This window comes from Lysobacter sp. Root690, from assembly GCF_001427785.1.
Classification (GTDB): Bacteria; Pseudomonadota; Gammaproteobacteria; order Xanthomonadales; family Xanthomonadaceae; genus Lysobacter.
The window spans coordinates 136049-193719 of the sequence record NZ_LMHM01000012.1 but is presented as its reverse complement, the minus strand read 5'-3'; the positions used below and the strand labels follow the sequence as shown (position 1 = coordinate 193719).

Genomic DNA, 57671 nt, shown 5'->3' with positions numbered 1-57671 from the left:
GGTCACGCCGATGCCGATGGCATCGCGCGCGTGCAGGCCGATCCGCGTTGGCGCGCGCTGCTCGCCGACGCCTTGCTCGGCGATCTCAAGCAGGCGCCGCAATGGCTGCGTCTGTCGCCGACCGCGCGTTCGGAGTTGCGCGGATGAGCGCGCGGCGGGTGTTGCGACGCTCCGCGCGCCGTAACGGGGCCGCGATGGACTGGGACGAGCGCACGACAGCGCTTGAGCCGGCGCGCGCGGCGCGGGATCATGCCGCATGCGCCGCGCCGACCGACTGTTCCTGCTGATCCATGCCTTGCGCGGCCGCCGCCATGCGATCACCGCCCAGCAGTTGGCGCAGACCCTGGAAGTGTCGCTGCGCACGATCTACCGCGACGTCGCCGACCTGCAACGCTCCGGCGTGCCGATCGAAGGCGAGGCCGGGGTCGGTTATCTGCTGCGCAAGGGCGCGGACATCCCGCCGCTGATGTTCAGTCCCGACGAGCTCGAAGCCCTGGTGGTCGGCAGCCGTTTCGTGCGCGCCTTCGGCGGCGAGCGCCTGGGCCGCGGCGCGACCGCGGCCCTGCTGAAGATCGAAGCGGTGCTGCCGCCGGAGCTGCGCGCGCGCAGCGAACGCACGCGGATCTTCGCGCCGCAACTGGACAACCGGATCGAATCCAGCGGTCTGATCGATGCGTTGCACGGCGCGGTGCTGGAGCAACGCGTACTGCGATTGCTGTACCGCGACGGCGAAGCGCGAGCGAGCGAACGCGACATCGAACCGCTGTGCCTGTCGTTCTGGGGCGGCAGCTGGACCCTGGGCGCATGGTGCCGACTGCGCGATGACTTCCGCAGCTTCCGTCCCGATCGCATCGTCGAGTACGCCGCGACCGGCGAGGCGTTCGTCGAAACCCGCGAGCGCGGTTTACACGGGTATTTGCGTTCGGTGGGGGCACAGGGGTTGGACGCGGGGTAAGTCGAGGTGTGCGGCAGGGTGCGATCCACGATGTCGTTACCAGCCAGCAATCGATGCGGTCGCCTTTATCGCCATCGCCAACCGCCCACACTCACCGAATCGCCACCGCCTCCAGCCGCGCCAGCTTATCGGGATTGCGCATGATGAAGATGTCGCGCAAGCGGTCGTCCTCGTCATAACCGAAGCTCACCGCCGCCTCGATGCGGCCGGCGCGTTCCAGGATCACCCCGCGCGAGCCGTTGAGGTCGACGAAGGTCCAGCGGTCGTCGCGGCAAGCCGGATGCAGCACCTGCTCGATGAAACCCAGCACCGCGTCGCGGCCGTGCAGCGCCTGCGCCACCGCGGTGACCTTGCCGCCGCCGTCGGCGCGCAGGCTGATCTGTTCCGACAGCAGCGCCGCCAACGGCGCGGTGCGGCCCTCGCTGAGCGCGGTTTCGAACGCGGCCAGCAATTGATCCTGCTGCTCGGCCGGAGTGACGTGGCGGACCTTGGCCTGTTCGACATGGCCGCGCGCGCGTTGCACCAGCTTGCGGCAGGCCGCTTCCTCGATGTCGAGGATGCGCGCCACGTCCGGATAAGGCTGATCGAAGATCTCGTGCAGCAGATAGGCCGCGCGTTCCTTCGGGGTGAGCCGTTCGAGCAGCAACAGGAACGCGGTCGACAGCGAGGAGGCGAGCGACAGTTGCTGCTCGGGTTGGCCGGTGGCCTCGGTGTGGATCGGCTCGGGCAGCCACGAGCCGACGTAGTCGACACGGGTGCGGTGCGACGAGCGCAGCAGGTCGATGCAGCGGCGGGTGCAGGCGGTGGTCAGCCAGGCGCCGGGGTTGTCGATGCTGCCGCGCTCAGTGGCCTGCCACTTCAGGAACGTGTCCTGCACCGCGTCCTCGGCGTCGGCGCGCGAGCCGAGGATGCGATAGGCCAGGCCGGTCAGCATCGGCGCGGATTGGGCGAACAGGCGGGCGTCGTCGGAGGCGGTCATGGTCGCTGCGGTGAAGAAGGCGGGGGAATGATAGGGCTTGCGGTGGTGCGGCTTTTGCGCGCGTGGTCGGTGTTGTGGCCGTTCGACGGGTTGATCGGATCGCTGCGTGCTGGATAGGGGATGAAGTCGCGCGGTGAGGTCGGGCCCTCACCCCGGCCCTCTCAGCTCTGCACTTCCTTCGGTCGCCGCGAGCGGGAGAGGGAGAGGAGCGATCAGTGTTTGGAGACCTGCAGGCGATTCCACAGGTTGATCATCATCACCACCGAGGTGATCGTGCCGATTTGTTTTTCGTCGTAATGCGCGCGCAGCTCGCCGCGCAGGTCGGCGTAATCGGCGGCCGCATCGATCGTGGTCAGCGCCTCGGCCCAGGCCAGGGCGGCGCGTTCGGCGGCGCTGAAATCCTCGACGTGGCGCCACACGATCAGGCGGTCCAGGCGGTCGTTGCTCTCGCCGTCGGCGCGCGCCTCGCGCAGGTGCATCTTGATGCAGTACGCGCAGCCGTTGATCTGCGAGGCGCGCAGCTGGATCAGGTGATAGATCGCGCGCGGCAGGTTGTTGGCCTCGATCGCGCCCTGGATCGCGGTATGGACCTTGCCCAGCTGGGTCAGGATCTCGGGGATTTCGCGTTCGTACTTGACCGCTTCGGTGTTGCTCATGGTGATGTCCTCTCGGGGTTGGGATTGCCTATACCCTGAGTGACGATCCAGCCCGCCGGCCCGTGACATGGCCGGCGAAAAAATTTGGCGGCGGCCCGATCCGGGCCCTCATGCGCCCCGGGCCATGCACCGGACCGGGCGGCCCGATCCTCAGATCACCCGCAAGGTGATCGCCTTCAACACCGCGCGCGTGCGATCGCGGGTATCGAGCTTTTCCAGGATCACCGACACGTAATTCTTGACCGTGCCCTCGGCCAGGAACATCGCCCGGGCGATTTCCTTGTTCGAATAGCCGCCGGCCATCAGCCGTAGCACCGACACTTCGCGCTCGGTGAACAGCGCGCGCGGCGCGTCGTCGGCGTGGTAGCGGTAGCGCGCGCGCACCGGTTCGGTGCTGACCGGCTGCAGCAGGGTTTCGCCGGCGGCGACCCGCGCGATCGCGTCGCGCAGGTCTTCGGGCGCGGCGTCCTTGAGCAGGAAACCCTGCGCGCCGGCCTCGGTCGCGCGCAGCAGCAAGTCGCTGTCATCGAAGGTGGTCAGCAGCAGCACCGGGGTGCGATCACCGCGGTCGCGCAGCTTCACCAGCGCCTCGATGCCGTCGAGGCCGGGCATGCGGATATCGCTGAGCACCACGTCGACCGGGGTGTCGATCAATTGATCGAGCAAGGCCTGGCCGTCGTCGGCTTCGAACGCGATGGTCAAGCCCAGGCGTTCGAGCAATGCGCGCAGGCCGGCGCGCACCAGCATCTGGTCGTCGGCCAGGGCCAGACGGATCGGGGCGGCAACCGTCATGCGGGGCTCGTGGCGGTGCGGGCGGTCAAGGGAAAACTCGCATCGATGCGCAGCCCGCCGCGCGGGCCGACCTCGATATCGGCGCGGCCGCCGGCTTCGGCGATGCGTTCGCGCAGGCCCGACAGACCGTTGCCTTCGCATAGTGCGCCACGCACCCGGCCGTCGTCTTCGATCCGCAGATGCAGCGCGGATGCATCGCGATCGATCCGCACCGTGACCCGCTCGGCCTCGGCGTGGCGCGCGCTGTTGGTCAGCGCCTCCTGCACCACCCGCAGCAGGGTTTCGGCCAGGGCCGGATCGGTCACCTGCACGTCGTCGGCGATCTCCAACTGCAACGTCGGCTTGGGAATCGGCGCGGCCAGCGCGCGCAGCGCGGTCGCCAGGTCCAGCCCGCGGGTGTCGCGCAGCGCCTGGACCACGCCGCGGATGTCGCCGAGCAGTTCGCCGGCCAGTTGCTGCGCGAGCAGCACCTCGCGGCGTTGCGCGAAGTCGTCTTCAGCGGCGAGCACGCGCAGGTTCAACATCATCGCGGTGAGCTTGTGCCCGGCCACGTCGTGCAGCTCGCGCGCCATGCGCAGGCGCTCGGCGTCGCGCGCGCTGTCGGCCAGCAGGGCGCGGGTCGCGAGCAGGTCGGCGTTGACCAGGGCGAGGCGATCGCGCGCCTGTTCGGCGCTGAGCGCGTAATGCGCGATCAGCGCGGAAAAGGATTGGAAGCCGGCGAAGATCAGGGTGATCACCACCGGCGCGGGGCTGCCGGCTTTCAGCAGTATCAGGTACAGCGCCAGATTGATCGCGATCGCCAGCGCGATCAGCACGCGCGGCGGATAGACCATGGCCAACTGCGCGATCAGGATCACCAGCAGCGCCGGCGCGGCGCCGCCGCGCGAGGCGAACAGGCACACGGTCAAGGCGCCGGCCGTTTCCAGCGCGAACAGCAAGGCCCGCCAGTGCGCCTTGCGTGCCTTGAACGCATCGTGGGCGAGAAAGCAGATCGCGAACACGACCATCGCCGTCCACAGCAGCGGCGAACCCTTGTCCTCGTTGAAACGCAGCGACAACGCCACCGCCAGCCAGGTCAGCACCGCGGGCAGGTTCATGGGTTGCAGCAGGGTCTGGCGCAGCAGCGAGGTCATGCCGGGCATGCTGCGGCGTGGCCATCGCGCTGGCAATGGTTCGCGCGCCGAAAGTGACTTCCGGCAGGTGCAGGTGGTGACCGCCGGGACCTGTCGCGGCGCTGCGTCCGGCCGAGCATGACCCCGCCCCGGCCCGATCCGCCGGGAACGGAGGGGACGAGATGGAATCGGCTTACGCAATCGTCAAATACCTGCACATCGCGATCGGCGCGGCGGCGCTGATCGGCTACTGGACGGCCGGTCTGGCGCGCAAGGGCAGTGTGTTGCATCGCCGCGCGGGGCAAGTGTTCCTGCTGGCGATGACCGGCATCGTGATCACCGCGGTGCCGATGACCTTGTATGCGCTGCACCGCGGCAATGCGAACACCGCCGCGTTCCTGGGTTATCTGATCGTGATCACCGCGACCGGCACCTGGACCAGTTGGCGCGCGATCGTCGACAAGCGCGACGTGCGCCGCTACACCGGCGCGGTGTTCACCGCGCTGGCCGCGCTGTCGATCGCATCGGGCGCGGCGATGCTGGCGCTGGGCACGAAGATCGGCGCGCCGCTGTTGATCGGTTTCTCCGCGGTCGGCCTGTATATCGGCTTCGACATGCTGCGCAAGCGGCGCCGGCGCGAGCAACTGGCGGCGCGTCCGCGCTGGTGGTTGGTCGAGCATTACACCGCGATGATCGGCAACGGCATCGCCGTGCATATCGCCTTCCTCGGCATCGGCCTGCCGCGTCTGCTGCCGATGGTCGACGGCGCGATGCTGCATTACCTGGCGTGGTTCGGCCCGCTGGTCACCGCGATCGGCGCCAAGCTGTGGGCCGATCGCCGCTGGGGCCGTGCGGCGACCGCCAAGCCGGCGCCCGACAACACCGTGCCGCGTCCGGAGGCGGCGCGCGTAAACACCGAGGTGGCGTAGACCCCGCACGCCCGGTGAAGCACATCCTGTGCGAAAGCGACAGTGGCGACGGTTGTGCCGATTACCGGGTCGAAGCTGCAACCGTTGCGGCGAAGATCGCATCACAAACGGCAATCCTCCCGTCACGGCCCACGACATGAACCGAATCATCGTTCGTCCCGCCTCATGGCTGACCGCGCCGCTGCTGGCCGGCGCGCTGTTCTGCGCGCACGCGGCCGAACCCGCCGCGACTACCGCCGCCAATGCGGCGACCGATCAGCGTTGCCATGTCGGCGCCTACCGGCTCGACGACGGCAGCGTGGTCGCGGTCACCCAGATGGAAAAACCCACGCAACTGCGCTGGCGCGCGTTCGACGGTCGCGTCGGCAAGCTGAGCTGGGAAAACGGCCGCTGGGTCGGCACCCGCGGCTGGACCGATCAACCCGATCCAGTCGCGGTCTCGTTCGGCGATTGCGCCGACCAAGGCATCCGTTACGACGGTCATGCCGGCACCAAGCTCAAGTACGACATCGTCGACACCAAGTTCGAAGGCAAGGGCGTGAGCCTACGCGGCCGCTTGGTACTGCCGCAGGGCAAGACCCAGGTGCCGGTGGTGGTGCTGGTGCATGGCTCGGAAAGCTATTCCGGCGTGGATTCGTATTTCCAGCAGTACATGTTCCCGGCCGAAGGCGTGGGCGTGTTCGTCTACGACAAGCGCGGCACTGGCGGTTCCACCGGCAAGTACTCGCAGAATTTCCACGACCTGGCCGATGACGCGTCTGCGGCCTTGCGTGAGGCGCAGCGCCTGGGCCGCAAGCGGATCGGCCGGATTGGCTTCCATGGCGGCAGTCAGGGCGGCTGGGTCGCGCCGCTGGCGGCGAGCAAGACGCCGCAGGCGAGCTTCGTGTTCGTCGGCTTCGGCCTGACCGACGGCGTGCTGGCCGAGGACCGCGATCAGGTAGTTCTGGATCTGCGCGCGGCCGGTTTCGGCGACGCCGAGACCTTGCGCAAGGCGCGCGAGGTCAGCGACGTCACCGGCCTGATCGCCTCGACCAGCGGCAAGCGCGGCTACGATCAACTCGATGCATTGCGCGCGAAGTACCAGGGCGAGCCGTGGTGGAAGGCGCTCAAGGGCGAGTACAGCGGCTTGATCGCGTCGCATACGCGCGAGGAAGCGCTGGCCGAGCTGGCCAAGTTCGATTTCGAAGTGAGCTGGGATTACGACCCGATGCCGGTGTTGCGCAGTTTGAAGACGCCGCAGCTGTGGATCGTCGGCGGCGACGATGTCGAGGCGCCGTCGGCGGATACGCAGAAGCGTTTGACCGCGCTGGGCGAAGCCGGCCGTCCGATCACTTCGGTGGTGTTTCCGCAGGCCGATCACGGCATCCTGGAATTCGTGAAGGACGCCAAGGGCGAGCGTCAGCACACCCGCATCGCGGAGGGGTATATCCGCATGCAGCTGGATTGGATCAAGCATGGGACGTTGAAGGGTTGGCCGTATGGGCAAGCCAGGCAGTTGGCGGGCCCGAAGTAAGTTTTGTTCGAGCGCTCGCCGGCTTTGCTCCCTCTCCCGCTTGCGGGAGAGGGCCGGGGTGAGGGCAAGCGCGAAGGCGCGATCGCAACGTTGCGCCCATGACACCCCTCACCCTAACCCTCTCCCGCCAGCGGGAGAGGGAACCGTTTGCGGCGATTGGATAAGGCGACGCGCTGCGTGATAAGCCATTCGCATGCGATGACCAATCACACGGAACCATCCAAACTCCAACCCCCGTTACAGTTTCACGTCATCCATCATGCCGATTGGTAATGACGAAGTTCCGCTTCGTTGGCGTCGCTTTACGAAGCGGTAACCCCGCCTTTACGCATGCACTCACGCGATCCACTAGAACGGTGACTCCCAATCGCGTCGCGGAGCCCAGTCATGCGGATCACCATCGTCGGAGCGGGTTTCAGCGGCAGCGCGCTCGCCAGCGAACTGGCGCGGCAAGCGGGGCCGGGCGTGGAGTTGTGTCTGGTCGGCGTGCCCGACAGTTACGGTCGCGGCGTCGCTTACGGCGAAGCGCGGCCCGAGCATCTGCTCAACGTGCGCGCCAGCGATCTCGGCGCGACGCCCGACCAGCCCGGCGGTTTCGCCGATTGGCTCAATCTGACCGATCGCGCGCGCGGCAGTTATCTGCCGCGTTTGTTGTACGGCGAATATCTGCATGCGCAGTTGCAGACCGCGGTCGCCGGCAGCACCGCGGGCTTCAGTCAGATCCGCCACGAAGCGATCGCGGTGGAACGCGCGTCGGCCGGGTTCCGCGTGCATCTGGCCGACGGCAGCGATTTCGTCAGCGACCGGGTGGTGCTCGCGGTCGGCGCGCTGCCGCCGCAGCCGCTGCCCGGGGTCGGGCCGCGGCTAGCGATTCATCCCAGTTACCTCGGCTGGCCGTGGCAGGACGGCGCGATCGATGCGATCGCGCCGGATGCGCGGCTACTGATCGTCGGCACCGGCCTGACCATGGCCGACGTGGTGGTGACCTTGCAGCGGCGCGGCCATCGCGGGCCGATCGTCGCGCTGTCGCGGCACGGCCTGTTGCCGCGCGCGCACGGCGAGTACCCGCCCGAAGCGATCGCGTTGCCGCCGGCGGTGCTGCAGGCGCTGGAGACGCACGCGCCGCGCGAACTGCTGCGCGCCTTGCGCACCCTGTCGCCGGTGGTCGCCGACTGGCGCAGCCTGATCGACGCGCTGCGGCCGCACCTGCAATCGTTCTGGCACGGCATGCCCACGCCGCAGCGCGCGAGTTTCCTGCGCCATCTGCGTTCGTACTGGGAGGTGGCGAGGCATCGGATCGCGCCGCAGCTGGCGCAGGAGTTGCAGGCGCTGCAAGACAGCGGCCAGTTGCAGATCCGCGCCGGCCGTCTGTTGCGCGCGCGCCGCGGCGACGACGCGGTCGAGGCGCTGATCCGCGAACGCGGCGGTAACACCCTGCGCAACGAGCGCTACGACTTGCTGATCCGCGCCACCGGGCTGGACACCGATGTCGAACGCAGCACCCATCCGCTGATCGCGCATCTGCGCGAATCGGGTCTGGTCGCGGCCGATCCGCTGGGCCTGGGCCTGAAGACCTCCGACCGCTTCGAAATCCTCGACGCCAAGGGCGGCGCGGTGCGCGGGCTGTTCGCGATCGGGCCGTTGCTGCGCGCGCAATTGTGGGAAATCACCGCGGTGCCCGAGCTGCGCAAGGCGGCGCGGGACCTGGCCACGCAGTTGCTGGCGACTTCGTCGGCGGCGCGCGCCGCGCCGCGGGAGCAGGTGGCGATCGCCTGATGCGACGGTTTGGATGCGGCGCGATCGGACGATAAGGCACCGATCGCGTCGTCTCGCGCGCTCGCACACACGGGCCGGCGCCCACTCGCGCCGGCCGCGAGTGACTTCCGGCAGGTCGAATCGGTGACCGCCGGGACTGGGGCGCGAACGACGCGCGAACGAGGATGGTCGACATACCGCAGCAGTCCTCGTCCACCGCGCCAGCGCCGGACGCGGACTTGCCGCCACCGTCGCCACGCTCCGCCGCCGAGATCCCGCCATGAACGCCATCCTGCAAGGAACCCCGATCTGGGTGTTTGCCCTGTTCTTCGTCCTGGTCTGGCTCGGCGCCAAGCGATTGCGGCCGCACACCACGCCGCTGGCGCGGGTGTGGACGGTGCCGGCGATCTTCATCGTCTGGGGCTTGTCGGGATTGGCCGCGCACGGCGGCGCGCCGATGCAGATCGCCGCGCATTGGCTGCTCGGCGCCCTCGTCGGCGCGGCGTTGGGCGCGTGGTCGCTGTCGCCCGAACGTCTACAGTTCGATCATCGCAACCGCCTGGTGCGTCAGCCCGGCAGCGCGCTGCCGTTGCTGCGCAACCTGGCGATCTTCTTCGGTCACTACGCCTTGCAGGTATTCGCCGCGACCCACCCGCACATGCGCGACAGCGCGATGGGCTGGGATCTATATGTGTCGGGGTTCAGCGCCGGCTTCTTCATCGGCTGGGCGCTGCGGTTTGTGATCGGGCTGCGGCGGGCGCCGCAGACGGATCTGGTGATTGGGGCCGCTTGAGGTTGCGTTATCGCTGGCCCGCCATGTGGGGTTCGCCCGTGTCGCAACGAACCGCGCCGACGATGACGTCGCCCCACCAGGTCTGCGGCTGCGCGACAGCGCAAACGTCAGCCCTGGAGTCGTTGCTCGGCAAAGACTTCAATGCGACGCATGTTCTGTTGAGAGGCGCGTGGGACCCCGACACGCGTAGCTCAGATCGCCGCGGTACTCACGATCAGACCCGCAATCGCGCCATCAAACCTCGACCGTCGCCGTATACGGCCGCTCCACCGGCAGCAGCGCCTTGGCTTCGTCCAGACGATCGGCCTCGACCAGCGCATGAATCCGATGCGCCAGCGGCGTCACCTCTTCGATCCGGCGAGTCCACTGGTCGGCATACAACGGCACCGCTTCGCCGCTGAGGCCGATCTGGATCGCGCGGTGTTGCAGCGCGCCCAGCCGCAAGCTGCGTTCGGGATCCCACTGGATGCGCACCGGTGTGGCGTCCTTGAAGCGCTTCCATTCCTGTGCGCTCATCGACGGATCCGGATGCGAGGGGCAGCTGTGGGCCAGCGCCCATTCGAAACCGGCGCGATCGAGGTCAATGGCGAGGATACGGCGCTGGTTGTCGTCTTTATAGCCCCAGCCGGCGCGGTACATCATCCACAGGAACGAGGGCTTGATCCAGGTCATGCGCGAGCGCGAGAACGGCGCGACGAAGCGGCCGTGGGCGAGCGCGGCATCGGCGATCTGATCGCAATACGCCTGGTAGACGCGGATCGTGGTGTCGTCGTGGACGGCGCGGATCTGGTGGTAGGGGATCTGCTGTTGGGGAGCCGCGGTGTCGCCGCGGGTGGAGGAGGCCGCACCCATGTGCGGGGTCTTGCTCGGGTTGTCGTCGTTCATTGCGCGGGAGTCTAGCGCGCACAAGCCGACTGTAGGAGCGGCGTCCTGCAGGATTTCCTTCGGTCACGAGCCGCGACCGCGAAACCGCAACTACGATGGCACTAACGGCGCAAGCGCGATGCCGCGGTCGCGGCTCGCGCCGCTCCTACAGTTTGGAACCGATCTGTTGGAACGAGGCTTAGACGTCGCCGTCCTGCAGCCAGCCTTCGCCGTTGCCGCGCTGGAAAACGGGGTCGGTCGCCAGCACGTCGCCGGCCGGGATCGAATCCTGGGTCGCCAAGCGCTGGTAGATCGGAGTGAAATCCGGCTCGGTCGCGCGCATCAGCTGTTCGAAGCTGTCGATGACGAAGTAGGTCTTCTGGAAGGTGTCGATGCGGTAGCGGGTGCGCATGACCCGCTCCAGATCGAAGCCGATCCGGTTCGGCGCCGGCGACTCCAGGCTGTGGATCGATTCGCTCTTGGACGAAACGATGCCGCTGCCGTAGATGCGCAGCCCGTCGGCCTGCTTGATCAGGCCGAATTCGACCGTGTACCAGTACAGCCGGGTCAGATGCACCAACGCTTCGGGGTCGATGGCGTGCGCCTTCACTCCGCCGCGGCCGTAGGCTTCCATGTAGTCGGCGAAGACCGGGTTCATCAGCAGCGGCACGTGGCCGAACAGGTCGTGGAACAAGTCCGGTTCGCTGAGGTAATCGATCTGCTCGGGCTTGCGGATCCACCAGGTCACCGGGAAACGGCGATTGGCCAGATGATCGAAGAAGGTCAGTTCGGGCAGCAGGCCCTCGACGCCGATCAGCTCCCAGCCGGTGTGCGCGCGCAGCACCCGGTTGAGGTCGTCGAACTTCGGAATGCGGTCGGGCGTCATCCGCATCGCGCGCTGCGCGGTCAGGAACTCGTCGCTGGCGCGGCCGACCAGCACCTGCTGCTGGCGCTCGAACAACTGCGCCCACACCGCATGGTCCGCGCTCGAATACGACGCCCACGGCTGTTCGACCACGGCGGTCGTATAGACCGGCACATAGCCCTTGTCGGTGAGTTGGTGTTCGACGCGTTGCGGGGTGGCGGGGTTCATGGCGGTGTCGCTCCTGGGCCCGGGCAGTGAATGGCCGGGGTCCATCGACTTTAACCGCGCTCAGGCGCAATTAGCTTGCGTTGTTGCGTGTCCTGGCCGGTCTGGCGCAAGATTGTTGCGTCAAATGCCGAAAGGGCGCTGCGAATGGCCACCGTCGAACTGGACCGTACCGATATCGTCGTGCTGGCCGAATTGCAGCGCAACGGCCGCCTGACCAACGCCGAGCTGGCCGAGCGCGTGCACCTGTCGGCCTCGGCCTGCCTGCGCCGGGTGCAGCGGCTGGAACGCGAGGGAGTGATCTCGGGCTACCGCGCCGAGGTCGACCCGGTGCGGCTGGACCTGGGCCTGCAGGCGTTCGTGCGGGTGCGCCTGGGCCGCCACGACAGCGAGGCGGTCGGCGCCTTCGCCGAGTTCGTCGAGACCTGGGACGAGGTGGTCGCGTGCTACGCGCTGACCGGCGACATGGACTATCTGCTGCAGATCGTGGTGCGCGACCTGGAGCATCTGTCGCGCTTCCTGCTCGACCGCCTGCTCAACCAGGCCGGCGGCGCCGATATCAATTCCAGCCTGGTGCTGCGCACGGTCAAGGCCTTCAAGGGCCTGCCGCTGCCGTCGCGCTGACGGCAGCGGCGGCGCCGGCTCAGCCTGCGTGGGCGCTGCGCTCGGGCACGGTTTCCGAGGGTTGTTCGTGCTCGGGCTTGGGCGCGTCGGCGGGTTCGGACTGTTCGACCGGCGGCTGGTCGATGTCGGGCGGAACTTCCAGGCGGTCTTGCGCGTTCTCGTCCGACTCGCCGGCACCGTCGAGCAGATCGATGCGATCGCCGCTGGCGTCGATCGCCAACTCGATCAGCGAATAGGTCCAGCGATCGGCCTCGCGTTCGCCCTTGATGTAGACGCGGGCGCTGCCTTTCGGGCCCTTGAGCGGTATCGACAAGTCGGCGTGGCCGCTGGAATTGTCGGTCTGCAGGGTGCCGTTGATCATCGCGCCCGGTTCCAGCGGCGTGCCGAGCGCGGCGACCGCGGCCGGATTGGCCTGCGCCAGCGAGATCGCGTGGCGGACCGGTTCGCTGGAGCCCATCAGGCTCGACACGCCCTTGATGCCGAGACCGATCAGGCCGAACAGCAACAGCCCGGCGAGCAGGATCAGGGTCAGGCAGCCGGTGGGCACGAACCATTTCCAGTTGCGACTCCACCAGCCGGGGTTGGGACGGTCGTTCATCGCGGACTCCTTGCGTTCGATAGGCGGGCAGTGTCGCTGCATGTGGGGTTGGATGCCACCCGGGGGCGCGGGGCGCGGATTTGAATGCGGGTGGGTTGGCTTTTGTGGCGCGGTGGAATACGTCTTTGCGGCCACGCGCGGCAGCGGTGGTCGGCGCGTCGATACGTCCAAGCGCGACATCACCGCACATGCCAAAAAATCCGCCCCGAAGGATTCCCCCCTTTGAAAAAGGGGGGGGCAGGGGGGATTTGCTTTTGCTTGCAGATCGCGGCTAACCATCGAGGAAACGGAAACGGAAACGGAAACAGCAACAGCAACAGCAACAGCAAATCCCCCGCGCTACCAACACCATCGATCCTTCGACTTGCGCCGGGCGCTGGCCCCCTTTGTCAAAGGGGGCAGAAGATCGTGGCTTCGTTGCGCTAGAAAGCACGCCGATCAGTAATAACGGATGGACGGATCCCAGCGTGTGGTGTCGCAGAAGTTGTCAGCCTTCGGAGCGAGGATGAAGGACACACTGTCGCCCGCCGCAACGTTCACGCTTTGATTGATGCTCTTTCCGACGGTGTCGGCATTGTCGATGGCGGCGGCATAGATTTCGGTGCCGTTATGCACGACCGACACGTTCACACCGTCGCCGCACTGGATGTCGGCGTCGCGCACCGTCGCCTCGACGCGCACCGTGCCGTTCTTCGGCGCGATCCAGTGCAGCACCGGCATCTGGGTATTCGCGGTATGCATGGAATCGCGATAGATCCTCGCCCAGGCATCGGTGCCGTTCCAGTAACTGCTTTGCCAGGCCATGTTGGACAACGTGCTGCCGTTTCCGAACAGATAGCGCCAATAGCCCGATTGCGAACTGGAAAAATCGTCGGACTGCCGAAATGAATCCACCGAGGGCCCCAGGTTGATCTGCCAGCGATATATCCCGAACTGGGTCGCCAGCATGGTCGGGTCCTTCATGCAGTACAGATAGAAGTACTGCCCCACGTCGGCGTTGGTCGCGCCATCGCGATCGGCCACGGAGCAGTACTGATAGCCGGCGTCGGGCTTGAGCGTGCTGGGGCTTTCGTCGGCCACCACCATCGCCGGTTGTGCGCTCCAATGGATCGCATCGGTGGATTCGTAGAGCTTGATGCTGGAATTGACGCGCCCGCCCTGGCCATCCGACCAGGTCATGAAGGTCAGCGGCAGATAGAACTTGCCGTTGTAGCTGCTATGCACGGCTTGCGTGTGGGTGATGCCCCAAGGGGCGATGGCGCTGGGTTGCCCGCCGAGCCCGGCCTGAGTGAAACCGCTGCCGTCGTATTTCTTCCACAGATTGCTGCCCAGACTGCCGGCCGCGGCTGCCGCGATCACATCGGCCACCGGCGCGCGCGCGACCGCAATGCCGATGTGCTCCGGCGTGCCGTCGGTGGAGTCGATGAAGTAGATGTAGAAGTAACCATCCTTCACCAAATAGGGGACGCCCTGGATGTTCAACGGCTGCGCATCGCCGTTGGGGCTGATGATGCGGCCGAGGTAGTTCCAGGTATTGCCGTGATCCGACGACCACGCCAGTCCGATGCGGGTACGGCCCTGTACGTTGGTGGGGGTATTGCCGGAGTGGCCGACATTCTCTTCATGCACGAACGCCAGCAGGTTGCCGGCGTTGGGATTGGGCTGATACAGATTGACGAACCACAGGTTGGCCACGTCGCTCGGACCGATCTGGGTGAAGGCGGTATTGACGCCGTTGATGCAGTAGTTGGCGCTGTTGCGGTTGCAGGTCTCCTTGGTCCACAACGTGGCGCCGTAGGGATTGTCGAGCCCGCCCTGGTTGAAGGAGTGGGTGATCCCGCCCGAGTGCCGCCATTGCGAGGAGATCCAATAACGGCTGGTGCTGGTGACGAAGGTGGACAGTGGCCCATCCAACTGGGTGCCGGACAACGCGCCTTGGGTCATCTGCGCGGGTGTGGCGACGATCACCGGCGAGGTGATGCGCGAAGTTGTCGCGATCTGCGCCGCGGCGTCGACGGGAACCGAAAGCGCAGTTGCCATTCCCAGCAGGCCGACAGCGGTGACCCACGAGCGGCGATTCGAAAGTCGATAAAGCCAGTTCATTCGTATTCTCCCTGAAGACCCGCATGCGACACGCATGCGCCGGTCACCATGCGGCAACAGTATGGGCGCTCGTTGTCGCTACTTTTGCGACCACAGGACCGCTGTCGGCAAGAGCCATCCCGGCGAGAACGTCGAAGGTTCGAGCTAACCTTGCTCAACCACCGGCTACGGGGTTCTGCACAAGGAGTACAAGGCCATGGCCGGGTGGGCAGGACTTGGGCGTGGTCATATGAGATTGATCACATAGGCATTGCCCGCCGCGGCCGACGCGTGGCGCATTCGACCGCGTTCGACTCAACCCTCTCCGATCGACGCCAACGCCGCCGCGCGCGCATGCAGCGCCGTGGTATCGAACAGCGGAACGTCCACATCCGCCGGACCAATCAGCAAGCCGATCTCGGTACATCCCAGGATCACACCCTGCGCGCCACGCGCAGCCAGTTCGGCGATGATCCGCCGATAGCCCTCGCGCGATTCGTCGCGAATCCGGCCCAGGCACAGTTCTTCGTAGATCACTTTATGCACAAGATCGCGCCCATCGTGGTCGGGCACAATCACATCCAGCCCGTGCCGTTCGATCAGCCGCTGCCGATAGAAATCCTGTTCCATGGTGAAGCGCGTGCCGAGCAGGCCGATCTTGCTCAGACCCGCCGCGCGGATCGCCGAGCCGGTCGGGTCGGCGATGTGCAGCAGCGGCAGGCCGCTCGCGGCTTCGACCGCGTCGGCGACCTTGTGCATGGTGTTGGTGCAGATCACCAGCAATTCCGCGCCGCCGTCGCGCAGGCTGCGCGCGGCGCGGCCGAGCAGGGCGCCGGCCGCGTCCCAGTCGCCGGCGTGCTGCAGGCGTTCGACTTCGGCGAAATCCACGCTGTACAGCAGCAGCCGGGCCGAATGCAGACCGCCGAGGCGTTCGCGCACGGTTTCGTTGATCACGCGGTAATACGGCAGGGTCGATTCCCAGCTCATGCCGCCGAGCAGGCCGAGGGTTTTGGTGGTGGTCGCAGTCATGGTTCGAGTATAGCCATGCGTTGCGAACGCCCACGCGCGGTTCGGTTTCGGCGATGCGGCCTCATCGCGACGGCGATGCCGCCGATGTCGCATCCGCGTCCGGCTTGCCCGCATCCAAGCCGCCGAACCGCTGGCCGAAGAAATCGCCGGCGTTCCAGCGAGGCCGCCGCGGCGCGTCGGCGATCAATTGACCGATGCGCGCGTTGAGCTGGGCCAGGCGCGCGGCGTCGGCGTACTGGATCGGTTGTTCGGCGTCGTCGTCGGGCTGGTGATAGTGATCGGCGAGGAAGGCGCGGAACTGTTGGCGCGCATCGACGCCGGCATCGCGCGCGACCATGCCGCCGGTCAGATACACCGCCGGCACGCCGGTGCGGATGAAGGCGTATTGGTCGCTGCGGATGAAGATGCTTTCCTCCGGCGACGGGTCCGGTGTCAGCTCGACTCCGACTTCGGCCGCGGCCTGATCGAGCACCGCCTTCAGGCTGGAATGCTCGACTCCGATCGGCACCACGTCGCGGGTCGGCACGCGCATCACCGGCATGTCCATGTTGATGTTGGCGACCAGCGAATCGCGCGGCACGCTCGGGTTCTGCGCGAACCATTCCGCGCCGAGCAGGCCTTTTTCCTCGGCGGTGACCGCGACGAACAGCAGCGAGCGCTTGGGCGACGTTTTCGCCAATGCGATCTGCTGCGCGGTCTCGAGCATGATCGCCACGCCCAGCGCGTTGTCGAGCGCGCCGTTGTAGATCGCATCGCCCTTGACCGGCGCGCCGATCCCCAGGTGATCGAGATGCGCGCTGAACACCACGTGCTCGCGCTTGAGCGCGGCGTCGGTGCCGGGCAGCAAGGCGACCACGTTGCGCGACTGGGTCTGCTCGATCCGGTTGCGCGCCGACAAGGCGATGGTGCCGGGCAGATCGAAGCCGCGCAGGGTGCCTTCGCGCGCGTCGCGGAACAGCTCGGCCGCGGTGTGGCCGCCGGCGGTGAGCACGGCGTCGGCGCTGCCCGCGCTGACGTTGGCGATCACCGCCAATTGCGGAAACGTGTCGATCGCGCGGCCGTCGCTGCCGCGCAGGCGCATGCCCGGCCGCGCCCAGTTCTGCGCGCCGCGCGCCCACGGCTGGCGTTTTTCTTCGTCTTGCGTGGCCACGATCACCGCGCCGACCGCGCCGCGTTCGACCAGGGCGCGGAATTTTTCGCGGAACGAACTGTAGAACGCGCGCCGGTCGGTATCGAAGCGTTTGGGCGCGCCATGCATCAGCACCGCGATCTTGCCGCGCAGGTCCAGGCCGATGAAATCGTCGTGATCGAGCTCGGGCGCATGCACCGCCTGGCCGACGAACACCGCCGGCGCGGTCACTTGCGATTGCGCGCGGTCGAAATCGAGTTGCGGCAGGAACTGCTCGCGAAATTTCAATTCGACCGTGCCGGTGTCGCGCTGCACGATCAGGCTGCCGCCGCCGTCTTCGCGGCTGGCGCGCAGCAGCGGCACGCGCTGGAAATAACCGCCGTCGTCGCCGGCCGGGCGCAGGCCGATCGCGCGCAGGCGCTGGGCGACGTACAGCGAGGCCAGGTCGAAGCCGCGCGTGCCGGCTTCGCGGCCTTCGAGCAGGTCGTCGGCGAGAAAGCGCACGTCGGCCTCGATCCGGCGCGCATGCGCGCTGGCGGTTTCATCGAATCCGTCGGCCGCGGGCAGCGGCGCCGGGCGTTGACAGGCCGCGAGCAGCAGCGCGAAAACCGTGGCGACGGTGCGATACGAACGGCGGTGCAGACAACGGTACTGGAACGGCGTGCGCGGCATGCGGCGGCTCCCGGCGGTGGCTGGACGCCCGTGGCGCGGGCGCGCAGCGACGCTAGCACGCGGCGCGGGCAGTGTGCCTGGGCGTGGCCGATTCTTCGACGGACGGCGCCGACTCCGGGCGCCGTGGACCACCGTGCCGGCGCAGTTCGCCGCAAACGGGTGCGTCGTGGACAGCTAAACGCGCGGTTTGAGCCCGGCGTTACATTCGCTTACACCGCGTTACAAAACTTTGTCGCGGGACAACGGGGGTGACCGCGAAACTTGCGCATGTGGTGTGGTTTTTTCGACATTACGTTGCGTAGCGAAATGAATGCCGATTCACGATCGCCCAGAAAATGACGGAATAAATATGTAAATAAGCCACCACGATCGGCCCTGAATTCCGTGGCTTATCTGTTCCTTAACTTGCAATGTTTCGCGCCTGCCTAGTGTCCGCGATCAATCGACACCTGGCCCGCGACAGCATGCGTACTCCACCGTCCGATACTCCGCTTGCCACGCCATCGCGCACCGGTCCGGGATGGCGCGTGGCGATGCTGGTATTGGTCAGCGCGGCGACCACGGCGCTGTTGCTGCTCGACGATCGCCTGCAGCAGGCGGTCAGTTCCAATAATCGCGCGGTGCTGCAGCCCGGCTGGGTCGCGGGCCTGATGACGATCGTGATGTGCCTGTGGCTGGGCGCTAGCCGCTGGGCCGCGAATGCGGTGATCGCCGCGTTCGCGGGCATGCAGTTGTTCCAGCTGTGCCATATCGCCGCGATCGGCCGCGCGCTGACGCCGCTGGACGTGGCGATGATTCCGCATGAGTTGAGCGACATCGCGCAGGCGGTGCGGGCCGGCGCGGCGAGCCATTGGCCGACCTTGTTCGCCGGCGGCGTGCCGTATGCGCTGGCGTTCGCGATGTTCAACCTCGGCCTGCCGCGGCTGCGGCTGCCGCGCTTGCGCTGGGCCTTGTTGATCGTGGTGTTGGTATTCGCCACCCAGTTCTACAACGCCAGCCGCTACACCATGAAGCGGTTCATGCCGCGGCCGGAGCGCAGCTCGCTGCACAACTCGCTGTTGGCCTTCAGTTACTGCGCGGTCAATCTGGTCGGCAAGTCGGTGCGGCGCAATGTGCTGAGTTATCGGGCTTACACCGTCGTCGCCCGCGACGATCCCGACGCGGCCCGCGAGCGGCCGCGCGATCTGTGGCTGGTGATCTTCGATTCGACCCGCACCGATCACTGGGGCCTGGCCGGTTATGCGCGAGCGACCACCCCGAATATGTCGCGCTGGGTCGCCCAGGGCCAGGCGCGCTGGCATCGCGGCCTCGCCGGGGCGGTCTCGACCCGCGCCTCGCTGGGCCTGTTGTTCAACGGCGTGCGCGAGCCGGGCAACATAGCGCAATTGCGTTCGCACGAGGCCAATCTGCTGCGTCTGGCCAAGCGCGCCGGTTATCGCACCTACTGGCTGTCGACCCAGCACGCCGATCTGCTCGACGAGATCGATGCGCCCAGCATCGACGTGATCCGCACCCGCGCCAGCGACGAAGCGCGGATCGCCGCGGTCGGCGACGATGCGGTGCTGGACATGCTCGATGCGGTCGCGCCGGAGCGGCCGCGGCTGGTGGTGATGATGCTGCGCACCGCGCATATTCCCTACGACGACGCCTATCGCCGCCACGGCGGCGCGTATCGACGCTGGCCCGACGGCAAGGGGCTGACCGACGGCGCACGTCTGGTCAACGCCTACGACAACGCGATCGTCTATCAGGACGCGTTGGTCGAGAAGTTGTACCGGAGGTTCGAGCGCGGCGATGGCGACGGCCTGTTCGTGGTCACTTCCGATCACGGCCAGATGCTTGGCGAGGACGGGGTGTGGGGGCATAACGTGCTGACCCCGCAGATCGCCCAGGTGCCGATGTTGGTGCGCACCCGCGGCGCGGCGCAGATGCCGCTGGCCGGCAACGGCGACTGGCTGAGCCATCACGATCTGGCGCGCGCGCTGGCATGGCGGATGGGGTTTTCGATCCACAATCCCAACGCGCGCGCCGGAGTGGACTATCTGCAGGGTTCGGATCTGTTCGGCGACAACCTGTTCCGCGAGATGCGCATCGTCGACGGGCACCTTCGGCTGGGCGAGTTGTCCGGACTCGGGCATGCGCATGACGGGCATGCGCACACGGCGAGCGATCACGAGAGCGAGTGAGTCGCGACGGCTTCAGCCGAGGCTGACATTCACGACGAGGCTTCGCGCAGTTTCTTCTCGGCCTCGATCAACGGCGGCGCATCGGCTTTCAGATTCAGCCGCATCAGCGCTATCGCCTGTTGCAGCAGTTTGCGCGCGTCCGCACGCCGGTCCTGGCGCAAGGCGACGTCGGCGGCGACCAGTTGAATCTTCGACAGCATCACCGGGTTCTTGTAGGCCGGGCTCTGCGCGGCGCGTTGCAGTGCTTCATCGGCGAATACCGCCGCCTGCTTGAGATCGCCGCGGCCCATCGCGATCTGCGCGGCCAACGATGCGATCCCGGGCAGGAAGTTGACGTCTTCTGGTCGAGTCGCCACGTTCACTTCGGCGCGCGCCTGATCCAGATTGGCCTGGGCGCGATCGAACAGCTTGTTCATGGTCAGGGTCTGCACCAGTCGCAGTTGCGTGCCGATCGCGCCGTCGTCGTCGCGGGCCTGGCGCTGCAGGGCGATGGCGGCGTCGAAATCGGCGTAGGCCTGATCGAACCGTTGCAGCCGGGTGTAGGCCACCGCGCGCACGATGTGAGCGCGCGCGCGCCACGGCAGCGCGACCGGCTCGTGCTGGTCGCGCAGGCGCTCGAGCGCGCCGGTTTCCATCTCGATCGCGCGGTCGTACTGGGCGAGCGACTCGCCGTAGACGCCGCCCATGTTGATTTCCAGCATCGCCACGGCCTGCGGATCGAGCCCGATCGCCAGGGCGATCGCGCGGCCGCGTTCGAAGTGCTCGATCGCTTCCTTGCTGCGCCCGAGCACGTTCAAGGTGGTGGCGATGTCGTTTTCGATTTCGAAGGTGTAGCGGCTGCGTTCGCCATAGACCCGGTAGGCGATGCGCAGCGCCTGCTCGCCCGCGGCCAGCGATTCGGCGTAGCGCACCTGTTCCTGACGCAGGTTCAGGGTGACCCGGTACAGCTGATACCAGCTCAGGTGATCGGGGGCCCAGGCGGTCTTCGCGGCGCGCTCGGCGGCCTGCAAGCGGCGGTCGGCCTCGTCGAGCGCGCCGGCGCGCGCCGCGGGCGGGACCAGCGCGAGCAGCAGATTGGCGTACTGCTCGGAGCGTGTACCGCCGGCGGCCGCGAGCAACGCCAAGCCGCGCCTTGCATAGGTTTCGACCTCGTCGTCGCGGCCGGCTTGCACGGCGACAGCGATGTAATCGAGGTGGGCCTGGGCCAGGTCCAGTGGGTCGGCGCGTTGGCGTTCGCGCAGCGCGACCAGCTCGTGCAGGGTCTTGAGCGCCTCATCGTGGCGCTCCAGTGCGCTGAGCAGCGAACCGCGGACGCTGAGCAGGCGCGCATGCAGTTCGGGGTCGATCGGCGGGTGTTTGGCGAGCAGGGCGGCGGCGCGTTCGGCCGCGGCCAATCCAGGCCTGGGGTCGTGGGTGGCGTCGTAGACCTCGGCGATGGTGAGCCAGGCGACCGCGCGGGTGGCGTCGTCCTGGTGGCTGTCGGCCTGCAACTGCTCGGCCGCGCGCGCCAGCAGCGCCGAGACCGTGATCGGTTCGCCGCGCAGCGTGTTCGGCGAGGTCTGCGCGAGCACCGAGGCCAGGAACTGGCGCGAGGCCTCGGTGTAGCCGGCTTCGCGTTCGGCGCGCAGACGCGAGGCCTGGGCGACGCGCTCGGCGGCGAGCGCGCGTTGCCGTTCCACCTCCAGCCGCCACACGAACGCGCCGGCGGCGACGATTGCGAGCAGCGCCGCTGCGGTCGCCAGGCGGTGGCGGGCGACGAACTTGCGCAGGCGGTATAGCGGGCCGCCGCTGGCGACCGAAATCGGCAGGCCGTCGAGGTAACGGCGCACGTCGTCGGCCAGCGCTGCGACGGTGTCATAGCGCTCGCTCGGGTCTTCGGCGCAGGCGGTCAGTACGATCCGGTCGAGGTCGCCGCGCAGGCCCCGGCGCAGCGCGGCGTCGTCGGTTTGCCGGCTCGGCGCGAGCACCGGGCCGTCGCGGCCGCGCAGGTCCGACAGCTTGCGGCCGGTCGTCAGGTCGAACAGCAACGCGCCCAGGCCGAACACGTCGGTCGCGGTGGTGGCGGCCTTGCCGCGGCGTTGTTCGGGCGCGCCGTAGCCCGGGGTGAAGGCGACGGTGGTGGTCTGGGACGGGTCGGCGCCGTCGATCAGGGTGGCGATGCCGAAGTCCAGCAGCGCCGGGCGGCCGTCGGGGCGGACCACGATGTTCGACGGCTTGAGGTCGCGATGCAGCACCAGGCGCTGGTGCGCGTGCTGGACCGCCTCGCACAGGCGCAGGAAAAGCTGCAGGCGTGAGCGCAGCGAGCCCGGCGCATCGGCCAGGTGCTGGTGCAACGGCACGCCCTCGACATAGTCCATGACCAGATACGGCTGGCCGGCTTCGGTCAGACCGCCGTCGATGTGACGCGCGATCAGCGGATGGTCCAGGCTCGCCAGCAGGCCGCGTTCGCGCGCCATGCGCCGGATCGCGGCCTGGGTCGGCAGGCCGTGCAGCAATTTCAGCGCGAGCCGCTGCACGCCGTCGCCGGCCTCGCGTTCGGCCAGGAACACCGTGCCCATGCCGCCGGCGCCGAGTTCGTGCAGCAGCCGGTACGGGCCGATCGTGTGTGGCGTGCCGGCGGCGGCCTGGGCGGCGAAGGCGGCGGCCAGCCGGTCCGACAGCGGATCGGTCGGTGCGTCGGCGTCGGCATCACCGTCGTCCGCGGTGACGCGATCGAGCAGGCGCTGCACCGCCGCGCGCACCTCGGGATCGGATTCGTTGTCGAGCAGGTACTGACTGCGTTCGCCCGGCGGCCTGCTCAGCGCTGCATGGAAGGCCTGTTCGATCCGGGCGAATTGCTCCGGGGTCATGGCGCCAGTTGCTCGCGCAGCCAGGCCTTGGCGAAGCGCAGATCGCGTTCGACCGTGCGCACGTTGATCGCCAGGGCGTCGGCGATCTCCTGCTGCTTGAGCCCGACCAGGAACGCCAGCTCGATCACCCGGCACTGGCGCGGGTAGGGTTTGTCGAGCGCGACCAGCGCGTCCTCGACTTCCAGCCAGCGCTGATCCGCGGTCGGGCCGTGCGGCGCCGATTCGCGCGCCGGGTCGAACGCGGTGATCACCACGTCACCGCCGCGCTTCTCGGCCTGGCGTTGGCGGATCACGTCGATCAGGGTGCAGCGGATCGCGGTCGCGGCGATGCGGAAGAAATGCTGTCGATCCTGCGCCTGGATGCGGTCGTCCAGCAGGCGCAGCAGGGCTTCGTTGACCAGTTCGGTCGGGTCGATGATCGAGCGGCCCATGCGCGCCAGACGGCGGATCGCGATGCCCTTGAGTTCGCCGTAAACCAGGGCGTACAGCGCGTCGCGCGCGGACGCATCGCCGGCGCGATAGGCGTGCAGCAGACGGGTCACGTCTCCTTTCGTTTGCTCGTCCGCCAAGTCGGGTCCTCCTGACCACTCAAGCATACGACGGTCATGGTGCTTGCGCATGCCGACGCCGATTCGCGCGCGGGGATTGCTTCGTCCCATATCGGTGGAAAATCGCGATGGCGCATGCAGTCGCGTCATCGCCGCCGCGGCGTTAGTGCAACGCCGGTCGCCCGCCGCTTAAGGGGTCAACGCCGATTGGGGAATCGCCATCTCGACGCTGTTGATCTCGCCGAAGCCGAAGGCCACCGCTATCCCCAGCAGAATCAACACCCACAGCACCGCGCCGAGTGCGATCCAGGCGTAGTTCGCCGGGGTCAGGCGCGCGTTGGATTCGCCGCGCGGATCGCCGCAGGCGGCGTTGGCGGCGCGCTGGATCTGCAGCAGGCTCCAGCCCACCGGCAGCAGGGCCAGCACGCCGAGCACGTCGGTATAAGGCGAGCCGACGCCGCGCGAACTCAGCCGATCCAGCACGGCGTTGCCGATGCTCGCGATCACGTACAAGGTCGCCATCGCGCCCGGCGCCCACGCATGGCCGCGCCCGGCCTTGCGCAGCACCCCGTCGATGCGCGCGGTCAGCGCATGGGTGTAGAAGATCGAGAGCAGCGTGCGCGCCACCGGCCACAGGTACTCGCCGCTGGCGGCGCGATAACGCGCCCAGTGCATGTACGACCAATACAGGTGGTACAGGCCGAAGGTGGCGAAGAACAGGATGCAGAACTTGCGCGCGGACACGATGAAGAATTCGTTGCCGCGATCGGCCGGTCCGGCCGGCTGCGTCACCGCCGCGGTCGGCGGTGCGTAGAGGTTGGGTTCCATGGGGGTAGACGTGCTCCTGCGGACGAACGGAATCGATCAGTCGAACAACACGGCCACGCCGATCCCGCCTTGCAGGTCCGGGCTGTCGCGGTCCAGGCCCCAGTCCAGCGATGCATCGAGCTGCACGCGCGAGGTCGCCATCCAGGTCACGCCGGTGCCGGCGACCGAGGTCGTGGACTGGTGATCGGTGTGCGACACGCCGGCTTCGATATAGGCCCCGACCGTGTCGCTCAGGGCGACGCTGACGCTCGGCGACCAGGTCCAGGTGTCCTCGCCATCGCTGCGGTCGAGGTTGAAGTACAGCGCGCCGGATACGCGCTCGTTGAAGTCGTAGCCCAGGGTAGTGCCGAGCGTGTACTGGGTCGCGCCGTTGCTGAAATCGCGCGCGCCGCTGGCGGCGGTGACCGCGCCGAGCACGGCCCAGGAAAATTTATCGTGCGAGGACGGCAGCGCGATCTTCAACGCCAGGCCGGTGTCGCCGGCGCCGTGACGCGAGCGGCGGCGGCCGTCGTCGCGTTCGCGCAGATAGTTGTACGGCGAGGTTGCCAGTTGCAGCTCGACCGTGTCGCTCAGGCCCAGGCGCAAGGTGGTGTTGGCGTTGTACTGAGTGCTGCGGACGCCGCCGTCGTCGTCGCGCTGGAAATCGGGCAGGCCCTGTTCCCAGGCGAAACTGCCCTTGGGCAGGGTGCCGGTGGAGAAGGCGATGCCGGGACGGTCGAACGACGGCGCGTCGTCGGCGTGGGCCGGCGCGACCGCGCCCAGGCCGATCGATGCGGCCACGCACAGCGGGATCGAACTCGGTGTCATGCGCATGCCCGCGTCCTTCGCTGATGACGATCGCTCGATACGTCCAGGCGCAGTTTCCGTTCCCGCATTGCGTTTACTCCTTCGTTCCGGGCGCCGGGCGGCGGCACCTTACTGCCGCGCGCTTACAGCTTCGACCAGCGGCCCTGCTGGCTTTCGCAAGCGGCCTTCAACGCGGCGAGCTGATCGGGGGTGCGCTGGTAGTAGTAGATCTGCGCCGGCGCGCCGCGCGGCGAATCGCACTTGCCGCCGGCGCCGCTGGGGCAGGACGCGACCAGCCGCATGTCGACCTGGCCGCCCATGCCTTCCAGCCCGGGCGCCTGACCGCTGCACTGCACCTTCTGCTGACCCTCGGACAGGTTCATGTCGGTCTCGGTGCACTCGTTGATGACCTGACCCATGATCTGGCCCTGCATCATGCAGGCGCTCTTGGCATAGGCGAGCGGGCAGGCGAGCAGCAGGGCGGCGACAGCGAGCGGTGCGGTAAGACGGCGCATGGCGAGGGCTCCGGAGGCGATGGGAACCGCGACCTCGCAGGTCGCGGCAGCCAGGAGACGAAGCGCGTGGCGCATCGATGCGCCGCCGCGGTCCATCCCCATGGACACCGCATCACTCTAGCGCGCTTGGGTGACCGGTGGCACACGCTTGGCCGCGACGGACGGCGGCATGCGCCGCAAAGCGTGAAACCTCACCGCACGGATAGCGGCGCATGGTCGTCGTCCGCAGACCGGCGGGTCGTGCGCGCCGCAGCGATCGCGATCGCCGACGGCGTGCTTATTCTTCCTGCCCATTACGCGGCGGAAACCGCAGCACCACGCCGGTCTGATGATCGGGGCGGTTCCACAGCACCGGCACTTCGCGCGGGCTCGGCGGTTCGAGTTCCTCGTGCGCCGGGACCATGCTCTCGTCCTCGTCTTCCCAGCTGTAGCGTTTGCGCGGCGGCAGCGGATCGCGCAGGCGGAACACGAACGCGGCGATCACGCCGGCCACCGCGCCGCCCAGGTGGGCCTGCCAGGACACGCCGATCTCGCGCGGCAGCACGGTCAGCAGCATGCCGCCGTAGAGCAGGAACGCGATCATCGCCGCGGCGATCGACGGCCGGTCGCGGCGCAGCAGGCCCAGGGTCATGACCAGGAACATCAGGCCATGGGTCACGCCGCTGGCGCCGAGGTGATAACTGCCCGGATCGCCGAGCAGCCACGCGCCGACACCCGAGCCGATCCATATGATCGGCAGCGCCCGGATCGTCGCCTTGGGATAGACCGCGCCGGCCAGGGTGCCGAGCAGCAACAGCGAGGTCGCGTTGGCGGCCAGATGCTCGACCGAGCCGTGCAGCAGCGGCGCGGTCACCAGCCCGATCAGGCCGTGCAGCGACCACGGCTGCACGGTGAAGGCGCGCACGTCGAAGCTGCTCTGGGCGGCGAACACCGCCACCAGCAGCAGCACGAACGCCAGGCTGGCGTTGAGCGCGCGCAGCAGGCGGCGGCGGTCGGCCTTGCGCTGGGCCGGGGTGTCGGGGACGGGGGCTTCGGTGGGCAGTTGCATGCAAACCAGATTGGCACCGCCGGCGACCTTTGCAAGCCGGCCCGGGCGGGCTTCTTTGTCCCACCCACGGGAATGTGGCCCCGGTCAACAACCGGCCCAGGCCCGCCGGGGCGGACACCGGCGTCGGGGCTACGCCCACCCGGCCGGGGAGGAATCGCCCGGCCCCGGTAGAATGGGCCGATGAATAACGAAATCCCCACCGTACGCCTCAAGAACGCCTGGAAATCCACCCACCCCTGGATCTTCCAGCGCCTGGTCGACAAGCCCGCCCAGCGGCCCAAACCCGGCAGCATCGTCAACGTGGTCGGGGTCGACGGCGTCTGGATCGGCCGCGGCTTCTACAACGGCCATTCGCGCATCGCCCTGCGCATGCTCGAAAACGACCCGGACGTCGAAGTCGATGCCGAGTGGTTCGCGCGCAAGATCGCCGCCTCGGTGTCGCTGCGTCGCGACGTGCTCAAGCTCGATGAGGTCAGCGACGCGTGGCGCGTGGTGCATAGCGAGGGCGACGGGATCAGCGGGCTGGTCGTGGACCGTTACGGCGATCTGCTGGTGGTCGAGTACTTCAGCGCCGGCGCGTTCCGCCATCGCGAATGGATCTACGACGCGCTGCGCGCGCAGTTCCCGGGCTGCCGTTTCTACGCCTTCGCCGACGAGCACGTGCAGAAGCAGGAAAGTTTCGACTTCCGCGGCACCGAACCGGTCCCGCCGTCGACCATCACCGAATACGGCATCAAGTTCCGCGCCGATCCGGCCGGCGCGCACAAGACCGGTTTCTTCGCCGACCAGCGCGAGAACCGCGAATGGCTGTCGCAGCAGGTCGCCGGCAAGCGCGTGCTCGATCTGTGCTGCAACACCGGCGGCTTCGGCGTGTACGCCAAGGCGCGCGGCGCCGAGGAAGTGATCGGTGTGGACATCGACGCCGACGTGCTCAACATCGCCAAGGGCAACGCCAAGCTCAACGGCGCCAACGTCAAGTTCGTCCAGGCCGATATCTTCCCGTACCTGCGCGACATGGGTAATGCGGGCGAGCAGTTCGACGTGGTGATCCTGGATCCGGCCAAGATGACCCGCGATCGCGAGCAGGTGATCGCGGCGCTGAAGAAATACCTCGACATGAACAAGCTGGCGCTGGGCGTGGTCAAGCCGGGCGGTTTGTTCGCGACCTTCTCCTGCACCGGCCTGGTCAGCGAAGACCAGTTCCTCGACATGCTGCGCCGCGCCGCGTTCTACGCCGGCCGCACCGTGCAGGTGCTGAAGGTCTCGGGCGCGGGCGCGGATCATCCGTGGCTGGCGCAGGTGCCGGAGTCGCGGTATCTCAAGGCGGTGTTTTGTCGGGTGCTGGATTGAGGTGAGGTGGGTTGCGCGTGGGGTTTCGCGCAGCAATCCGCTTGCGACGTAATGTTCCCTCTCCCGCTTGCGGCGACCGAAGGAAGTGCAGAGCAGAGAGGGCTAGGGTGAGGGGATGAGCGCCGAAGGCGCGAACGCCTCTGGCTTTCGTCATCCCTGCGGCCCTCACCCCAACCCTCTCCCGCAAGCGGGAGAGGGAGCACTACGCGGGGGAGACGGAGCAGAACGATCAGTCGGACGCCCGAAACCCCATCACATGCCGCGCCTTATAGCTATCGGGCCGATACGACACCTCGCGCGCCAACGCATCCAAGAAGCCCGACTCCCCGATCCGCGCACGTTCGCCGGCATCGAGCTCGATCGTCAGCTCGTACATGGCGATCGTGCCGCACAGCACCGACAGATAACGCCGCTCGCCGTCGGCGTACAGCGTCCAGGTCCAGTCGCGTTGGTCGATGAGTTGCATTCTGGTTTCGCCCATGCGTTCAGCCGAACATGATTTGGACAGAACCGATCACGCCGACGAACTTCCACTGTCCTCGCTGGAGCGCGAACAGTTCCATTCGATCGTGCTGGCCCGAGTTGCGGTAAGTCGTCTGGACATACAGCAGGGCCTGATCTCCGCGCGCTGACACGACCGGCCGGCTGATCCGGAGGATGCCGTTAGCCTGCGGATATGCTCGGTAGAAGGCCGGCGGAATCCCGCAGTAGAAAACCGGCGGGTCCTCCATCATCGAAAAAATGGCCGCTACGCGCTCGCGATCGACCGGAACGACGCCGGGCACCGACAGTGCGTCCAGCGGCTGTTGTCCGACGTTGAAGCGCCGCAACGCATCAACCAGCGTCTCGGACAGATTCCTATCGATCAGTTGGATCGGCCGGTCCCGGGAATTGCGCGGATCTTCGTACCATTCCGGTGTCAGCTCGCTGCAACGCTCCTGACTTTTCCGACGCTTGCCGCAAATGGATATCGTGGCGTTTTCCAATGCGAGGCGACGTCGCGTTCCATTCGCGTCGAACGTCGGCGACTGTTCGGTGGACTGCTGATGTTCGACGACCGCGATCAGAATCGCGCGCTGTTCGGCGGCCGTCGCCACGCGCGGTGGATCGACAGGTGCGTCGAATGCCTTCAGTTTCGAAGAATTGGCCACGACGACCAGCGCCACCGCCACCACGATGCAAGCGGCATACAGCACCGACTTGAAAAGTGACGGAGCACGCGCGTCGCGGCCGTGAGGCCTGTCGTTCGCCGATCCGGAAGACGATGCAGTCATGGCAGGGCGTCCGTGCGCGCTTGCGCGATCGCAGCAGCGTAGGCGCACGCACGACCGGCGGGCAATACATTCAGTCGATCGAAAGCCGGCGCCGGTTTCCCGCTCAGTCCTTCCACCACAGGATCGTCGGCGGATCCTCGGGACGGGTCTGCTCCAAGCGCTGCAGCGCGCCCACGTCCAGGCCGGGCAGATGCACGCTCATCGCCATGGCGACTTCGCGATACCCCGGCCAATCGGTGCGCAGTTCCAGGCGCTCGCCGGTCGCGGTGCCGACTTCGACGAAGATCAGCCGGCGCTCGTTCGCGTCGATCGCGTAGCCGTCGATGCCGTCGATGTCGGTCCAGCGGATGCCGTGGATGCGTCCGGCGCCGTCGTCGCGCCACACGCCGCGCGGATCGGCGTACAGCCTGGGATCTTGCGGGTTCATGCGAACGGTCCTTGCACGGACGGGGCGGCGGCTGCCGAACCGGTGGGCGGCCAAGATTGGCACATCGGATACGCCCAATCGGGTGCCGTATGGAACAGAGGAGGCGTGGCCGAGTGGTCAAATGTGATTGTCGTCACGCTTACTCCGGGCATCGGATCGGTCCCCCAGCCTCGCCTACGCGCTACGCACCGGTTGCGACGGCCAGCCACGACCGCCCCCTGTAGGAGCGACGCAAGTCGCGACCGCGAAACCGCGCTTGCGTCGCAGGCAGGGATGCCGCGATCGCAGCCGGCGACCGAAGCAAGTCCTCCTGGAACACCGTTCGTGCATCGAGAATCGACGCCATCGCAGTGCGGCAACCACAGACCTACCACCCCACCCGCACCGACCCGCTTCACCCCACGCCGCCCCCGCGTCGCAGGAGCTGAGACTCACCCGTTTAGACTGGGGCCCTAAACTTGCGTGTCCTGGCTGTCCCAGCCGCCCGATCCGTGCCCGCCCCCGCCCGGCGGACCACCGCCGCGCCCGCGGCCACGCCGTCGCCCCCTCCCGCCTTGCAAGAGTCTCCATGCCCCTGACCGCCGCCCTGCTCGCCATCGTGTTCGCGTCGCTGATCGGCGCCGCGCTCGCCTGGCTGCTCGCCCGCGCCGGCGCCGCGCGCGCGCTGGAGGCCGCGCGCGGCGAGCTGGGCGCTCAATTGAACGCGGCCAACACCGAGCGCGCGCAGTTGCTCGAGCGCAGCGCGCGCATTCCCGAACTGCAGGGCCGGCTGGACGAACTCGAGGACCTGCGCGACCGCCTGATCCACGACAGCGGCCAACTGCGCGAGGCCATCGGCCGCGCCAGCACCGAACTGGAAAAGGAACAGCAGGCCCTGCAACGCCTGCGCACCGAGCTGCAGGACGCCGAACGCCTGCGCGACGCGGCCAATGCCGAGCTGCAGCGGCGCAGCGTCGAACTCAGCCGCATGAGCACCCAGCTCGATGCCGAGCGCAGCCAGTCGCAGGAAAAGATCGCCCAGCTCAAGGATGTGCGCGACGAACTGACCACCCAGTTCAAGAACCTCGCCAACGACATCCTGGAAGAAAAGAGCAAGCGCTTCACCGAACAGAACCGCAGCCACCTGGGCCTGCTGCTCGATCCGCTGCAGCAGAAGCTGGCCGAATTCCAGACCCGGGTCGAAACCGTCTACGACAACGAAACCCGCGACCGCACCGCGCTGGGCGAACAGGTGCGCCAGTTGATGGCGCTGAACCAGTCGCTCAGCGAAGACGCGAAGAACCTCACCACCGCGCTCAAGGGTTCGAGCAAGACTCAGGGCGCGTGGGGCGAGTTGATCCTCGAACGCGTGCTCGAGTCGGCCGGGCTGCGCAAGGGCGAGGAATACGACGTCCAGGAAAGCCACGGCACCGAGGACGGCGAGCGCCGGCCCGACGTGACCATCCATCTGCCCGAAGACCGGCATCTGGTGATCGATTCCAAGGTCTCGCTGGTCGCGTACGAGGAGTACGCCAGCGCCGAGGACGAGGAGCAGCGCGGGCGCGCGATCAAGCGCCATCTCGACTCGGTGCGCGCGCACATGCGCGGCCTGTCGGACAAGCGCTATCAGGAGCTGTACGGCCTGCGCTCGCTGGATTTCGTGCTGATGTTCGTGCCGATCGAACCAGCCTTCATGCTCGCGGTCACCCACGACCGCAATCTGTTCATGGACGGATGGCAGCGCAACGTGCTGGTGGTCAGCCCGTCGACCTTGTTGTTCGTGCTGCGCACCGTCGCCCACCTGTGGCGGCAGGAGGCGCAGAACCGCAATGCGCAGGAAATCGCCAAGCGCGGCGCGCAGCTGTACGACCGGCTGTGTTCGTTCGTGGCCGACCTGGAGAAAGTCGGCGACCGCATCGACCAGGCCAAGGTCAGCTTCGACAGCGCGCGCGACAAGCTCAGCCGCAACAAGGGCAGCGTGATTCGCCAGGCCGAGATGCTGCGCGACATGGGAGTCAAGCCCAGTCGCGCATTGCCGGCGAAACTGGTCGAGTTGTCGGCCGACGACGCATTGGCCGACGACGGACTCGAACCCGACGGCCCGCGGCCGATCGAGGGCGCGGCGGGGTTGTTGGCTGCGGAATCCGACAGCCCGGATAATTCAGACGATGCGGGCGCGCGAGCGGACGCGGACGAAAACGCTAGCGACGGTGACGGCGTCGGCGAGAACCGCGGCGAGGCCTGATCGATCTGTCGAGGTTGGTTGCGAGAGAGTTTCAGCCCCGACGGTTTTCGCTCCGCGACGAGGAAGTATCGATGCGATCTGAAACAAGAGCGCCGGGGCTGAAGCCCCACCCAGCAAAGACCTCGAGCGTACGTGTCAGGGTTGTTCGAGCCACTGCGCAAAACCTGCCGCATCGAGCCGATCGCGCACCGCGGACGCGGGCAACGGGTCGCTGAGAACGCGCAATACGTCGTTGTAGCCCGAGCGCGCGTGGTCGTTCCAGGTATCGGCCAGCCGCGCGAGATTGCTCTGGCTCATGTGTTCGGCCAGCACGCTCAGCAGCGGCAGATAGTCCGCTGCGGGAATCCCGCGCGGGTAGGCGCGCGCCACCAGCTCGGCCGTGCCGCGAAGGTGATCGGGAAGATTGGATGAAGTCATGGCGTGAGCCGAGTCGAACCCTGTGGCGATGCTGATTGCGATGATCGTGCGGGTCAAGACAACTTCGGCCGCGTGCGGCAGGCCAGCCATGATCGGTCCTGACCGGCAGCGCGCGCCGGCGACGCGCGCGAACACCTACAACGCCCTGATCGCGTCCTCCCAGTCGCAGTAGGTGGGCAAGTCGATAACAGTTCCATCGCGCTCGACCAGAATAGGTCCATTGCCGGCCAACATCGCGTTGGTGTTTCCGGTCTGCACGAATTCGCGGCTGTTGTAGAAAAACACCCAGCCGCGCGCTGTCTCGCGGGTGTGCTCCGGGACGAGTACGAACTCTTCCTGCGCCTGCTGCGCGTGGCTCGCGATCCTGGTTTGGGCGAGATGCCGCGCCGCTTCGAAATCGATCGCCGCCATATCCGATTACCCAATTGAGCGATGTCCGATCTTGTCGGTTCGTAAGGCAAAGATCGCATCGCCACGGCGCAAAACAAAACGGCCCGGATTCGCATCCGGGCCGTTCGTGGATCCAACTTTGCAGCGACCTCGCGCGGCGCTCAGCGACCGCCGTCGGTCGGCATCACCGGCATCGCATCGGCCGGGACGCTCGGGTTGCTGTCGTCCTGCAGATAGTCGGGCAGCTGCTCGTCGCTGTTCTTGTCCATGCGGTCGCCGAAGATCTGGTAGTCGCGGCGTTGGGTCCACGAATCGCGCACCAGCGCGTATTCGTCCTCCGCGCCTTCGCGCAGGCTGTCCAGCGGCAGCAGCTGGGCGCGCACGTCGACCAGTTGCAGGCCCTGCAGCGGGATGCGGATGCGGTCGCGATCGACCTGACGCAGCGGGCTCAGCGGCGCATCGCCGAGCGCGCCGAACGCGTCGCGCACGGTGCGCGGCCCGAACAGCGGCAGCTCGAGATAACGCGAACGCTTCCAGCCCCAGATGCCGAGGGTCTGGCCGAAGTCTTCGCTGCGGTTGGGCAGCTTGGCGTCGCTGGCCGGATCGAAGATGCCGGCGATGCCCAGGGTGGTGTTCAGCGCGAACCGGCCCAGCGATTGCGCGGCCTGCTTGGGCTTGCCCTGCAGCAGCGCGTTGAGCGCCGACACCGGCTGGCCGAGGTTGTTGAAGAAGTTGCTCACGCCCAGCCGGATCGGACGCGGCACGACCTTGGTGTAGGCGCGCGCCAGCGGCCGCGCGATGCCCTTGTCCACCGCCATGTTGAAGCGGTGCATGCGGCGGTTGTACTTCTCCCACGGATCGTAGGCGCCGGGCACGTTGGCCGGCGCCGGCAAGGTGGGATCGGCGACCGGGTCGTAGGCCTGCGAGTTGCCGTAGATGTCGTCGAAGTCGCGTTCGGCGGCGGTGCGCGGGTCGGCAACCGGTTCGATCGGCTGAGCCGCGGCCGGGTCGAGTGACGGCGGCGCGGGCGGATCGACCTGCGCCAGGCTGTAGTCCAGGTCCAGCTCAAGCGGCACCACGGCGAAATCGTCGCCGTGCGCGGCCGGGGCCTGCTGTGGCGATGAAGCTTCGGCGATCGCGGTGGAGGTCGCGCCGGCGTTCGCATCGATCGGCGCGCTCGCGGCGACGCCGACCGCGGACAACGCGGTCGCCGAATCGGTCTGCACCGGCAGCTGCGACGAGGCCGCGACCGGTGCGGATTCGGCCGGCGCGGGCTTGATCAGGTCGGACTCGATGACGGCCGGCGGCGGAGCCTCGGCGGCGACCATGGCCGTGCTCGACGCGGTCAGGCCGGCGGCGCCGGAGGAATCCGGGCTCGCGTCCTGCGCGAGGGCCGGTGCGGAGTGCAGCGCGGCCAGGATCAGGCCGAGCGCTAAGGGGAGTGCGTGGGGGCGCATGGTTGCAGTCTAGTCTTCCGTTACATCGGTGGGGGCGGCCAGGCCACGTCCGTGGGCGTCGGCGACCGCAACTGTGAACGTGGTCGGATGCGGCGCGATCAGCTGGCGAAACCGAGCGACGCGTCGAGCCGGTACGCCGCGCGCAACTCGGCCAGTCCGGCCGGTTCGCCCTGCACGTCCACGCCGGGCGCCTGCTCGGCCAACTCGGCCAGCAGCGCCAGTCCGGCGCTGTCGACCGAACTGACCGCCGACAGGTCGAACCGGCGCGCGCCGGCGACCAGCGCGCGCGCCTGCGGCCACAACGCGGCGGCCGCGTCGCGATCGAGCGCGCCCGTGAACACCAGGGTGTCGCCGTCCTTGCGCAGGCTGGCCACGGCCGCGCTCATCTCAGTTGCCGCTCGCCTGGGCCTGCAGCTTGCCGGCCTTGATGTCGGCGGCGACCTGGGCGATCGACTTCTGGTTGAGCGGGGTGTCGAACTGGTTGCGGAAGGTCTGCACGAAGCTGACGCCTTCGACCATCACGTCGAACACCTTCCACTGCGCGCCGTTCTTGCGCAGCAGGTAGTCGACCGGCACCGGCTCGCCGCCCTGGCGCAGGAACTCGCTGGACACCTTGACGATGGCGCCGCCGCGCAGCGGGGTCTCGGACTTGATCCGGACCTGCAGGCGGGTGTTGAAGTCGAGCAGGGCCGAACCGTAGCGCTGCATCAGGCTGCCGGTCAGCGCGTCGGCGAACAGGCCGACATCGGCGTCGGACGCGCCGCGGCCGTGGGTGCCCAGGACCAGGCGCGCGGCGTAGTCGCGGTCGAACACCGTGTTGAACTCGGTGGTGATGAACTGGCTCAGCGCGGCGCGGTTCTTGCTGAACTCGGCGCGGCGCGATTCCAGGGTCGACAGGATGCGGGTGCTGTTGGCCAGCACCATCGCGCTGGGCGAACCGGCGGCGGGCGCGGCCTGACCCGGGGCCGCGGTGGCCTGGGCGAACGCGAACGAGGGAGCGCCGGCGATCAGGGCCGAGGCGAGGACGGTAACGATCAGGGAACGCTTCATTTCTTGGTCTCGTCGGAGGGGGCGGCTTGTTCGCCCTGGAGGTAATCGGGAACGCCGGCGTCGGCGGGCTGGGCCGCGGCCGCGCCGCCGCCATTGCCGCCTTGTGCGCCACCGCCGCTGAACATGTACTTGCCGACCAGCTGGATCAGGTCGACCGCCGGCTGGGTCAGGAAGATCTTGTCGCCGGGCTTGAGGTTTTCCGGGTCGCCGCCGGGGCTGAGCCCGACATAGCTCTCGCCCAGCAGGCCGCTGGTGAGGATGCCCGCGGAGGTGTCGGCCGACAGCGTGTAGCGCTTGTTGATCGCCAGGGTCACCACCGACTGGTACTTGACCGGGTCGAGCGAGATATCGGTCACCTGACCGACCGTCACGCCGCCGATCTTGACCGGCGCGTTCGGGCGCAGCGGGCCGATCGTGGTGAAATCGGCGGTGATGTTGTAGCTATCGCCGCCGAAACCGAACTTGCCGTTGGTCGAGGCGATCGCCAGCACCAGCAGCGACGCCAGGGCGAGGAGCAGGAACGCGCCAACGGCGAATTCGATGCGGGGACTGCGGATGGACATGGCACCACCTTGGGGATAAAGCCCGCGTGGATCAACGCGGCTGTGGGAACGGTATGCATGGAACGGTGTGGATGCCGCGAAGGATGAGGCCCCCGCGGCAGCTTGAAAGCCCCNGCGCGGATCGCGCTGCAACCTCACTCGGGCCCTCATCCGCCCTTCGGGCACCTTCTCCCGCTTGCGGGAGAAGGAAGGTCAAACAACTCCTCCCGCTTGCGGGAGAAGGAAGATCAAGCACTCCTCCCGCTTGCGGGAGAAGGGAAATCGAATTACCTGAACAAGAACGCCGACATCACGAAATTGAACATCAGTACCAGCAGCGAGGCGTTCACCACCGCGCGGGTGGTCGCCACCGAGGTGCCTTCGATGGTCGGCTCGGCATGGAAACCGACATAGGCCGCGACCAGCGCCGCGGTCCCGCCGAACACAGCCGACTTCACGAACGCCATCAGGAAGTCGTTATAGAAATCGACGCTGTCCTTGAGCACCTGCCAGAACGTGCCGGCCTGCAGGCCGATCACGTGGACCGACTCGAAATAACTCGCGCTGATCGCCAGGCTGCAGAAGAACCCGGTCAGCAGCGGCACGCACAGCACCGCCGCCCAGAACCGCGGCGCCACCGCCTTGCCGATCGGGTCGATCGCCATCAGGCCGAGCGCGGTGATCTGGTCGGTCGCGCGCATCAGGCCCAGTTCGGCCGCGATCGAGCTGCCGGCGCGGCCGATGAACAACAACGCGGTCAGCACCGGGCCCAGTTCGCGGTACAGGCCCAGACCGAGCATGGCGCTGACCTGGTTGGCGGCACCATAGGTATCGAGCGCGCGATAGCCCAGCAGGGTCACCGAAAGACCGACGAACGCGCCGCCAACGGCGATGATCGGCAGCGATCGCGCGCCGATCTTGTAGATTTCGCGGACCAGCTCGCGGAAGAAGTCGGCGGTCGGCTTGGACGCGCGCAGCACCGACAGCGAGAACAGGCCGGCGCGGCCAAGCGAGCGGGTGGCTTCGATGAAAGGCATCACGCGGCCTCCGAGGTGCGGGGGGCGGCGTCGAAGCCGATCGGACCGTCGGGCTCGCCGCGCAGGAACTGGCGAACCAGCGGGTCGGTGCTGTGTTCGAGTTCGGCCGGGGTGCCGGAGAACACGATGCCGCCGTTGGCGATCACGATCGCGTGGTCGGCCACCGGCAGGGTCTCGTGGACGTGGTGGGTGACGATGATGCTGGTCAGGCCCAGGGTGTCGTTGAGGCGGCGGACCAGGCTCATGACCACGCCGGACGCGATCGGGTCGAGCCCGGTCAGCGGTTCGTCGTAGATCATCAGCGGCGGGTCCAGCGCCAGCGCGCGGGCCAGTGCGACCCGGCGGGCCATGCCGCCGGACAGCTCGCGCGGATACGCGTCGGCGGCGGCGCGCAGGCCGACCGCGTGCAGCTTCATCAGCACCAGCCGGCGGATCAGCGCGGGCGGCAGTTTGGTGTGGGCGCGCAGCGGCAGCGCCACGTTCTCGGCCGCGGTGAGGTCGGTCAGCAGGCCGTTGCCTTGCAGCAGCACGCCGATGCCCTTGCGCAGTTCGAGCAGGTCGCGCTGGTTCTGCGGCACTTCCTGGCCGAACACTTCGACCTTGCCCGAGGCCGGCGCGAGTTCGCCGGTCAGCGCCGACAACAAGGTCGACTTGCCGCTGCCCGACGGACCAAGCACCGCGACGATGCTGCCGGGCGGCACCGACAGGTTGATTCCGCGCAGCACGCTGCGGCCGCCGCGGTCGAGGCGGAGGTCGGTCAGGCGGACGATGGGCGTTGGCGTCGTCATGCGGGGCGGCAATCCGTGCGGGAATGGGCGAACGGCGGAACCAGGGGCCGGTCAGGGCTGCGGACGTTGAGCGCCGCGGACGATCAGGGCCGGCGAAGCGGCGCAGCTTGGCCCACTGCGGCTGAACGGGGGTGGAGCGTCGGACATTGTCGCAGCTTAGCCGGCCGGGCCCGTGCCTGTACCGCAACGGGGTGTTTGACCGGTGGGGTCGGTGGGTGGGGCGATGGTAATGGGGGGCGATTAAAACGGTTTTAAGTGGGGTGGGTGCGCGGTGGGGGATTCGCTTTTCGCTCTCAAGCCAAGCCCCAATCGCCACACCCTCTCCAGGCGTCCGCGCACCCATTCCGGCAAGATGGCGCAATGCCTGCGCGTCCCGATTTCCGTCTCTACCATTCCAATGCGCTGGACGTCCTCGCCGGTCTGCTGGCGCAGGAACTGCGCACGCCCGCGCCCGGGCAGGCACTGCTGACCCCCGACACCATCCTGATCCCGCAGGTCGCGATGCGCCGCTGGCTGCAGGCGACGCTGGCGCAGGCGTACGGGATCGCGGCCAATCTGGAATTCCTGACCCCCGGCGAATTCGTCCAGCGCGCGCTCGACGCCAACGAACCGGGCATCGATCCGGCCGAGCGCGACGACGATCTCGACGCCGCGGCGATGCGCTGGCGCCTGTATGGCGTGCTGTCGCAGCCGGCGCAGCTGCGCGAGCCGGCGCTGGCGCCGCTGCGCGCTTATTTGATCGGTAATGGCCTGGACGGCGACGACCCGATCAAGTCGTGGTCGCTGTCGGGCGAGCTGGCTTCGCTGTTCGAGAAGTACCAGGCCTGGCGCCGCGACTGGCTGCTGGCCTGGGACGCCGGCCGCGACCGCAACGATGCCCAGGCCGCGCTGTGGCGCCGCATCGCCGCCGGCCGCCGCTACCGCGCGCGGCGCATCGACGATTACCTGAGCCGCTTCAACGACGACGGCGGCGAGCACGGCCCGGCGCGGATCCCGCGCGGCCTGCCGTCGCGGCTGTTCGCCTTCGCCACCCTCAATGTCTCGCCCGACGTGCTGCGGGTGATCGCGACCCAGGCGATCGCCGGCACCCTGCATTTCTATCTGCCCACCCCAACGCGCAAGTACTGGGGCGACCTGGGCACTCTGGCCGAACGCCTGCGCCAGGGCGAGGACGCCGCGTTCGGCGAGGACGACAACCCGCTGCTGCAGGCCTGGGGCACGGCCGGACGCGACTTCATGGCGGTGCTCGGCGGCTACGAGGTGGTGCATCCCTCCGGCGAGATCGCCGCCTACGCCGACCCGGAAGACAGCCGCCACGACGACCCCTCGCGCGACACCCTGCTGCAACGCCTGCAACGCGACCTGCTGCACCGGCGCGCGCTGCCGGCGACGCCGTGGCGCGCGCAGGTCGATCGTCTCGACGCGAGCGTGCAGGTCCACGCCTGCCACACCCGCTTGCGCGAAGTGCAGGTGCTGCACGATCAGTTGCAGGGCCTGCTCGACCCGCAGTCCGAACAGGGCCGCCGTTTCGACCCGCCGCTGCAGCCGCGCGAGATCGCGGTGCTCGCGCCCGACATCGATCCGTACGCGCCGCACATCGCCGCGGTGTTCGGCGGCCTGGCCGGGCGGGCGGGTTTCATCCCGTATGCGTTGGCCGACGTCAGCCCGCTCGCGGCCGAGCCGCTGGCCGAAGTGTTCCTGCGCCTGCTCGCGCTGCCGGTGTCGCGCTTCGGCCTGGGCGAAGTGCTGGACCTGCTGGCGACGCCGGCGATCGCCGATCAGGCCGGGCTCGACGCCGCCGGCCTGGAGCGGCTGCGCCTGTGGCTCGGTCAGGCCGGCGCGCGCTGGGGCATCGACGCGGCCCATCGCAGCCGCCACGACGCGCCCGGCGACGACGCCTACACCTGGGCGTTCGCGCTCGATCGCCTGTTGATCGGCCACGCCGCCGGCGACGGCGAGGCCGCCGACAGCCTGGTCGCCGGGATCGCGCCGTACGCCGAACTCGAAGGCGCGTCGCTGGACGCGCTGGATGCCTTGATCCGTCTGCTGCGCGTGCTCGCGCGCTTCGAACGCGGCCTGGCCGGCGACCTGACCCCAGGGCAATGGGCCGATCGCCTGCTCGGCCTGCTGCGCGCGCTGTTGCCGGAACGCCCGCGCGACAACGCCGACCAGCGCACCCTCGAACGCCTGCGCAGCCTGATCGAACGTTTCGCCAGCGATGCCGACCACGCCGACTTCAACAGCACGGTGCCGCCGGAAGTGGTGCGCGCGCATTTCCGCGCGACCCTGGCCGAAGCCGACACCCGCGCGCCGCTGCTGACCGGCGGGGTCAGCTTCGGCCGGATGGTGCCGATGCGGCTGATTCCGTTCCGGGTGATCTGCCTGCTCGGCATGAACGACGGCGATTACCCGCGCCGCGACCCGGCCGGCGGCATGAACCGGCTCGCCGCCGAACTGGGCACCGCCGCGCGCCGTCACGGCGATCGTTCGCTGCGCGACGACGACCGTTTCTTGTTCCTGCAGTTGTTCGCCGCCGCGTCCGACGCGTTTTATCTGAGTTATCTCGGCGCCGATCCGCGCGACGGCAGCGCGCGCGAACCGTCGACCTTGGTGTCGGAGTTGCTGGATGTCGCCGCGCGCTATCACGCCGACCCGACGCACGCGCGCGGCGAGTTCGTGGTGCGCGAACCGCTGCAGCCGTTCGCGCCGGCCGCGTTCGGCGCCGATCCGGACGGCCGCGGCGGCGAGATCGATCCGCGCCGCTTCAGTTATCGCAGCGAATGGCGACCGGCCGCGGATGCCGGCGGCCACGGCCCGCGCCTGCAACTCGGCCCGTGGCTGGAAGATGCGTTGCCGCCGATGCCGGCCGAAATCAACGAACCCACGCTCGCCTATCAGGACTTGCGCGCGTTCCTGCGCGATCCGCCGAGCGCGTTCCTGCGCCAGCGCCTGGGCCTGCGCCTGCCCGACGAAGTCGAGAGCGGCGAAGACGTCGAACCGTTGGTGTTGCCGGGGCCGGGATTGATGCGCCAGCAATTGCAGCGCGCGGTGTTCGACGATCTGATCGCCGGTGACGGCCGGATCGATCGCGACCGCCTGCAGGCGAGTCTGCGCGCGCGCGCGTTGCTGCCGACCGGGCCGTTGGGACGGCGCCAGCTCGATGCCTTGCTCGGTCAGGTGCGGCCGTACGCGGATGCGTTCGCGCGTTGGCGCGACGGCGAAGGTGAAGCGCTGCCGTTCGAACTCGATCTGGGCGGCACCCAGTTGCGTGGCCGGCTCGACGATGTCTATGCGGGTGGCTTGGCGCGGCTGCGTTTCGACAGCCTGCACGGCCCCTCGCAGATCGCCCACGGCCTGGACTGGCTGGTGCTGTCGGCGCTCGGCGATCCGCGTCCGCTGGCGCAGTTCGCGCATACCAACGAAGGCCCTGGCCCGCATCTGCGCAATGCGTTGTCGCCGCGCGAGGCCAAGGCCGCGTTGCGCGCCTTGCTGCGTCTGCGCGATTACGGCCTGCGCATGCCGCTGCCGTTCCTACCGCGCGCGGGTTGGCTGTGGTACGAAGCCGCGGCGCAGGATCCGAACGCCTGGAACAAGGCCGGTTGGAACAAAGCCGAAGCGCAATGGCACGGCAGCGCGCGCAGCTGGGGCGAAGCGAGTTCGGCCGCGGTGCGGCTGGCGCTGCGCGGGCGCGATCCGTTTCTCGATCCCGATTCGGGCGAACAATTCCGCGACATCGCCAAGCTGGTGTTCGACGCGGTCGTGCATGGCCGCGACGAAGGCGGGCAGGCATGAGCGCCGTGCGCGATCCCTTCCTCGATCTGCCGCTCGACGGCCTGCGCCTGATCGAAGCCAGCGCCGGCACCGGCAAGACTTACACGTTGGCGACCTTGGTCACCCGCCTGGTGATCGAACGCGGCCTGCGCATCGGCGACATCCTCGCGGTGACCTTCACCGATGCGGCCACTCAGGAGCTGCGCGAACGCTTGCGTCGTCGTCTGCTGTTGGCCGCGCGCATCGCCGCCGACGATCCGGCTTTGATCGCCGCCGAAGACGACGGCGAACGCGCGATCACCCGCGAACTGGTGCGGGCGCAGGCCGACCGCGAAGGCGCCGCGGCCTTGCGCACGCGCCTGCAACGCGCCGCGCGCGAGATCGATCTGGCCGCGGTGGTCACCATTCACGGCTTCTGCGCGCGCGTGCTCGCCGAACACGCCTTGGAAACCGGTCAGCCGTTCGCCGCGCCGGAGATGATCGGCAGCGAACGCGAATTGATCGACGAGATCGCGGTCGACCTGTGGCGCGCGTTCGGCAACGACGCCGGCCAGGCCGAACTGCTGTCGCTGCAATGGCCCGCCGGGCCGCGCGCATTGGCGTCGGACCTGGGCGCGTTGATGCGCGCGCCTGTGTTGCTGCCGTCGGCGCCGGAACCCTCGCCCGATCCGTTGCCGGCGTTGCAGGACGCGGCCGAATCGCTACGGTTGGTGTACGAACAACACGGCGCGCGCGCGTTCGATGCGATCGAAGCGGCAATGGCGGCCAAGGTGCTCAACGGCCAGACCTGGCGCGCGACCTTGCCCGGACAACTGCGGCAAGCGCTGGACCGTTGGTGCGCGAACGGCGATCCGATCGAACCGATCGAGCCGCGTATCGATCGACTGACCCCGGCGGTGCTCGCCGAGAAAACCAACAAGGGCAAGCACGCGCAAACGCCGTCGTCGCCGTTGTTCCTGGCGGTCGAACGCTATCTCGAGGTCGCCGCGCAACGCGCGCAATGGCTGGCGCGGCAGGCGCTGCGTCTGGTCCACGACATCCGCGACGCCGGACGCGTGCGTCTGGCCGAACTCAAGCGGGTCCGGCGCGTGCAGAGCTTCGACGACTTGATCGCCGATGTCGCCTCGGCGCTCGACGGGCCGCACGGCGAAGCCTTGGCGCAGCGTCTGCGCGAGCAGTACGCGGTGGCGCTGGTCGACGAGTTCCAGGACACCGACGTGCGCCAGTGGCGGATCTTCGAACGCGTGTTCGGCGAAGCCACAGTGCTCGAAACGGGCCTGGGCGAACCCGCGCGCGCCGCCGGCCTGTTCCTGATCGGCGATCCGAAGCAGGCGATCTACGGCTTCCGCGGCGGCGACGTCCACACCTATCTGACGGCGGCGGCACTGGCCGAGGCCGCGCCGCCGCTGGATCACAACTTCCGTTCGCGGCCCAGCGTGCTGCGCGCGATCTCGGCGCTGTACGCGCAGGCCGGCGACACCGCCTTCGTCGATGCGCGCATCCGCTTTCGCGAAGTCGCGCCCGGCGGCGCGGTCGCCGACGCCGATCTGCAACGCGACGGCGCGATCGCACCGGCGTTGACGGTCCGGCGCCTGCCCGCGCCCGACGACGAACGCAAGAAACCCGAATGGAGCTCGCCCGAATCGCGCGAGCTGGCCGTACGCGCCTGCGTCGCGGCGATCCACGCCTGGCTGCGCGATGCGCGCGAAGGCCGCGCGAGCATCGACGGCCGCGCGCTGCAGCCGGGCGATATCGCGGTGCTGGTGCGCAGTCACGACGAAGCCGCGCGCATTCAGCAGGCGCTGATCGCCGCCGGCATCGCCGCGGTCGCGGCCGGCCGGCGCAGCCTGTTCGCGACCGAGCAGGCGATCGAATTGCTGACCGTGTTCGATGCGGTGCTGCATCCCGGCGACGGCGGGCGTCTGCGCGCGGCGTTGGCGACGGTGTTGATTGGCTTGGATGGGGAACGCATTGCGGCGTTGGGGTTGGATGAGGCGGAGCAGGCGGTTTGGCAAGCGCAGGCGCTGGTCTGGCGCGAGCGCTGGCAGCGGCATGGGCCGCTCGCGTTGGTCAGCGACCTGTGCGCCGAACACGCGCCGCGCCTGCTCGCGCTGGCCGATGGCGAACGCCGCCTGACCAATCTGCTGCAACTCGGCGAAACCCTGCAGGAAGCCGACACCCGTTCGCTCGGCCTGCACGGCCTGCGCGATTGGCTGCATCTGCGCATCGCCGAAGCCGACGACAGCGACGAAAAGCAGCAGCTGCGCCTGGAATCCGATGCGCGACGAGTGCAGATTTTGACCCTGCACAAAAGCAAGGGCCTGGAGTTCGCGCTGGTGTTCCTGCCGTTCGTCGCGATCGGGCGCGAGCCGCGCGGCGGCCGATTGTGCGAATACCCCGATCCGCTGCACGGCCGCGTGCTGCAGGTGCAGAGCGAGGTGTTCGATCCGAACGCACCCGATTGGGACAGCGCGCGCGAACGCGCCGCGGTCGAAGCGCGCTCGGAGGACGCGCGCCTGCTCTACGTCGGCCTGACCCGCGCGCGCCATGCCTTGTGGTTGGCGAGCGGGCCGCTGTATCTCGCGCAAGCCTCGCCGTTGCAGTCGATGCTGGCCGATGCCGACGCGCTCGCGCGCGAACTTCCCGGCGAGGTCGTCATCGACGACGCGCCGCTCGAACACGCGCCCGCGCCGCTGCCGCCGCCCGCGGCCGGCACGGTGCCGCCGGCGCGTCGCGCGCGTCACAGCGTGCCGCGCGACTGGTGGGTCTACAGCTTCACCCAGTTGACCAACGAGGACGACGGCGCCGGCCAGGGCGCGCTGGTCGCCGACGAGCGCGGCGCCGAAGACGAGCCCGATATCGCCGCCGTGTTGCTCACGCCCGGCGATGCGCGCTACTCCGGCAGCCGCTTCGGCAACGTCGTGCATACCGCGCTGGAACGCGTGGATTTCGGCGCGTGGCGCGACTGGACCGCCGATGCGCCCGCGCCCGACGGCGAGGCCGCGTGGCTGGCCTCGGCGCTGCGCGGCGAGGGTTATACCGACGCCGACATCGACGACGGCATGCCGCTGCTGACGTCGCTGGTCGGCCTGACCCTCACCGCCGCGTTGCCCGAAGGCACGCGCCTGTGCGAACTGCCCGAACGCGAGCGGCGCAGCGAGATGGAATTCCACTTCGCCCTGGAATCGGTACCGGTCGATCGCTTGCTCGCGACCCTGCACGCGCACGGTTGGCTGCGCGAACGCCAGGCCTTCGGCCTGCGTCGCCGCCTCGAGGGTCTGATGACCGGCAAGATCGACTTGGTCTACGCCTTCGAAGGCCGCTACTACGTGCTCGACTACAAGACCAACCGCCTGCCGTCCTACGATGCGATCCAGGTCGACCGCGCGATGAGCGAAAGCGAGTACACCCTGCAATCGCTGATCTACACCGTCGCGCTGCACCGCTGGCTGCGTTTCCGCCTCGGCGACGACTACGACTACGCGCGCGATTTCGGCGGCGTGCGTTATCTGTTCTGCCGCGGCCTCGACCCGGCCGATCCCGATGCCGGCCTGTACGCGCATCAACCCGCGCGCGAACTGGTCGACGCGGTCGATGCCTTGTTCGCCGGAGGCACGGCATGAGCCTGCTCGAAGCGCTGCATCGCGAAGGCAGCCTGCGCACGGTCGACCATGCGTTCGCGCAGGCGCTGCGCCGGCTCGATCGCGACACGCCCGACGCGGTGCTCGCCGCCGCCGCGCTGGCCTCGCAGGCGATCGCGCGCGGCCACGCCGCGTTCGATCCGCGCAGCCCGCAGTGGCTCAGCGAAGCGACTACCGACTGGCCCGATCCGGAGCAATGGCTCGCGCTGCTCGCCGATTCGCGCTGGGTCGCCACACCCGCGCCCGGTATCGCCGCGAGCGCGCATGCGCCATTGGTGCTCGAACGCGGCCTGCTGTATCTGCGTCGCTATCGCGAGTACGAACGCCGCCTCGCCGACGGTCTGCGTCGCATCGCCGCGTTCGCGCCGCCGCCGACCGATCTGGCGGCATTGGCGCCGTTGTTCGCGATCCTGTTTCCGAACGCGCGCGGCGACGACCGGCAAGCGCGCGCTGCCGCATTAGCGCTGCTGCAGTCGCTGCTGCTCGCCACCGGCGGCCCCGGCACCGGCAAGACCACCACGATCGCGCGGGTGCTGTTGTTGTTGATCGCGCAGGCGCGCCTCGATGGCGTCAGCGCGCCGCGCATCGCGCTGGCCGCGCCGACCGGTCGCGCCGCCGAACGCATGGCCGAAAGCCTGCGCGCGGCCGCGCTGCGATTGAGCGCGGTGGACGGCATCGACCCGAGCCTGTGCGAGGCGCTGCCGAATCAGGCCAGCACCCTGCATCGCCTGCTCGGCAGCGTGCCCGACAGCCCGCGCTTCCGTCACGACGCGCGCAATCCGCTGGCGTTCGACGTGATCGTGGTCGACGAAGCCTCGATGGTCGACCTGCCGCTGATGTGCAAATTGGTCGAGGCGGTGCCGGCCGGCGCGCGCCTGATCCTGCTCGGCGATCGCGATCAGCTGCCGTCGGTCGAGGCCGGCGACGTGCTCGCCGCGATCGTCGATGCGGCCGGCGACGACGACGGTCTGCCCGCGGCCTTGGCCGAATCCTTGCAGCCGCTGCTCGGCGAGATCGCGATCCAGGCCGATCCGGCACCGCTGAGCGCGTACCGCGTGCATCTGCGCCGCGGCTACCGTCAGGCCGAAAGCCTGGAGCTCGCGCCGCTCGCCGAAGCGACCCGCGCCGGCGACGCCGACACCGTGCTCGCGTTGCTGCGCGGCGGCGAATTGGCCGGCGTGCAATTCCACGAAGACGTACACGACCCCCTGGCCGGCGCCGGCCGCGACCGGCTGCTGCCGGCGTGGCGCGCGCTGGCCGCGATCGACGATCCGTTCGAAGCGCTGCAGGCTGCGGCGCGCCTGCGCCTGCTGACCGCTTTGCGCGACGGCGGCCAGGGCGCGGCGCCGTTGAACGCGCGCATCGAGGAAGCGCTGGCCGGCGCGCATCGTCCGGCGTATTTCCATGGTCGCCTGCTGCTGATCACCGAAAACAGCTACCGCCACGGCCTGTTCAACGGCGACATCGGCATCTGCCTGCGACCGCGCGACGCCGACGGCCGCGAACTGCCCAACGCGACGACCGTCGCCTGGTTCGCCGGCGGCAGCGAAGGCGTGCGCCCCTTCCATCCCTCGGCCTTGCCCGCGCACAGCGGCGCCTTCGCGATGACCGTGCACAAGGCGCAGGGCTCGGAGTTCGACGCGGTCTGGTTGCAACTGCCGCGCCAGGACGCGCGCCACCTGTCGCGCGAACTGCTCTACACCGGCATGACCCGCGCCCGCCGCGAGCTGCATATCGCCGGCAGCGAGGCAGTGCTGCGGTTGGCGCTGTCGCGGCATGCGGCGCGGGTGTCGGGGTTGTCGTGGCGGTTGGCGGAGCGATAGCGACGGTGGTTGCGCAATAGACCGACAGGGCGCATACAACCGCGCTCGGGGCTAAGATCAGACACGTCGGCCGCCGTAGGCTGACAAATGAATTGAATGGGCGGAGCGCTATACAACGCGGCGGTCGCGGATTCGGAGGCTGCCATGCAATGGGATGCACACATCACAAGGGGTGAAAAATGGCAGCAATTCCGAAGAAGGTTTCAGAGCGACTGATCGCGGGCCTGAAGCGATATCAGCCCATTCTTTCAGCGGCGAAGGCGCGCGATGTTGGCGAAGCCGATACGGTAACCATCATCAAGGACATGTTGGCGGACGTTTTCGGATACGACAAATACTCGGATGTCACTTCCGAGCATTCGATTCGCGGCACGTTCTGCGATCTCGCCATAAAGATAGACAACCAGCTTCAAACGCTGATTGAAGTCAAGGCGATTGGTCTTGAGTTGAAGGACCAGCACGTCAAGCAGGCCATCGACTACGCCGCTAATCAGGGCGTGGATTGGGTGCTGCTTACCAACGGCATCACCTGGCGCGTGTATCACTTGGTCTTCGCCAAGCCTATCGATCAGGAACTGGTGCTCGAGATCGACTTTTGCGGGCTGAGTCCGCGTCTGGAAAGCGATATCGAACTTCTGTACCTGTGGTGCAAGGAGGGCTGGCAGCGCTCGATGCTGGGCGAATACCACATTCAGAAGCAGGCGCTTTCACGGTTCTTCGTAGGAGCGATGCTCCAGACCGATGCGGTGATCGATGTCGTTCGGCGCGAACTCAGGCGTGTGTCGCCGGATGTTCGTATCGACAGCGATCAGATCAGGGATGTACTGATCAAAGAGGTGATCAAGCGCGAGGTGATGGAAGGCGAAAAGGCGGATGAAGCCCGAAAGAAGATCATGAAGGCCGCGAACAAGGCGTTGCGTGCCACCCCGGCCAAGCCCGCAAAGGGCAAGAGTGCCGCCGAGGATCAGCCGACTTCGGATTGATTGGTTGTGTGTCGAATGCTTGCGGGCGGTTCGCTCCGTCCTTTGCAAGGACGGAGCGAAAACCCTCGACGGCCCACTGCATGCGTCGAGGCGATTGATTACACCAACGCCGCATCCTCATCACTGTGCGTATCGTCCTTACGTTCGACTTCTTCGCCACGCTTGCCCACGCGCGCGGTCGTCTTCGTCGCGCGCTTGTCGACCGCCTCGGTGATCGCCTCGATCGCTTCGACCACCGGTACCGCGATGGTGCGCGGTTCGCTGGCCGCTTCCTTGGCCAGGCCGTGGGCCATCGCCGCTTCGGCTTCTTCGGAGGCCTTGCGGAAGCGCTTGGCGTCCGGGCACAGCACCTGCATGTAATCGGCGTCGAAGTTCAGGCGTTCGACCAAAAAGTCGACGAATGCGCGCACCTTCGGTGATTGCACCTGTCCGCGCGGGAACACCGCGTTGAATTCGTACTCCGGACCGGTCCAGCCCGCGAGCACGCGCTGCACGTAGCCTTGCTCGGCGAAAGCCTTGACGGTGACATCGGCCGCCAGCATCAGCGCTTCGCCGCACAGCAGGGCGCCGCGCAGCGGGCCGGGGTCGTTGGCGACCATGACCGGGTCGATGACGTAGTCGACGTTGCGTTCGCCGTCGCTGAGCGTCCACACGTATTCGTTGTTGCGCCGCGACTTGGGCATTGCCAGGGTGCGGTGATGGCGCAGGTCGTCGGGGTGCAGCGGTTCGCCGTGACGCGCGAGGTAGTTCGGGCTGGCGTAGATCTGGGTGCGGAAGATCGCCAGCCGGCGCGCGACCAGGTTGGAGTCGGGCAGGTCGCCCACGCGCAGGGCGACGTCGATGCCCTTGTCGATCATGTCGACGGTTTCGTTGCTCAGGTTCATCTCCACCCGCACCTCCGGATGGCGCGCGTGGAATTCGCCGAGCAGCGGCGCGATCCAGGTGATGCCGACCGAGTACGGCGCGGTGATGCGCAGCCAGCCGCGCGGGCCGCCCTGCAACTGGCCGACCGCGCTTTCGGCCTCGGCCAGTTCGCGGGCGATGCGCTGGCAATGCTCGAAATACAGGTTGCCGGCCTCGGTCAGGCCGAGCTTGCGGGTCGTGCGATGCAGCAGCTGCGCGCCCAGGCGGGTTTCCAGTTCCTGCACCTTGCGGCTGACCGTGGTCTTGGGCAGGCGCAGCGCGCGCGCGGCGGAAATGAAGCTGCCGGCTTCGACCACCTTCACGAAGATCAGGGTGTCGTTGAGATCGTGAGCCATGGGGAATGGCCTCCTAGGTAGAGATCGAAACGGAGCGGCGCGAGTCGGGGACGGCTGCGGAGGTTCGCTTCGAAGGCGGAACGAAAGTGAGGGTCGAGTGCGGGGACGGCGGAGCGGAAGCGGTGTACGGCGGCGGCAAGCCAGTGAGTCGGTAAGCGAGAGCAGGGAGCAGATAGGGGAATGCGGATATCGCGCCGGCGGTTCCGCCGGTTCAATGCATGGCGATGGATCGCTGTCCGTGGCGTGGCGCCTGCCGGTTCCGACCGGTCGGGTGTTGGGTGACGCGTGTCATCGGTGTCCGCTGATCCCGGCCACTGCCGCCGCGGCCGGCGCGGGCCGACAGTAAGGCGGTCGATGGTATCGATGGCTCTTGATCGCCCCGGTTTCCTTCTCGATCCCTCTTGGTCTAGGGGGGCGTGCCGGGGCTTTCAAGGGGGTGATCGGGATATTGGACCGTTGCCGGGACAATTATTCCCTTAATCCATGGCTAATCAAGTCCTGTTCCCATCTCTACTCTGTGCCGCAGATCGATGGAGTCCCCCGCCATGTTGAGCCCCCGCCAAGCCCGTTTCGCCTTTTTACCTTTGATGCTGGTGGCCATGTCCGCCCTGATCGGGCTGGCCGTGGTCGTTTTCCGACAGGGCCTTTCCCAGGGCCCGGAAGAAGCCTGGATGCTGGCCTGGGTGCTGGCCTTCACCATCGCCCTGCCGGCGGCGATGCTGCTGATGCCGGCGATCAGCGCCGTGCTCGCGCATTACACCCGGGATGACAAGCGTCACGCGATCATCCCGCGAGTGGGAGAAAAAGTCCCAGGAGCGGGACAATGAAAGCTCCACTGGTTGTACTCGGTGCCACCGGCGGCGTCGGCCGCGGGGTCGTGCAGGCCGCGATCGACAGCGGCCGCCCGGTCATCGCGGTCGCCCGTCAGAGCAGCGAACTCAAGGCGCTCAAGGCCGGCTACCCCCACGCCGACCTGACCACGATCGCAGGCTCGGTCAGCAGCGACGCCGCCGGCGCCAAGCTCGCGCGCGCCCTGCGCAAGCTCGACCGCCCGCTGGCCGGCGTGGTCGCCGCGGTCTGCGGCGGCGCCGAGCGCGGCCGCCTGCTCGACAACCCGGCCGACTTCCTGCGCCGCAAGCTCGACGAGGATCTCCTCCCCCACCTCGCCGCGGCTCGCCACCTGTTGCCCTTGCTGGCCGAATACGACCGTGGCGGCACTTACGTGCTGATCGGCGGTCCCGGCAGCGAGCACCCGTGGGCCGGTTACGGACACCGCTCGATCGGCGCGGCCGCGTTGCGCATGCTCGCGCGCGTGCTGCACGACGAAGCGCGTCAGCTGGCCGTGCGCGTGCAGCTGCTCGCGGTCGACTCGCCGGTGTGCACCGAGTTCAACCAACGCCATTCCTGCCCCGAATGGCCCAGCGCGCTGTCGGTCGGCCAGCGCGTGATGGCGCTGATCGATCACGAAGTCAGCGGCGAGCTGCCGCGCGCGATCGTGCCGTACGCGCTGCGCCAGCCTCCACCGGAACTGCCGCCACGCAGCGCCGCGCGGCTCCCCCCTTCGCCCGCCAGCGCCACCGCCAGCCCGCCCCGCCTCGCCACCGATTCGTATTCCACCACTACCAGCCGCACCAGCACCCCCAAGACGATCACGGCCACAACGGCTTCCAGCGATGCGTGTCCGCAAGATCCGGGCAGCCCCGCCGACGAAAAAACGCAACGCTGTCTGCAGGACGCGCGCGCATTGCTCAAGTCGTTGACCTCGAATAATCCCAAACAGGAACCCACCCCCCGATGAGCACTCGCAACTCTCCCGCCCGCTCCGGCCGACCCGGCCTCGGGCTCTCGCTGCTCGCGTTGACCGCGAGCGTCGTCATCGCCCTGGCCGCCGTCGGTTGCGGCAGCCAGGCCGCCACCCCCGAAGGCGGCGCGCCGCCGCCGCCGGAAGTCAGCGTCGCCCAGGTGCTGACCAAGCAGGTGCGTCAGTGGGACGACTTCACCGGCCGCGTCAGCGCGGTGGAATCGGTCGAACTGCGCGCCCGCGTCAGCGGCTACGTCGATCGCGTCGCGTTCAAGGAAGGCCAGGAGGTCAAGAAGGGCGACCTGCTGTTCGTGATCGATCCGCGCCGTTACCGCGCCGAGCTCAACCGCGCGCAGGCCCAGCTGGAACAGGCGCGCGCCGAAGCGCGTCTGGCCCAGACCCAGGACAAGCGCGCGCAGACCCTGGTCGAGGCCAAGGCGATCTCGCGCGAAGAAGCCGAAACCCGCCGCGCCGCCACCACTCAGGGCGACGCCGCGGTGCGCGCGGCCGAAGCCGCTGTCGCCTCGGCGCAGCTGGATCTGACCTTCAGCGAAGTGCGTTCGCCGATCGACGGCCGCGCCGGCCGCGCGATGGTCACCGTCGGCAATCTCGCCACCGCCGACACCACCGTGCTGACCTCGGTGGTGTCGCAGAACCCGATGTACGTCTACTTCGAAAGCGACGAACAGACCTACCTGCGTTACAACGAACTGGCGCGCAAGGGCCAGCGCGAGGGCAACAAGAACCCGGTCCGCATCGGCCTGGCCAGCGAAACCGGCTACCCGCACGAGGGCACGGTCGACTTCACCGACAACCAGGTCGATCCGACCACCGGCACCATCCGCGCCCGCGCGGTGGTCGACAACGCCGATCGCATCTTCACCCAGGGCCTGTTCGCGCGCGTGCAGCTCGAGGGCAGCGCCGAGTTCAAGGCCATGCTGGTCGATGACAAGGCGGTGCTGACCGATCAGGACCGCAAGTACGTCTACGTGCTCGGCCCGAAGAACGCGGCGGTGCGCAAGGACGTGGTGCTCGGCCGCATGATCCAGGGCCTGCGCGTGGTCGAATCGGGCCTGGCGCCGACCGACAAGGTCATCGTCCACGGCGTGCAGAAGGTGTTCTTCCCGGGCATGCCGGTGTCGCCCAAGACCATCGCCATGGGCGCCGCGGCACCGTTGCCGGCGGCGCCGGGCGCGGCGGCCGGGGCTTTGTAACCACCGATGACGGACGCGCCGCGGCTTGAACGCCGCGGCGACGCTCGAACAGCAAGAAACCGCGAAGCCCCACCCCGTCATTCCCGCGAACGCGGGAATCCAGGGACTTTCGGGCGAGAACGTTTGAAGTCTCTGGATTGCCGCGTTCGCGGGAATGACGAGCCAAAAGCAAACGCACTCACAAGGTTTCCGTAATCAAGGCCTGCGTCCCCACGGCGCAGGCCGGGGACTCATGCGGCCAAACACCGCACCAAGGAATCCGTCATGGACTTTTCCAAATTTTTCATTGATCGACCGATCTTCGCGGCGGTGCTGTCGATCGTGATCTTCGCCGCCGGCCTGATCGCGATACCGATCCTGCCGATCAGCGAATATCCCGAAGTCATCCCGCCCTCGGTGATGGTGCGCACGGTGTACCCGGGCGCCAACCCGAAGGTCATCGCCGAAACCGTCGCCACGCCGCTTGAAGAAGCGATCAACGGCGTCGAAGACATGATGTACATCAAGTCGGTCGCCGGTTCCGACGGCGTGCTGGCGATCACCGTCACCTTCCGCCCGGGCACCGATCCGGACGACGCGGCGGTGCGCGTGCAGAACCGGGTCAGCCAGGCGCTGGCGCGACTGCCCGAGGACGTGCGACGGCAAGGCGTGACCACCCAGAAGCAGTCGCCTGTGTTCCTGATGGTGGTGCATCTGACCTCGCCCAACGGCAAGTACGACACCTTGTACCTGCGCAACTACGCGCGACTGCACGTCAAGGATCAGCTCGCGCGCCTGTCGGGCGTCGGCGATGCGCAGATCTTCGGCGGCGGCGATTACGCGATGCGCGTGTGGCTGGATCCGGACAAGGTCGCCTCGCGCGGCCTGACCGCCGGCGACGTGCTGCGCGCCATGCGCGAGCAGAACGTGCAGGTCTCGGCCGGTCAGCTCGGCGCAGAGCCGATGCCCAACAGCGAGTTCCTGACCCTGATCAACGCCAAGGGCCGCCTGCAGAGCGAAGAAGAGTTCGCCAACATCGTGGTCAAGAGCGGCGAAGGCGGCGAGATCGTTCGTCTGTCCGATGTCGCGCGTCTGGAACTGGGCGCCGGCGACTACAGCCTGCGTTCGCAGCTCGACGGCAAGAACGCGGTCGGTATCGGTATCTTCCAGTCGCCCGGCGCCAACGCGCTGGACATCCAGGAACAGGTGATCGCCAACATGGATCGCCTGTCCAAGAGCTTCCCGGAAGGCATCAAGTACGAGGCGGTCTACGACACGACCATCTTCGTGCGCGACTCGATCAAGGCGGTGGTCACCACCCTGCTCGAAGCGATCCTGCTGGTGGTGCTGGTGGTTATCCTGTTCCTGCAGACTTGGCGCGCGTCGATCATTCCCCTGATCGCGGTTCCGGTCTCGATCGTCGGTACGTTCTCCGCGTTGTATCTGCTCGGTTTCTCGATCAACACCTTGAGCCTGTTCGGCCTGGTGCTGGCGATCGGCATCGTCGTCGACGACGCGATCGTGGTGGTGGAGAACGTCGAGCGCAACATCGAAGAAGGCCTGAGCCCGCTGGAAGCGGCGCACCAGGCGATGAAGGAAGTGTCCGGCCCGATCGTCGCGATCGCGCTGGTGTTGTGCGCGGTGTTCGTGCCGATGGCGTTCCTGTCGGGCGTGACCGGCCAGTTCTACAAGCAGTTCGCGGTGACGATCGCCATCTCCACGGTGATCTCGGCCATCAACTCGCTGACCCTGTCGCCGGCCCTGGCCGCGCTTCTGCTCAAGCCGCACGGTGCGCCGAAGGATGCGCCGACGCGTCTGATCGATCGCTTGTTCGGCTGGCTGTTCCGTCCGTTCAACCGCTTCTTCGCCTCCAGCTCCGAGAAGTACCAGCGTTCGATCTCGGGCATCCTCGGCAAGCGCGGCGCGGTGTTCGTGGTGTACGCGGTGCTGTTGGTCGCCACCGGCTTCATGTTCAAGATCGTGCCGGCCGGCTTCATCCCGTTGCAGGACAAGTTGTATCTGATCGCCGCGGTGAAGTTGCCGGAAGGTTCGTCCATCGCCCGCACCGACGTGCTGCTCAAGAAGGTCACCGACATCGCCGGCAAGATCGACGGCGTGCAGAACACCATGGCCTTCCCTGGCTTGAACGCGGTGCAGTTCACCAACACGCCCAACACCGGCGTGGCGTTCCTGCCGCTCAAGCCGTTCAGTCAGCGTAGCCGCAGCGCGGTGGAAATCACCGCCGAGCTCAACCAGAAGATCGGTGGCTTCCAGGAAGGCTTCACCTTCGCGCTGATGCCGCCGCCGATTCTCGGCCTGGGCAACGGCGCGGGCTATCAGATGTTCATCGAAGACCGCAGCAATCTGGGTTACGGCGCGCTGCAGAACGCGGTGAGTGCGTTCCAGGGCACGGTCATGCAGACCCCGGGCATGGGCTACGCGAACAGCACCTATCAGGCCAACGTGCCGCAGCTCGACGCCGAAGTCGACCGGGTCAAGGCCAAGGCGCAGGGCGTGCCGCTGACCGAGTTGTTCGACACCCTGCAGACCTACCTGGGTTCGGCCTACGTCAACGACTTCAACCAGTTCGGCCGTACCTGGCAGGTGATCGCCCAGGCCGACGGTTCGTTCCGCGACAGCGTCGAGGACATCGGCAACCTGCGTACCCGCAACGAACGCGGCGAGATGGTGCCGATCGGCTCGATGGTCAGCATCAAGCAGACCTTCGGTCCCGACCCGGTACTGCGTTACAACGGCTATCCGGCCGCCGACATCGCCGGCGACGTCGATCCGCGCGTGATGTCCTCGGCTCAGGCCATGGACGTGGTCAGGGACGTGGCCAGCAAGGTGCTGCCGCACGGCATGGAAATCGAATGGACCGACCTGAGCTATCAGCAGGACAGCCAGGGCAATGCCGCGTTGATCGTGTTCCCGCTCGCCATCCTGCTCGCGTTCCTGGTGCTGGCGGCGCTGTACGAAAGCTGGACCTTGCCGCTGGCGGTGATCCTGATCGTGCCGATGTGCATGCTGTCGGCGTTGATCGGCGTCAAGCTGACCGGTGGCGACAACAACGTGTTCGTGCAGGTCGGCCTGGTGGTGCTGATGGGCCTGGCGTGTAAGAACGCCATCCTGATCGTCGAGTTCGCCCGCGAACTGGAACTGCAGGGCAAGGGCATCGTCGAAGCCGCGCTGGAATCGTGCCGCCTGCGTCTGCGTCCGATCGTGATGACCTCGATCGCCTTCATCGCGGGCACCGTGCCGCTGGTGCTGTCGCACGGCGCCGGCGCGGAAATCCGCTCGGTCACCGGCATCACCGTGTTCGCCGGCATGTTGGGCGTGACCTTGTTCGGTCTGTTCCTGACCCCGGTGTTCTACGTCGCCCTGCGCAAGATGGCCGGCAACAAGCTGGTCTCGCACGGCGACCACCACAACGCTACGGAGAAAGTCCATGCGTAATTTCAAACTCCCCGCGATCGCCGTGCTGACCCTCGCACTGGCCGCCTGCGCCGTCGGTCCGGACTATGTCCGGCCGACCCTGGCCACGCCGGACGCGTTCGCCCGCGCCGACGCGCAGGCGGGCACCGACGGCACCGCCGCGCCCGAACCCGGCGCCGAGTTCTGGCGCGGGTTCAACGATCCGCTGCTGACCCGGCTGGTGGAGGAATCGCTGACCGCCAACCACGACCTGCGCATCGCCCTGGCCAACTACGACCGCGCCAACGCGCTGTTGCGCGGCGCCAAGTTCGATCGTTTCCCGACCATCACCGGCAGCGCGAGCGGCAGCGAATCGCGTTCGAGCTCCGACCAGATGCCGGGCGTGTCCAACAACGGCCGCGACAACGAAAGCTACAGCGCGCAGGCCAACGTGAGCTGGGAACTCGATCTGTTCGGCCGCGTGCGCCGCAACGTCGAGTCCGAGCGCGCCGAAACCTGGGCCAGCGCGGCCGATCTGCAGGCGATGCAGGTATCGATCGTCGGCGAAGTGGCGCGCAGCTATGTCGAGCTGCGCGGCCTGCAGGAACGCCTGCGGGTCGCGCGCGAGAACGCCGAGAACCAGACCGAGACCCTGCGTCTGGTGCAGGCGCGCTTCGACGCCGGCCGCGGCACCGAGTTCGACACCTCGCGTGCGCGTGCGCAGCTCGAGGCGACCTTGGCGCGCGTGCCCAACCTGGAAGCGCAGGTCGCGGTCACCCAGCATCGCCTCGCGGTGCTGACCGGGCAGACGCCCGACGCGCTGATCGCCGAACTCGATCAGACGGTGGCGTTGCCGTCGCTGCCGCAACGCCTCGACGCCGCCACCCCGGGCGAACTGCTGCGCCGTCGCCCCGACGTCGCCGCGGCCGAGCACCGCCTGCACGCGGCCACCGCGCGCATCGGCGTGGCCACCGCCGATCTGTTCCCGCGCTTCACCCTGAGCGGCCTGATCGGTTCGCAGGCGATCGACACCAGCGCCTTGTTCGAACGCGCCAGCGAAACCCGCCTGGTCGCGCTCGGCATCGACTGGTCGTTCCTCGACATCGGCCGGGTGCGTTCGCGCATCAAGGCGGCCGATGCGAGCGCCGAAGGCGAACTGGCGCGCTATCAGCAGAGCGTGTTGCTGGCGCTGGAAGACACCGAGAACGCGCTGGTGCGTTATGCCCGCGCGCGGGTCGAGGACCAGCACCTGGAACGCGCCTCGCAGGACAGCCTGAAGGCCGCGAAGCTCGCGCGCGTGCGCTACGAGGCCGGCGCCGCCGACCTGTTCGAAGTGCTCGACGCCGAACGCACCCAACTGCAGGCGCAGGACGCCTTCGCCGACGGCCGAACCCGCAGCGTCACCGGCGCGATCGCGCTGTACAAGGCGATGGCCGGCGGCTGGCCGGACCGCGAACCGGTGCGGGAGGGCGTGGCGCGTAACTAGTCGGGATTAGAGATTCGGGATTCGGGATTCGACAAAGCGACTGCGTCGCATCACTTTGCTCTGACCAATTCCGAATCCCAACTCCCGAATCCCAGCCTCTTATTGACCGACGACCCACGGGCACGGCGACGCTCGCTCCCCCTCTCTTTCGCCGTGACCGTCGTCGGTCCTTTTCATTGCAATCGAAGTGCGCGAGGCGGTGCGGAAGGTTGGAGATGCGCGGTCGCCCTCGGCGACTCGGATGTCCGCATCGCACCGCGCTGTCCCCGCGGCTTCACCCCCACCCGACGGACCGGTCGCGAAGCCATCGCGGCGTGGTACTGGGTTCCGCTGCCTGCGGACCGTCGGATGCGCGACCTGGTAGCGCGCATCCGGCGGCAGGCCGAACGGCCGGCCCGTCGGTTTTTCTTGTGGCATGGGCGCTGTTCGCCGTTACAGGCGAACAGCCAATCCCCACGTCTGTCGCTGGTTCCCTCGCCTTCAGCTCAAACGCCGACCTGAGCCACCCAATGCTCAAGGTTGTAGTAATTGGTCACCCGCTGGATCTTGCCGTCGCGAATCTCGAAGAACGCCCCACCGGGCAATTCATAGCGCTGACCGCGCGCTTCCGGCAGCCCGGCGTCGGTGACCAGGTACTCGCCATGCACCACATACTCCGCCGCCGCGCGCGTTCCGTCGGGCGACACCATCACCACGATGTCGCGCAGCTGTTCGCGGTAATGCCGCGCCATGCGTTGCAGGAACGCCGCGAACGCCTCCGCGCCGGTTTCGCGCGCGCCCTGGTTGAGATCGTGGACGACCTGCAGGCCGAGCGTGGCGAGCATGCCGTCCCAATCGGCGCGGTTGAATGCGGCGTAGTAGGACAGCACCAGTTCGGTGGCGCGGTCATGGCTGCGGGTGCCGTCGATCTTCATGGGCGGGGTCCTGCGGGATGGGGCGGGGCGGGGACATGATGGCGCATTCGGGTGGCGGCGAGAATGTCGTCGGCGTTGGTTCAAATTGATGCGGGCGC

At 67.9% G+C, this 57671-nt stretch carries 47 protein-coding genes and 1 pseudogene (1 of these 48 cut by a window edge); 19 read left to right on the top strand and 29 right to left on the bottom strand.

The genetic code is table 11. The features are described 5' to 3' along the window. Both ASD86_RS08685 and ASD86_RS08680 read left to right on the top strand, forming a co-directional pair. Positions 1–147: the 3' end of an NIPSNAP family protein gene (locus ASD86_RS08685; protein ID WP_056109486.1), read on the top strand. 1098 nt of this gene lie to the left of the window's left edge; only the last 147 of its 1245 coding nucleotides appear in the window; the start codon falls outside the window, past its left edge; its stop codon occupies positions 145–147. A 109-nt stretch (positions 148–256) separates the two neighbouring features. After that, positions 257–955 (top strand): YafY family protein, encoded by a 699-nt coding sequence (locus tag ASD86_RS08680; protein WP_056109484.1) that lies wholly within the window; start codon positions 257–259, stop codon positions 953–955. Between the two features lie 91 nt (positions 956–1046). Here the strand turns inward: ASD86_RS08680 and sigJ are convergent, their stop codons facing one another. The 4 genes from sigJ to ASD86_RS08660 all read right to left on the bottom strand — a co-directional run bounded on the left by sigJ (position 1047) and on the right by ASD86_RS08660 (position 4515). Next, the gene (gene sigJ / locus ASD86_RS08675; protein WP_056109482.1) at positions 1047–1934 is read right to left on the bottom strand and encodes an RNA polymerase sigma factor SigJ; all 888 of its coding nucleotides are present in this window, start codon (positions 1932–1934) and stop codon (positions 1047–1049) included. 212 nt (positions 1935–2146) lie between these two features. Beyond that, on the bottom strand, positions 2147–2590 hold the full coding sequence (locus ASD86_RS08670; protein WP_056109480.1) for a carboxymuconolactone decarboxylase family protein: 444 nt from the start codon (positions 2588–2590) through the stop codon (positions 2147–2149). A gap of 150 nt (positions 2591–2740) precedes the next feature. Further along, positions 2741–3382 (bottom strand): response regulator transcription factor, encoded by a 642-nt coding sequence (locus tag ASD86_RS08665; protein ID WP_056109478.1) that lies wholly within the window; start codon positions 3380–3382, stop codon positions 2741–2743. Then, a complete protein-coding gene (locus ASD86_RS08660; protein ID WP_056109476.1) occupies positions 3379–4515 on the bottom strand; it encodes a histidine kinase in 1137 nt (378 codons plus the stop codon). The genes ASD86_RS08665 and ASD86_RS08660 overlap by 4 nt, the downstream gene beginning before the upstream one ends. A 161-nt stretch (positions 4516–4676) precedes the next feature. On the opposite strand from ASD86_RS08660, the gene ASD86_RS08655 reads away from it, so the two are divergent. The 4 genes from ASD86_RS08655 to ASD86_RS08640 all read left to right on the top strand — a co-directional run bounded on the left by ASD86_RS08655 (position 4677) and on the right by ASD86_RS08640 (position 9484). Continuing rightward, a complete protein-coding gene (locus ASD86_RS08655; protein WP_056109474.1) occupies positions 4677–5423 on the top strand; it encodes a hypothetical protein in 747 nt (248 codons plus the stop codon). 136 nt (positions 5424–5559) lie between these two features. Beyond that, on the top strand, positions 5560–6936 hold the full coding sequence (locus ASD86_RS08650) for an alpha/beta hydrolase (RefSeq protein WP_056109472.1): 1377 nt from the start codon (positions 5560–5562) through the stop codon (positions 6934–6936). 387 nt (positions 6937–7323) lie between these two features. Next, positions 7324–8712: an FAD/NAD(P)-binding protein gene (locus ASD86_RS08645; protein WP_056109470.1), complete on the top strand. Its 1389-nt coding sequence runs from the start codon at positions 7324–7326 to the stop codon at positions 8710–8712. Positions 8713–8848: 136 nt separating this feature from the next. After that, complete coding sequence (locus ASD86_RS08640; protein ID WP_343123606.1) at positions 8849–9484, top strand: DUF6622 family protein; 636 nt, start codon at positions 8849–8851, stop codon at positions 9482–9484. Positions 9485–9718: 234 nt separating this feature from the next. On the opposite strand, the gene ASD86_RS08635 is transcribed toward ASD86_RS08640, so the two are convergent. Both ASD86_RS08635 and phhA read right to left on the bottom strand, forming a co-directional pair. Next, positions 9719–10336, bottom strand: coding sequence for a DUF4291 domain-containing protein (locus ASD86_RS08635; RefSeq protein ID WP_056110641.1), 618 nt, complete (start codon positions 10334–10336; stop codon positions 9719–9721). A 211-nt stretch (positions 10337–10547) separates the two neighbouring features. Continuing rightward, positions 10548–11441, bottom strand: coding sequence for a phenylalanine 4-monooxygenase (phhA, locus tag ASD86_RS08630; RefSeq protein ID WP_056109466.1), 894 nt, complete (start codon positions 11439–11441; stop codon positions 10548–10550). A gap of 144 nt (positions 11442–11585) precedes the next feature. Between phhA and ASD86_RS08625 the strand changes: the two genes are divergently transcribed. Continuing rightward, positions 11586–12062 (top strand): Lrp/AsnC family transcriptional regulator, encoded by a 477-nt coding sequence (locus ASD86_RS08625; protein ID WP_046658593.1) that lies wholly within the window; start codon positions 11586–11588, stop codon positions 12060–12062. A 19-nt stretch (positions 12063–12081) separates the two neighbouring features. On the opposite strand, the gene ASD86_RS08620 is transcribed toward ASD86_RS08625, so the two are convergent. The 4 genes from ASD86_RS08620 to ASD86_RS08605 form a co-directional block, all read right to left on the bottom strand. Then, positions 12082–12660, bottom strand: coding sequence for a cytochrome c oxidase assembly factor Coa1 family protein (locus tag ASD86_RS08620; RefSeq protein WP_056109464.1), 579 nt, complete (start codon positions 12658–12660; stop codon positions 12082–12084). Positions 12661–13098: 438 nt separating this feature from the next. Next, on the bottom strand, positions 13099–14700 hold the full coding sequence (locus ASD86_RS08615) for a hypothetical protein (RefSeq protein ID WP_056109462.1): 1602 nt from the start codon (positions 14698–14700) through the stop codon (positions 13099–13101). A gap of 357 nt (positions 14701–15057) precedes the next feature. Next, on the bottom strand, positions 15058–15771 hold the full coding sequence (locus tag ASD86_RS08610; RefSeq protein WP_056109461.1) for an aspartate/glutamate racemase family protein: 714 nt from the start codon (positions 15769–15771) through the stop codon (positions 15058–15060). 61 nt (positions 15772–15832) lie between these two features. Beyond that, entirely contained in the window at positions 15833–17572 is a 1740-nt protein-coding gene (locus tag ASD86_RS08605; RefSeq protein WP_056109459.1) for a M20/M25/M40 family metallo-hydrolase, read from the bottom strand. Positions 17573–18105: 533 nt separating this feature from the next. Between ASD86_RS08605 and ASD86_RS08600 the strand changes: the two genes are divergently transcribed. Next, complete coding sequence (locus ASD86_RS08600; protein ID WP_056109457.1) at positions 18106–19758, top strand: phosphoethanolamine transferase; 1653 nt, start codon at positions 18106–18108, stop codon at positions 19756–19758. 29 nt (positions 19759–19787) lie between these two features. Here the strand turns inward: ASD86_RS08600 and ASD86_RS08595 are convergent, their stop codons facing one another. The 6 genes from ASD86_RS08595 to ASD86_RS08570 form a co-directional block, all read right to left on the bottom strand. Then, positions 19788–22607 (bottom strand): protein kinase, encoded by a 2820-nt coding sequence (locus ASD86_RS08595; RefSeq protein WP_056109455.1) that lies wholly within the window; start codon positions 22605–22607, stop codon positions 19788–19790. After that, positions 22604–23149 (bottom strand): ECF-type sigma factor, encoded by a 546-nt coding sequence (locus ASD86_RS08590; protein WP_162253637.1) that lies wholly within the window; start codon positions 23147–23149, stop codon positions 22604–22606. The genes ASD86_RS08595 and ASD86_RS08590 overlap by 4 nt, the downstream gene beginning before the upstream one ends. Before the next feature lie 195 nt (positions 23150–23344). Further along, positions 23345–23983, bottom strand: coding sequence for a hypothetical protein (locus ASD86_RS08585; protein WP_056109453.1), 639 nt, complete (start codon positions 23981–23983; stop codon positions 23345–23347). Positions 23984–24019: 36 nt separating this feature from the next. After that, complete coding sequence (locus tag ASD86_RS08580; protein WP_235567705.1) at positions 24020–24796, bottom strand: transporter; 777 nt, start codon at positions 24794–24796, stop codon at positions 24020–24022. A 116-nt stretch (positions 24797–24912) separates the two neighbouring features. Next, complete coding sequence (locus ASD86_RS08575; RefSeq protein WP_157476343.1) at positions 24913–25284, bottom strand: hypothetical protein; 372 nt, start codon at positions 25282–25284, stop codon at positions 24913–24915. Positions 25285–25561: 277 nt separating this feature from the next. Continuing rightward, on the bottom strand, positions 25562–26332 hold the full coding sequence (locus ASD86_RS08570; protein ID WP_056109449.1) for a rhomboid family intramembrane serine protease: 771 nt from the start codon (positions 26330–26332) through the stop codon (positions 25562–25564). Positions 26333–26512: 180 nt separating this feature from the next. Here ASD86_RS08570 and ASD86_RS08565 point away from each other — a divergent pair, with 180 nt between their 5' ends. Further along, positions 26513–27682 (top strand): class I SAM-dependent rRNA methyltransferase, encoded by a 1170-nt coding sequence (locus ASD86_RS08565; RefSeq protein ID WP_056109448.1) that lies wholly within the window; start codon positions 26513–26515, stop codon positions 27680–27682. A gap of 229 nt (positions 27683–27911) precedes the next feature. Here the strand turns inward: ASD86_RS08565 and ASD86_RS08560 are convergent, their stop codons facing one another. From ASD86_RS08560 to ASD86_RS08550, 3 genes are all read right to left on the bottom strand, one after another. Beyond that, positions 27912–28148, bottom strand: coding sequence for a hypothetical protein (locus tag ASD86_RS08560; RefSeq protein ID WP_162253636.1), 237 nt, complete (start codon positions 28146–28148; stop codon positions 27912–27914). A gap of 19 nt (positions 28149–28167) precedes the next feature. Then, positions 28168–28956, bottom strand: a complete 789-nt coding sequence (locus tag ASD86_RS08555) for a hypothetical protein (protein ID WP_157476341.1) — start codon at positions 28954–28956, stop codon at positions 28168–28170. Positions 28957–29059: 103 nt separating this feature from the next. Next, positions 29060–29383 (bottom strand): hypothetical protein, encoded by a 324-nt coding sequence (locus ASD86_RS08550; protein ID WP_056109442.1) that lies wholly within the window; start codon positions 29381–29383, stop codon positions 29060–29062. Positions 29384–29951: 568 nt separating this feature from the next. Here ASD86_RS08550 and rmuC point away from each other — a divergent pair. Then, positions 29952–31607 carry a DNA recombination protein RmuC gene (gene rmuC / locus ASD86_RS08545; RefSeq protein WP_082578192.1) on the top strand — a complete coding sequence of 552 codons (1656 nt, stop codon included), beginning with the start codon at positions 29952–29954 and terminating at the stop codon, positions 31605–31607. A 135-nt stretch (positions 31608–31742) separates the two neighbouring features. On the opposite strand, the gene ASD86_RS08540 is transcribed toward rmuC, so the two are convergent. The 8 genes from ASD86_RS08540 to ASD86_RS08505 all read right to left on the bottom strand — a co-directional run bounded on the left by ASD86_RS08540 (position 31743) and on the right by ASD86_RS08505 (position 37288). Beyond that, positions 31743–32114 carry a DUF3349 domain-containing protein gene (locus ASD86_RS08540; protein WP_157476339.1) on the bottom strand — a complete coding sequence of 124 codons (372 nt, stop codon included), beginning with the start codon at positions 32112–32114 and terminating at the stop codon, positions 31743–31745. Between the two features lie 45 nt (positions 32115–32159). Continuing rightward, a complete protein-coding gene (locus ASD86_RS08535) occupies positions 32160–32435 on the bottom strand; it encodes a YrhB domain-containing protein (RefSeq protein WP_056109438.1) in 276 nt (91 codons plus the stop codon). Between the two features lie 140 nt (positions 32436–32575). After that, a complete protein-coding gene (locus ASD86_RS08530; RefSeq protein WP_343123602.1) occupies positions 32576–33871 on the bottom strand; it encodes an MlaA family lipoprotein in 1296 nt (431 codons plus the stop codon). A gap of 98 nt (positions 33872–33969) precedes the next feature. Next, positions 33970–34257, bottom strand: coding sequence for an STAS domain-containing protein (locus ASD86_RS08525; protein ID WP_056109436.1), 288 nt, complete (start codon positions 34255–34257; stop codon positions 33970–33972). Between the two features lies 1 nt (position 34258). Then, entirely contained in the window at positions 34259–34921 is a 663-nt protein-coding gene (locus tag ASD86_RS08520) for an ABC transporter substrate-binding protein (RefSeq protein WP_046658606.1), read from the bottom strand. Then, on the bottom strand, positions 34918–35484 hold the full coding sequence (gene mlaD / locus ASD86_RS08515) for an outer membrane lipid asymmetry maintenance protein MlaD (RefSeq protein ID WP_056109435.1): 567 nt from the start codon (positions 35482–35484) through the stop codon (positions 34918–34920). The genes ASD86_RS08520 and mlaD overlap by 4 nt, the downstream gene beginning before the upstream one ends. A gap of 266 nt (positions 35485–35750) precedes the next feature. Further along, on the bottom strand, positions 35751–36500 hold the full coding sequence (locus tag ASD86_RS08510) for an MlaE family lipid ABC transporter permease subunit (protein ID WP_056109432.1): 750 nt from the start codon (positions 36498–36500) through the stop codon (positions 35751–35753). Beyond that, entirely contained in the window at positions 36500–37288 is a 789-nt protein-coding gene (locus ASD86_RS08505) for an ABC transporter ATP-binding protein (RefSeq protein WP_056109431.1), read from the bottom strand. Before ASD86_RS08505 ends, ASD86_RS08510 begins: the two co-directional genes overlap by 1 nt. 360 nt (positions 37289–37648) lie before the next feature. On the opposite strand from ASD86_RS08505, the gene recC reads away from it, so the two are divergent. The 4 genes from recC (at position 37649) to ASD86_RS08485 (ending at position 47506) form a co-directional block, all read left to right on the top strand. Then, a complete protein-coding gene (gene recC / locus ASD86_RS08500) occupies positions 37649–41080 on the top strand; it encodes an exodeoxyribonuclease V subunit gamma (RefSeq protein WP_056109429.1) in 3432 nt (1143 codons plus the stop codon). Beyond that, the gene (gene recB, locus ASD86_RS08495) at positions 41077–44682 is read left to right on the top strand and encodes an exodeoxyribonuclease V subunit beta (RefSeq protein WP_056109427.1); all 3606 of its coding nucleotides are present in this window, start codon (positions 41077–41079) and stop codon (positions 44680–44682) included. Before recC ends, recB begins: the two co-directional genes overlap by 4 nt. Further along, a complete protein-coding gene (gene recD, locus ASD86_RS08490; RefSeq protein ID WP_082578191.1) occupies positions 44679–46523 on the top strand; it encodes an exodeoxyribonuclease V subunit alpha in 1845 nt (614 codons plus the stop codon). Before recB ends, recD begins: the two co-directional genes overlap by 4 nt. A 179-nt stretch (positions 46524–46702) precedes the next feature. Further along, the gene (locus ASD86_RS08485; protein ID WP_082578190.1) at positions 46703–47506 is read left to right on the top strand and encodes a type I restriction enzyme HsdR N-terminal domain-containing protein; all 804 of its coding nucleotides are present in this window, start codon (positions 46703–46705) and stop codon (positions 47504–47506) included. 353 nt (positions 47507–47859) lie between these two features. On the opposite strand, the pseudogene ASD86_RS08480 reads toward ASD86_RS08485, so the two are convergent. Then, positions 47860–48765: pseudogene (locus tag ASD86_RS08480) on the bottom strand (LysR family transcriptional regulator); the annotation flags it as partial. A gap of 545 nt (positions 48766–49310) precedes the next feature. Here ASD86_RS08480 and ASD86_RS08475 point away from each other — a divergent pair. The 5 genes from ASD86_RS08475 to ASD86_RS08455 all read left to right on the top strand — a co-directional run bounded on the left by ASD86_RS08475 (position 49311) and on the right by ASD86_RS08455 (position 56659). Continuing rightward, complete coding sequence (locus ASD86_RS08475) at positions 49311–49592, top strand: DUF2798 domain-containing protein (RefSeq protein ID WP_162253635.1); 282 nt, start codon at positions 49311–49313, stop codon at positions 49590–49592. After that, positions 49589–50563: an SDR family oxidoreductase gene (locus tag ASD86_RS08470; protein WP_056109423.1), complete on the top strand. Its 975-nt coding sequence runs from the start codon at positions 49589–49591 to the stop codon at positions 50561–50563. Before ASD86_RS08475 ends, ASD86_RS08470 begins: the two co-directional genes overlap by 4 nt. Further along, entirely contained in the window at positions 50560–51780 is a 1221-nt protein-coding gene (locus ASD86_RS08465; RefSeq protein WP_082578188.1) for an efflux RND transporter periplasmic adaptor subunit, read from the top strand. Before ASD86_RS08470 ends, ASD86_RS08465 begins: the two co-directional genes overlap by 4 nt. A 264-nt stretch (positions 51781–52044) precedes the next feature. Next, positions 52045–55215, top strand: coding sequence for a multidrug efflux RND transporter permease subunit (locus tag ASD86_RS08460; protein ID WP_056109422.1), 3171 nt, complete (start codon positions 52045–52047; stop codon positions 55213–55215). Further along, positions 55208–56659 carry an efflux transporter outer membrane subunit gene (locus ASD86_RS08455; RefSeq protein WP_056109420.1) on the top strand — a complete coding sequence of 484 codons (1452 nt, stop codon included), beginning with the start codon at positions 55208–55210 and terminating at the stop codon, positions 56657–56659. Before ASD86_RS08460 ends, ASD86_RS08455 begins: the two co-directional genes overlap by 8 nt. Positions 56660–57144: 485 nt before the next feature. Here ASD86_RS08455 and ASD86_RS08450 read toward each other — a convergent pair whose 3' ends face one another. Continuing rightward, the gene (locus ASD86_RS08450; RefSeq protein ID WP_056109418.1) at positions 57145–57573 is read right to left on the bottom strand and encodes a ketosteroid isomerase-related protein; all 429 of its coding nucleotides are present in this window, start codon (positions 57571–57573) and stop codon (positions 57145–57147) included. Between the last annotated feature and the right edge of the window lie 98 nt (positions 57574–57671).

Excerpts from the sequence above, each read along its gene's own strand:
- ASD86_RS08680 (WP_056109484.1), top strand. The coding sequence starts at position 257 with ATGCGCCGCGCCGACCGACTGTTCCTGCTGATCCATGCCTTGCGCGGC.
- sigJ (WP_056109482.1), bottom strand. The coding sequence starts at position 1,934 with ATGACCGCCTCCGACGACGCCCGCCTGTTCGCCCAATCCGCGCCGATG.
- ASD86_RS08670 (WP_056109480.1), bottom strand. The coding sequence starts at position 2,590 with ATGAGCAACACCGAAGCGGTCAAGTACGAACGCGAAATCCCCGAGATC.
- ASD86_RS08665 (WP_056109478.1), bottom strand. The coding sequence starts at position 3,382 with ATGACGGTTGCCGCCCCGATCCGTCTGGCCCTGGCCGACGACCAGATG.
- ASD86_RS08660 (WP_056109476.1), bottom strand. The coding sequence starts at position 4,515 with ATGACCTCGCTGCTGCGCCAGACCCTGCTGCAACCCATGAACCTGCCC.
- ASD86_RS08655 (WP_056109474.1), top strand. The coding sequence starts at position 4,677 with ATGGAATCGGCTTACGCAATCGTCAAATACCTGCACATCGCGATCGGC.
- ASD86_RS08650 (WP_056109472.1), top strand. The coding sequence starts at position 5,560 with ATGAACCGAATCATCGTTCGTCCCGCCTCATGGCTGACCGCGCCGCTG.
- ASD86_RS08645 (WP_056109470.1), top strand. The coding sequence starts at position 7,324 with ATGCGGATCACCATCGTCGGAGCGGGTTTCAGCGGCAGCGCGCTCGCC.
- ASD86_RS08635 (WP_056110641.1), bottom strand. The coding sequence starts at position 10,336 with ATGGGTGCGGCCTCCTCCACCCGCGGCGACACCGCGGCTCCCCAACAG.
- phhA (WP_056109466.1), bottom strand. The coding sequence starts at position 11,441 with ATGAACCCCGCCACCCCGCAACGCGTCGAACACCAACTCACCGACAAG.
- ASD86_RS08625 (WP_046658593.1), top strand. The coding sequence starts at position 11,586 with ATGGCCACCGTCGAACTGGACCGTACCGATATCGTCGTGCTGGCCGAA.
- ASD86_RS08620 (WP_056109464.1), bottom strand. The coding sequence starts at position 12,660 with ATGAACGACCGTCCCAACCCCGGCTGGTGGAGTCGCAACTGGAAATGG.
- ASD86_RS08615 (WP_056109462.1), bottom strand. The coding sequence starts at position 14,700 with ATGGCAACTGCGCTTTCGGTTCCCGTCGACGCCGCGGCGCAGATCGCG.
- ASD86_RS08610 (WP_056109461.1), bottom strand. The coding sequence starts at position 15,771 with ATGACTGCGACCACCACCAAAACCCTCGGCCTGCTCGGCGGCATGAGC.
- ASD86_RS08605 (WP_056109459.1), bottom strand. The coding sequence starts at position 17,572 with ATGCCGCGCACGCCGTTCCAGTACCGTTGTCTGCACCGCCGTTCGTAT.
- ASD86_RS08600 (WP_056109457.1), top strand. The coding sequence starts at position 18,106 with ATGCTGGTATTGGTCAGCGCGGCGACCACGGCGCTGTTGCTGCTCGAC.
- ASD86_RS08595 (WP_056109455.1), bottom strand. The coding sequence starts at position 22,607 with ATGACCCCGGAGCAATTCGCCCGGATCGAACAGGCCTTCCATGCAGCG.
- ASD86_RS08585 (WP_056109453.1), bottom strand. The coding sequence starts at position 23,983 with ATGGAACCCAACCTCTACGCACCGCCGACCGCGGCGGTGACGCAGCCG.
- ASD86_RS08580 (WP_235567705.1), bottom strand. The coding sequence starts at position 24,796 with ATGCGCATGACACCGAGTTCGATCCCGCTGTGCGTGGCCGCATCGATC.
- ASD86_RS08575 (WP_157476343.1), bottom strand. The coding sequence starts at position 25,284 with ATGCGCCGTCTTACCGCACCGCTCGCTGTCGCCGCCCTGCTGCTCGCC.
- ASD86_RS08570 (WP_056109449.1), bottom strand. The coding sequence starts at position 26,332 with ATGCAACTGCCCACCGAAGCCCCCGTCCCCGACACCCCGGCCCAGCGC.
- ASD86_RS08565 (WP_056109448.1), top strand. The coding sequence starts at position 26,513 with ATGAATAACGAAATCCCCACCGTACGCCTCAAGAACGCCTGGAAATCC.
- ASD86_RS08560 (WP_162253636.1), bottom strand. The coding sequence starts at position 28,148 with ATGCAACTCATCGACCAACGCGACTGGACCTGGACGCTGTACGCCGAC.
- ASD86_RS08555 (WP_157476341.1), bottom strand. The coding sequence starts at position 28,956 with ATGACTGCATCGTCTTCCGGATCGGCGAACGACAGGCCTCACGGCCGC.
- ASD86_RS08550 (WP_056109442.1), bottom strand. The coding sequence starts at position 29,383 with ATGAACCCGCAAGATCCCAGGCTGTACGCCGATCCGCGCGGCGTGTGG.
- rmuC (WP_082578192.1), top strand. The coding sequence starts at position 29,952 with ATGCCCCTGACCGCCGCCCTGCTCGCCATCGTGTTCGCGTCGCTGATC.
- ASD86_RS08540 (WP_157476339.1), bottom strand. The coding sequence starts at position 32,114 with ATGGCTGGCCTGCCGCACGCGGCCGAAGTTGTCTTGACCCGCACGATC.
- ASD86_RS08535 (WP_056109438.1), bottom strand. The coding sequence starts at position 32,435 with ATGGCGGCGATCGATTTCGAAGCGGCGCGGCATCTCGCCCAAACCAGG.
- ASD86_RS08530 (WP_343123602.1), bottom strand. The coding sequence starts at position 33,871 with ATGCGCCCCCACGCACTCCCCTTAGCGCTCGGCCTGATCCTGGCCGCG.
- ASD86_RS08525 (WP_056109436.1), bottom strand. The coding sequence starts at position 34,257 with ATGAGCGCGGCCGTGGCCAGCCTGCGCAAGGACGGCGACACCCTGGTG.
- ASD86_RS08520 (WP_046658606.1), bottom strand. The coding sequence starts at position 34,921 with ATGAAGCGTTCCCTGATCGTTACCGTCCTCGCCTCGGCCCTGATCGCC.
- mlaD (WP_056109435.1), bottom strand. The coding sequence starts at position 35,484 with ATGTCCATCCGCAGTCCCCGCATCGAATTCGCCGTTGGCGCGTTCCTG.
- ASD86_RS08510 (WP_056109432.1), bottom strand. The coding sequence starts at position 36,500 with ATGCCTTTCATCGAAGCCACCCGCTCGCTTGGCCGCGCCGGCCTGTTC.
- ASD86_RS08505 (WP_056109431.1), bottom strand. The coding sequence starts at position 37,288 with ATGACGACGCCAACGCCCATCGTCCGCCTGACCGACCTCCGCCTCGAC.
- recC (WP_056109429.1), top strand. The coding sequence starts at position 37,649 with ATGCCTGCGCGTCCCGATTTCCGTCTCTACCATTCCAATGCGCTGGAC.
- recB (WP_056109427.1), top strand. The coding sequence starts at position 41,077 with ATGAGCGCCGTGCGCGATCCCTTCCTCGATCTGCCGCTCGACGGCCTG.
- recD (WP_082578191.1), top strand. The coding sequence starts at position 44,679 with ATGAGCCTGCTCGAAGCGCTGCATCGCGAAGGCAGCCTGCGCACGGTC.
- ASD86_RS08485 (WP_082578190.1), top strand. The coding sequence starts at position 46,703 with ATGGCAGCAATTCCGAAGAAGGTTTCAGAGCGACTGATCGCGGGCCTG.
- ASD86_RS08475 (WP_162253635.1), top strand. The coding sequence starts at position 49,311 with ATGTTGAGCCCCCGCCAAGCCCGTTTCGCCTTTTTACCTTTGATGCTG.
- ASD86_RS08470 (WP_056109423.1), top strand. The coding sequence starts at position 49,589 with ATGAAAGCTCCACTGGTTGTACTCGGTGCCACCGGCGGCGTCGGCCGC.
- ASD86_RS08465 (WP_082578188.1), top strand. The coding sequence starts at position 50,560 with ATGAGCACTCGCAACTCTCCCGCCCGCTCCGGCCGACCCGGCCTCGGG.
- ASD86_RS08460 (WP_056109422.1), top strand. The coding sequence starts at position 52,045 with ATGGACTTTTCCAAATTTTTCATTGATCGACCGATCTTCGCGGCGGTG.
- ASD86_RS08455 (WP_056109420.1), top strand. The coding sequence starts at position 55,208 with ATGCGTAATTTCAAACTCCCCGCGATCGCCGTGCTGACCCTCGCACTG.
- ASD86_RS08450 (WP_056109418.1), bottom strand. The coding sequence starts at position 57,573 with ATGAAGATCGACGGCACCCGCAGCCATGACCGCGCCACCGAACTGGTG.